We start from the raw sequence: 55,488 nt of genomic DNA on the forward strand, positions 1-55,488 counted from the left end.
CCTGGTCTTCACACCAGCCCAGTGGGCAACCTTCCTCGACACGATCAAGGCCAACTAACCACGCGCGTACTCCCAGACGACCCCACCATGCAACGGGCTTGGTGGGGTTTGCGCTGTTTTCGAAGTTGTAACCCTACGCACTATCTTGATGGCACACTGCTAACCATGATCTTCGAGCCGGACGACATCGCGAGGCTCCAGCGCATCACCAAGCGCGGCAAAGACCACCTCCAGGCACCGGAACGCCAAGACTGGGCCAGGCGGTGTTCGAGCGACCTGCAAGAGCACGTCCCGTGGGTCTGGTCAGAACGGCGGCAGGCATGGATACAGAAGACGTGCATGAGTGCCATGGTGCTGACTGACGCGGCTGGCGTGGAGCACCGGATGGTGATGGCCAGCGCTCGCGGCGTGATCCCCAAGGAGGTCATGCCGTACCTCAAGGCATGGGGTGCCACGGTCGTACCCAAGGATGGCGAGCGCAAGCACGCCGAGATCCGAGGTGTGGACTACGTCGAGGAGATCGGCGGCACGCTGCATGCCATTGGGGCCGGGCTGGATGTCTGCGATCCGTGCGACGACCGGGTTCGTTCCAAAGGCATCCGGCCCAGTACGTTGACGCAACGCGACCGAGCAGCCAACCGCGGCACGATAGCCGGACTGACACCGGGCTACCGGACACCTGACCAGGGACCAAAGAAGGGACCACGCAAGTGAGCAACAACCGCCTTGAGCTGGTGTCGGCCGATCTCTGGAAGCAGCTCGCCGCTGCGGGAGAGTTCAAGCAGCACCAGGTGGCCGAAGGGGTGTTTGCCATGGCTCTTGAAGGCTGCCACGTCGCACCCGAGATCGTTGAGAGTGTGCGTCGAGCTGTCTACGGACAGCAGACCGGCGATACACCCATGCGCCAGTGGTTGAAGCAGATGGCCGACCAGGCGACGGCTGCCGAGCTGGACGCCGAAGAGCTCGACGACGACAAGACTGCTGCGGATCTGCACTGGCGAGCTGCGCGCCTGTACGAGGTGGCGTACTGGGTACTCGATCCTGACCGGGCTGAGGGTGCGGGCGAGGCGACGTACGAAGCAGCGCAGTTGCTTGATGAGGGCACGGTGTTGAGACGGGTACGCCAGGTCTTGGCAAGCTAACGCCTGCCTGAGAACGCATAAATCCTATGGTCACGTCAACGGTTGTACTGACTGATCGCGCATGAAGGCGTATCGATGCTTTGCCGTCTGCTTGTTGCCAACGCCGCGGAACTCACCTCTGGGTGACGCTTGCACGATCAAGTGCTTGGTCACACGTTCGCCGTTTATTCGTTGTTGAATATCGAACTCAAGATGCCACTCGATATAGCCTGTGCCGTTGTGCGGGATAGCCACGATGGCGTACGACTGGTTTGGCTCCACTCTGACGTTCCGAATAGAAAAGTATGACCGTTGCGCCTGCTTCTGCTCAAAATCGCTCGTGAATTCGCATGGAGTGTTTTGGTCGCAGATAAAGTGAGCCGGGGAATAGTTTCTGCTCAGGTCGAAGAGGAGGCTGGCTGCCCCGCCATCTCCACCAAGAGAGTGGTCAACAAGTGAGGCCGCAAAGGTACGCGTCTCACGTCTTGTTATGCGCGCATACCCAGCCGTAATAATGATTGGCTGGCTTTGCGGATTGAAGAAGGTAACCTTAACAGCGCCCACTGTCGGCAGGCCGCCAAGACGTCCCATCGCGCGCGAGCGCACCGTTAAGCTTTCTTCGGGGGACTTCTCTGGCTGCCGAAAATCGGCCTGCATCGCAGCCTGCATCTGAGCACGACTCGGCTCAATCGGAAAGAAGTACGGGTCGCTCAATGACGCATCAGCCGAATACATAATGTCGTCCTCGGTGAGGTCATTAACCTTTTGGCCAACGATTGTGGCCACGACTCCCATTGCGAGTGCCGTCAAGTTCGTGACGATCCAAGCACCGACTAGTAACAGTACCTTTTTAGTGCGCTTCTTTGGGTCTGTTGCCTCTGACTCACCTGGAGGCACCTGTGATGCTGGCGATTCGTCGTCTCCCGTGCTTGGTTGTTCGTCGACCATGGTGATTCTTCTCCTCCGGGTCAAGGGTCTATACGTCGCTCGCCAGTTTGTCGAGGAGGAACCTGCTGAACAGGGCATGTCGCACCTCGGTCAAGTAGCCAGTATTGAGGAGCATCCGTCGGCGGTCGCGCGCGTCTGGGGATGGTCGCATCATCGGCGGCTAACGCTGTCCAGCCGGATGAGCTCCGCGAAACTTATTTACGAGGCGTCTTACCTGTCTGGTCTCTACCCGTCACGAGTCCGGGACCTTGGACTCCGGTGGGCTGACTAGTCGGGTCGAATTGAGTCGATCTTCAAGTCAACCCTCCGCGACAGAAGCGTGACGGCGAGAAAGCTAGGCCACGTAGACCAGAGGACTGAGCTGGATCAACAGCTCGCACAAGTCGTCAGGAGCCGATCGTGACTTGGGCAGATATCTCGCTCGTGCTCGGCATCGTTCTTGCCGTAGCAGGCATTGCGGCGACAGTGATCTACGGGCGCCGTGCGCTCAGACCACCTCAACGACAGCTCCGCTGGAGCTATGAATCGACACGTCTATTCGCGCTACAACATGTAGGTCTAGGCCGCCGGATACGAGTCTCGGTGGGAGATAAGGAGGTCCGCGATCCACATTTATTGTTGCTGACATTATCTAACGTCGGTCGTCGTGATGTAGACACAGACGCTTTCGATAAAGAAAGGCCGATCGTATTCAAAGTTGTCCGCGAGACCAATACGCCCGAATATAGTGGCTATGGAAAGGAGCCGTCAGAGCCGGTCGCTATGCTGGGTGCCGACTACCGCTATGGCTCCGCGCAGCCAAGCCTAGAAATCGAAGAATCAAAGATCAAGATTGCCCCTGAGTTACTCAAGGCCAATGAGAGGTGGGCGGCACGCTTGCTAACGAGTGGAGCATCAGAAATCTACTTAAGCGAAGAGCACCTAATCGACACGACCATCTTTCAGTTGCGACGGCCATCTCCACCGCGCATTTTTAGGAACCCGTGGTGGCCCACCATAGGACTAGCCCTAACGGGTCTATTGCTCGGCTTTTTGATAAACGAACTGCTACATGCTCTTCGGGTCGTCTAACACGCTTATGCGCGTTCGACCTGTTGCGGTCATTGCTGTATGCTTATTCGCCGATCAGGCGCAACACGCCAAACCGTAATCTCGCATGGTTTATCCCCGAAGTTCTGGAACTGGTAGAAGAGGATGTAGACCCTACCGTCTCCGAGTTTGGTCGCATGGTGGGTCACGACGTGCGGCGCATGCTCGCCGTAGTGGATGCTGAACTTCGGCTCAGGATCAGCCTCTTTATACTCGCCCAGTTCAGCCTTGTGCATGTCATGGGGCTGTATAACGAAGTGGGCGGCGATCATGTCAGCTTCGTCTTGTGTAGCGGTGTAATTCATAAGCAATGGTCTCGATTACGTTGCTGTTTCGAATATCTCGTGCAGTTCTTCTGGAGGTTCCGAACATCTATAGGATCGTCGGGCGGGTCACCTATCTGGCCTCACCGTGCCGTATCTTGTACGAGCCGGTGGACTTCAAATTGCGACCCAGCTGGCTTATAATGAATGCAGGCGTTTAGCCTACTTGCCTCTGAGGCGTTCCCTATGCGCTTAGAGGCGTATTACATTTGAGTGAGATGGTATTGAATTACCATCATAGAAATGTTACGGTTGGTAACAGGAACATTATTGTTCGAGCGAGTTTCGACGCTCAATTTAATGGTACGGTTGGCAGTCGGATCTTGTCAATGGCAAAATAAGTCCTGGGCAGATACATCCCTGTTACGCCTGGGGATAAAGTGAACTACGCATGCAATACTTCAGAAATATCGACATCGTCAAAGACTACCGCGTGGACGAGTCCACGGTTCGTAAGTGGATTGGCCGCGCTCGCGAGGGCAAGCTCGACCTGACGCTGCATAAGCAAGGGGATCGAGAGTACATAGCGAACACGGCCCAGAACATCGCAACCATGAAGGACTTGGTCGAGGGCAACCGGAAGTTCCGCAATACCAAAGCGGCTAAGGTCGTGACGCCGCGGCCGGAGTTCTACAAGCTCTACAACCAAGCACAGATCTACGACATCGTGGCCAACCTTGAGTTGCACCATGAAATACCACGTCAGTACAACTACTTTGACGGTGGCGCAGAGAGCTGGGATGTCTATTCGGCCAAGCTGGCAACAGAAGATACGCCGAACCTAGTGAACAGTACTATCGGCCTGCTGGAGAAGAACGAGAGCTATATCGATGATCTACTGAGCCAGTACAAGCGAGTCAACGTCGTAGATGTCGGTGTCGGCAACGCCGTACCCGTGAGGGACTTCCTCACGCGCCTCGCCGCACGTGGTGTACTCGGTCGCTACGTCGCGATCGATATCAGCGGTGAGATGCTGGCTATCGCCGAACGCAACATCAAGGAGTGGTTCGGCGGCACGGTGCCTTTCGAGGGCCACCAGCTCGACATCAACTACGACCGCTTCGTGAACATCCTCGCAGAGGAGTACCTCCAGAAGGATGCCGCCGATACCGTCAACCTCGTGCTGATGCTTGGCGGCACACCGTATAACTTCCGCGATCCTGACGGCGTCTACAAGGTGGTGCACGACAGCATGCACGTGAACGACTTCCTGATTCATACACAGAAACTCGACTCTGACGCCACTCGCCGGTACTTCGACTTCAACCTTGATCCGGGCAAGCCGGTGTTGCCACCGATCCATCGCCTGGTCGTTGACCTGTTGAACATCGACGAAGACCTGTACGACCTGGAGCTGGGGTACGAGCATGGCCAGCGTTTCGAGCGCATCCGGCTGAAGGTCGCTCTGACGATCAAGTTTGAGTTTGAGCACGGCGAACGGATCATTCACTTCAGTAAAGGTGAGGCGATCCTCGTTTGGCGCTTCTGGCAGCAAGTCGCATTGGATGTCGCCAAGCAATTCGACCGCAACGACTTCTACATCCTCCATTCGAGCCAGACCACAGACCAGGAGTACATCCTGACTGTCTCGCGAGCCAAGGCTGAGTAGGCCGAAAAGCTATAGGGCATGCTGAAGGCAGGTCGTATCATTTATAGATGGAACAGGACGACGTGCGTGCGGGCTTCGAATCGCTTGGTCAGCAGGCGTGGAGTACCGTCTATGACAGTTGGTATGAATCGGGCGTTGGGAATCGCAGTATCTATACGGTCTTTGCCGATCCATCTAGGCGCGAAGCCGCTATGGCCGAGCCGACCTGGGACGTAAGCATCGGAGACTACCGACCCGGGTTTGTGCAGCACTACACAGCTGGCGAACGGACTACCGAGTACGACGCCGGAGGTGAGGAAGACGGCTTCCGGCCGCTTGTGCTCCGACGCAACTTCGATGGCATTGTGCCGTCCACGCTCGAGATAATCGAAGAATTTCGACTGTTTCACAATCTCTACTGGGACGCAGCATCGCAGCAGTTCCTGAAGCTAGCCACTGGTGGAACGCTCGACGCAGCGATCAAGATGTCTGATGACCGTGTTGAGGTTCGCACTAGCCTATTGCGGCAGTTTCAGGCCGCCCGTCAGCTGGACTTCTACTTCTTGATCGCATCAGTTCACTTAGGTGCCGAAGGGATGCAACCGCCGGACCAGATTACGTGGCGAACCGAGGTACTACATGTGGAGCGGCAGTCGTCGCGTGACGGCTTTATGGTCGGAGGACAGCCGTATACACGGTACGTCGGCAAGAAGGTCTTGCCAGCGCCACCGGTGGAAAAGTCAGGCATATGGCCCTACGAAGAGCCGGACAACTACTTCCCGGATTTCATCATCGACGTTGACGAAGACGGCCAGAACGTTCGCCACACGTGCAACCCGGATGCCTTGGCCAACAACTTCGGCAGCAACCCGGATGCGCCGCACTACCTGACTCCAGTGCACTTCAGGAAGGACGTGCTCCAGAAGTACTACGAACAGCCTGAGTTGTACACCGTCGAAGATGGTTTGCTGCGGTGCGCAGGACTCTGGCACGTCGAGATCGACAACAGTGCGGAGGAGAGCGTAGTCGTCTTCCTTGGCGACCTCGGACGTGACCTGCCCAAAGTGGAACGTGACTACTGGCGAAGCTACAACATTGCACCGTCGTCACCAGTGAGCGAGACACTGATTCGTCGCGCCTTCCTGGCACAGTTTGTAGAGCCGATTGCCGATGACCTACGTGTCCGGTCGGCCTATATTGCCCTAGCAAAGGCATGGCGCGAGCGGTATGGGTGGGACCTATACAAGGAGCCAGAGGCTGCCGACGCGGGCTTGCTCCAACGTCTACGCATCCCTCTCAATGAGTCACAGACCGAGTTTGAGGGCAGTATCCTCATTATGACCCTGCTGATGGTCGACGCGCTGAACGAAACCCAAATCAAGAAGCTTCTGACGGAGCGCCGTGATAATGAACGAGGCATCTCAAAGCTGGAGCGGTGGCTGAAGCAAGAGGGCTATCCGCACGTCGACCGTGACATACCATTCCTCCGCAGTCTCCAGGAGGTGCGCTCGAAGATCGCGGCACACCGCAAGGGTAGCGACTACGAGCAGGTGCTTACGCGCAACTTCGGGCAGCTCCGCGGTAGCGCGGCTGTGAAGATCCTGTTCGGCGCGGCACTCACGATGCTGACGAGCTTGCGAGAGTGGGTCACGACAGCCGATGAAGGTCGTGAGGAACCGGCCGACGACTAACCCAACGGCGGCAAGCCGTTGTCTCGACAGTACCGAACCATCGCTCGCATGAGTGCGACAGTCAGCTGCTTCATGAACGCCTCGTCTGGCGGCCGGAGCCGGTGGACGGTACTGCCACTGCCGAACTGCCAGGCGGCCAGATTGAGTTTGTCCTCCGGGATCACGACCTGAAGGCGATTGGCAGTGTACTCGGTTTGCGACTCGCATATGCGGTAGATAGACCAGGCGGTGTTTTGCTCGACCAGCATGGCGTGTGGGCCGTTTAGCGGGAAGCGCAGCTCTAGTGTGTCGTAGTCATAGCGCTTCTTGAACGGTCCTCGTTTGCCATGCGTGACCTTGCCCGTAATGATATTGATGACGGTATAGGGCCATGCCTTCTGGCGGTTGACGTGGTTGACAAACTTGTGGATCTTCCGATTGATTGCATGCAGCGCCGGCGTCAGGTCTCTGACGGATTGTTCCCAGTCTTTGACCTTTTGCTGCTCCTTAATGGCTTCCTGTGCTGCTCTGTTCTCTTCTTCGTCCAGCTCGCGTTCGAGGTCGCGCCAACTTGGGTCCGGCATCTCATCACTCTCTTGGTCGGAAGCACGCGTTAAATATTCATTGCTCTAGTATGCGCATCTGAGTCGTCATCTGCGCCGTTCAAGCGTCTTCCGCAGTTCGGAGCGACGGCGAAGGTACCATCGTGCACGTGGATTCGTGACCAAAGCGCGGAGCGTCGTTGGATACAACCCTCGTCGACCCAGGCGCTTGATCATCCCAGTATCGATCTCTCGCGCCCATCTCCAACCGCGGGCATCGGCGAACTCGATATACATCGGCGCTCGTCGCTGCGGTTTCTTACCCAGGTGCATACTGCGAACAGCGCTGCCTCCGGGCTCGATCACGTCGGTAACGGGGTAGGGCTCAAGACCGTCGTCGTGGCCTTCGCCTACCCATTGGCCAGCGTAGCCAGTGACCTGAGTTATTGGCCGGTCCGACGCGTTATGTACCCGCAAGTCGACTGTCTTGCCATGCTCGTTGCTCCCGTAGTTTTGTAGCGTGCAGGTAACGAGCGCCGCCTGCTGAAGTTCCGACGTGCGGCGATCGCGTAAGAGGATGTAGAACCCAAGCAATAGCGATCCGCCAGTCAGTACAGCGCTGAGCCACTGCGGGATGTTTCCCCATCGGTCGACGGGTGGTTGCGCGGCCACGGCTAGGATCGTTGCTAGGATGCTCGACACGCTAGCTCCAGTTGTCGAGGAATGATGTATCGCAAGGCGTGATCGTAGGCTCTGTGCGACGCAAAGCGGTATCGGCTAGCTGGCCCTGCTTGCCAGTCCTATCGGATGCATGGTGGTGTCGTAATGCCCATGGCATGAAAAGACCGGCATCGGCGTTCGGTCGAAACCTTAGGCCTATCCGGTCATGGTGATAGCGCTATTGTAGCAGGCTATGTATTGGACGATCAAGTTTGACTTGTCTAATAGGCATCTTTGCGTAAAACTTAATATATAGCAATGCTTATACATCAAATATCCCCGACTCCACTCCAGCCGACCGTACTGTACCTATCGACAGCTTCGGGCCGTTCTCCTAATAACGTGCTGCGATTGATCGAGTCGGCGGACGGATGGGACGGTGAGATAGGGAGTATGATTGCGAAGTTTCTGCGCGAACTATCTGAGCATGACTTCGAGCTTATGACGCTCTACCTGCTATGGTCGGAGACTGGCCATACCCGTACCGAGCAGGTTGGCTCAATACTGTCTCGTCACAAACCTTTAGAAGTCGTTGTGGCTTGCGATTCGGCATTCACGGAGTCATCACCGAGCTTGGCCGAGCTGGAGAGGCGACTACCGAACCCGTACCTATATTCGTCTGAATACGATGCACGCAGTGCTTGGCTGCGGTCGCACGCCAGCATTGAGCAGCTGGTTCGTCTTGCCGTCACATCAGGTCATGCAGAGCTGCTTCCGGACCAACCAGAGAGTTCCGCACGGTGGTCAGATGTCAGAGACTACATCTTGCTGGAGACGGTCGGTAAACTCGTAGTGGAGCTGAAGCCTGAAGACCTGCGTAGCGCATGGCAACAGGTTTTGGACGAGGAGGCCGTCTCGTCACCCTCGCTGGCGGTTGCTGAGGTTCGGGCCTGGGCTGTCGCTCGTGGGATAAGGGTTAGCAAGCGTGGCCGCGTGTCACGGCAGGTGATGCGCCAATATCAGGCGGCCGTGGCTAGCTGAATCCAGCGCTGTCAGCCATCCGGCATATGTCCATTGAACTTGCTGCCAACCAGGCGCATAATGAGAACTACTATGACTCAGGAAGAACTATTCGCCGACCTCAAACAGTTCATCGCCACGACTGTGTCGCAGCAGGTGTCGGATGTGAGAGAAGACATTAGTCGTCTCGGCGAAAAAATAGAGCAGCTCAAAACGGATGTTGACGAGCGCCTGGATGTAATCCAGGAAGCCATTGGTGAAGCCCAGGAGCGCAACGAAGCTAAGTTCGATGACCACGACCAACGCTTGCGACGGCTGGAACAGCGGCCAGCGTAGAGCCCGTCGTGATAGGCCATATGCACGCCCTGCAAAGCATCGAAGATTTGAAGAAAGTCGCAGCCAACACGCGTGATGCGCCGGCATTTCTCGATCTCGCGGAACGTGCGACTAACTATGTCATGACGCACTGGGAGGAGCGCGAACACGTTGCACGAATCATGGCCGGTGTATGGATGTCGCTACCCGCCACCGACCGATCACCTGCCCTCGATGAGATAGGCGGCGCATTTGCCGACCTGGAGCTACCAGACGCGCACATCCACCTTACTGAGGGAATGACAGTACGAGGCCGCTGGGCGCGTCTGGCCGCAGAAATACATGCCGGTCGTAGCTTCATCTAACGTTCAGTGGTAGGCAGTTTTGACAGACATGCCCAGGTCTGTTGAGCCGACGAACTACGCCGCACCTGGTTTACCCGTAGGGATTCTCCAAGCTGTTGTCGACCACGACCTCGCCACCCGGCTCACGCAGATAATCGGCGTTGAGTCCGTCGTTGGAGGCAATGTGGCCGTGTCCGTCGCCAGGCGTGTTGCCGTTGCTGCCACCCCACAGGGCCTCCACGCGGTCGCCGGTCTCCTTGACTCGCGCGTCCTCGCCGTCGAGCTTGCCGTCGTACCATCCCATATGTTGTCACCTCCCTCCGTACCTCTAGCCCACAAACTTCGGAGGCTTGGCTGATGGGACTTGGAAGAGCGACGCCTCGTGCAATGCAGGCAACCGCTGCTTCACGTCCGAGGCTATGCCGGTTGGGGGGCGAATGAATCCACTGTCACGTCAGCCGTCGCCGACAACTATGCAAAGAGGAAAGGGACTTTGGTCACTGGTACGAGATGGATGCCGCAGAGCTTCGACGATTATACTGGCGATCTTGCGGTCTATCCCCGCGCATCAAATACCAGCACCCTGCCGCTATCCGCATCAATGACGTGCAGTCCTTGGTTCCATTCTTCGGCAACGCCCGTGGTATCGAGCTTGACGTACCGACGTAGATCTTCCGGTATGACTGCCAAGGCTTGCTCCAGCTCCGTGTAGAAGCCAGTTTCACTGAGGATGTACTCGACGTAGCCCTCCAGCGAGTCGTACTCGCCCTCAAAGTGATCTTGGAAGGCTTCATCGGTCAATAGCTCCTCGTCGGTCTCACCCACGTATCCAACCCAGTGGGCGAACGCCTCGCCATGGGTTGCGATACCGCGGGCGATGCGACTCACTGCGGCGAACGAGGCGTACTCGTCCAGCTCAAAACCGCAGAAGTCACTGTGATCCAGGATTGCCCATTCTTCGGCATCAGCGTGGTAGCCGTTGCGGAGGATGAACTGCACCGCGTCATGCAGCTCGTCAGGTTCGAGGGTGGCATCGAGCCAGGCTCCGTGCAGCTCACCGTCGTTGTAGTCGCTCAGTGAACCGACCCAGACTTGCGGTGTGTGGCCGCTGCTGCTGGCTACCTCGCTCCGGCTCGTGGTGGCCTGCTCAAAGGCGTCGTACTGGCGCTCAAGAGTTTCCCAGTAGGTGTGGAGTTCGTCGTCGGAGTCGGTCTCCCAGGAGTGGCGCTGTCCGTAGTTGTTCTGCCCGATCACGTAGCCGCCGGTACGGTCCTGGTGGCGGATGAGGCGGAACCACCCCATGGTCGGCATGCTCAGACCGTCGTCAGCCTCCAGGAGGAAGAGGTCGTCCAGATCGGATGTGGCTTCGTCCTCGACATCGTCGGGTCGCCACCGGCTGGCATCTGTCCACGGGAAGGAGTCAACCTCGTCCCTAGCTGGGTCAATGACCGTGGCCACCTGGCCGAGGGTCGTCACCGCGGCTGCCGAGATGCGCTCAATCAGCTCAGCGCGGTCTTGGGCTTCGGCCAGCTCGACCCAATCGGCTACGGCGGCCTTGCTCGGTCGGTTCAGGCAGTAGGCGCCAAGCCAGTTGACCCACCACTGCACACGGGGCTCCAGGTCGTCATAGCCGGCAGTGAGTTCGTTGTGGATAGCCTCGGAGATTGCGCCAGTCGAAGCCAGGCTGTACATAGCCGAGGCTTGCCCCTCGTGTAGTTGAGAGGCAATGTAGCGGGCCGTACGGTCGTCTATCTCGTTGCTGTCACGTAAGGCCCGACCGATGCCTTCACGGATGACCCGTTCGTCGTAGCCTTCGTCGGGTGGGATGGCGGTTAGGTAGTCGTGTTCACCTCCTGGTGTTGGTGTTCGTTCCATACGTAATCCTCCTATTTAGTTGTTTAGGCACTGAGTACCGTCTGCTGTCCGAATATCTGATCGACGGGCAGTACGGTTGGTGTCATAGTTGTTGACATGGATGACAAGTACGTGCAGCAGCTACGAGCCAAGCTCGCGCCGGACACGGTCATCGCAACGCTGATTCGCGCAAGCTGCTTCTTGTCTGCCTACGAGCTGATCAAGTCCGAAGTACTCGAAAAAGTGCATGACTTTTTCTTGTGCGGCTTCGAGGGCGATACGTTCCTCTACGATGAGGCGTCATACCAGCGGGCGGTGGCTAGCCGCGACAAAAACCCGTTCAAAGCGTCCTGTGCTTGGCTCGTCGAGATGCAGGGCCTCACGGTTGAGCAAGTCGCCACCTTGGAGGACGTACGGCAACACCGGAACGAAATTGCGCACGAACTGCCGAAGCTGCTAACTGATCCAGACTTTGAAGTCCGTTTCGACTTGCTCCTGGCGGCCGCCGAGTGTGTCCGCGTCCTTGGCGTTTTCTGGGGATCGATCGAGGTTCAGACGGACCCTGACATCGCCATGGAGGATGTCGACTTTGAGGGTATCAAGTCCGGGCCGTACCTCCTGATGGAGTACCTTATTTTGATCGCCAGCACGGCCGGTGAAAAGACACCGGAACCTGAGGGCAAAGAACCCGCAGGTTAGCCTTAGCGGTTCGGCAAATTGACGGCAAAATTGACGGCAACGCAGCCTAACAACCACTGCCATCGACGCTCATTTGACAACAAATTGACCTCTGTAAATCGTCCAGTTTCACCCTTCGGGAATGTCCTGAAGAGCCTTGTGTCCCCAGTTCGAGTCTGGGAGGAGCCACCACTGTTATTTGTGGTATTGCCAACAACGATTTGATGCCTCTGCCGGTAGAATTGCCGGCAACGTACGCTGCCAGTGCCACGCGCAAACAACCGGCCCTCGACCATTTCGAGGGCTTTTTGTTTGCTGTCTAAGTCAACGTGCTGGTAGATGCCAGTCGTCCGAATGTCACCATGTCCCAAGATGGCTTGGATGTCACGGGCATGCACATCCAGATTCTTCTGCGCGGTCGCATTGCTGTGTCGTAGTCCATGCAACGTGATACGTCGCAACCCATGCTGCTGCTTGCAGATCCGCAGGAACGACCGAGCCAGATTATGCGACTCAAGCGGCCGGCCCGTCCGCGTCGTAAAGACCAGTTCGTCGTCACGGCCAGTGCCTTGCCAATCGGGTCCAACCTCGGCCCGACACACGGCTTGAGCCGCACGTTGCTGTAGCAGGGCCGCACGTGCTGTTGCCAACAACGGTTCATCCCGTTCACTGGAGTCGGTTTTGAGTTCGACTTGGCGCAGCTGGCCACCTATGCGTTGTATCTGCTGGCGGATACGGAGGATGGCGCGGTCAAAGTCCACGTCGCACCACCTGAGACCAAGCACCTCACCGCGGCGTAGGCCGTACAGTGCCAGCAGCACGAAGGCAGGAAAGAGAGGATCAGGACGAGCAGCTTCGAGAAAGCGGCTTGTCTCGTCAGGTGTCCAATAGGCGGCTTCTCCTGGTCGATAGCGGGGCAGCTCAACCAGCCGGGCGACGTTGCGCAGCAGTAATTCCTGGCGCATAGCGTAGGTCAAAGCCGCGCTCAGCACCTTACGTATCTGATGAATTGTGGCAATGCTGGTTCCGGTCGCATGCAGCTTGTCGAAAAATTCCTGCACGATCCGTACTGTCAGGCCATCGAGTCGATAACGCCCAAGACCTGGGTTGAGGTAGAGACGGGAAATCGACTCATGTCGTTGTCGGGTGAGTGGTCGGCGCTTTTCCCGCTCCAGCCAGTAGTTCAGGTAAGAGCCCACTTTCCAGCCTCGCTCAGCCAGCAAGATCCCTTGTCGAGCTGCCTCTACCTTCTTGTCGAGCTTGTCACGAGCTTCTTGTCGTGTTCGGCCGTAGACGCGGATTCTTTCCCGGATACCGTTCGACAGAAGTAGGGTCATGGCGGCTTCGTAGCGGCCATCTGCCCGCTTGGAGATTGATCCCTCCCCGTTTGCTCGTCGTGCCATTAGGAGATGTCTCCGGTGCGCGACTGCGCGATGAACTCATGGAGCGCAGCTACCGGGATCAGTCTGCGCCGGCCAATTGTGACGGTTGAGAGTTGCTGTGTCCGGATGAGCTGGTAGAGACTCCACCGGCTGATTCGTAACGCACGGCATGCTTCGGCCACGGTCAGCACCAGCTCGGGGCCAGGCTCCGGCTCCCGCATGCTGCGAGCTGCCGCTCGCCAGAACCACTGCGGCTGGTGTGTCGCTGTTACAGCAGTGAACATAGATCACCTCCTCTCTGTTCGGTTGATGTTTAGGAGAGCTACTGCCCTCCCTTGGCGTGACCACCGTCGTGTGGTGACCACGGCCAAGGGAAGTCGGTATCAGCTAGCTAGTGACTCGCGGTGTTTGCGCAGCAGGCGCTTGACGCTACTGAGCGATATGCCGTACTGCTTGGCGAGTTGCACCTTGGGTGTGCCCGCCATGAAGGCTGCGATGAGCAGCCGTATCTCATCCTCGTTGAGGCGGTCAGCGACGCGCCATAGCTGGGGACTCCGGCCAGTCGAGCTGACGGTGGGTGCATCCATGCCCTGTCGAGCTTGGGCCTCATGGAGTTGCTGCGCCGTGCTGACCAGGGTGTTTGCGAGGTCCGGGTGGTTGGAGTAAGCCCCTACAAGCTCCACCCATTCCCGCAGGTCAGAGCCGGTTTGCCGGCCTGCCGCGCGGTGCATTCACCCCGTTGTCGGGGCCGAGCTGGTGGGTTATGTCGATGATCGTTTGGAACGCCAGTGCCTTGCCGGTCAGGTGATCGACCCGCCGTTGATCCCCTCTCGTGCGTGCGGCGTGGAGTTCCTGCGTGGCGTCCAGGCGTGCCTGCACGATTTGGCGGCGTAACGCCACCATTTCGCCGATGACGCTCACCGCGCCGCCGCCACGAAGGTCCGCAGGTCAGCCGGCGCGTATCGCTGACCCGGTGGAGTGGGTCGTCTCGGCTGGTCGTCCAACGACCGCGGATTGATCCCGGCCGCCGCCAGTACCGCTTCGGCGCTTGCGCGGACATCGCAGGGCCAGCAGTCTCCGCACGCGCGGCACCAGACTCAGCGAAGGGGCCGCTCGTGCGAGCGGCCCCTCCTGTATGTGGCTAGACTCGAAAGTGGCAGTTCAGTGGTGTTCTCGAGAGGGTGTTCGCAGCACCCTCTTGAGGATCACTCGCAGAAGATCCGCACCTTGGCATCGGGCTGGTCGACCTCCACGGTCACGTCGTCGAGATGTTCCACCAGGTCCTCAAGCTGCTCCGGCTTGAGCTGCGTCAGGTCCATCGGTACGCCCGACTTCACCAGCCCCGCGTTGGCCTGCTCCAGCGCCTGTGGCGGCACCAGCGCCGCCAGTCGTACGCCGGCGCGCAGCAGCTGCAGTGGTACGCGGATGTTGACCCGGCCGGGTTCGCCGTTGTCGATGTTGTCCACGACCACCCGTAGATACTTGGCTCTGGCCTTGGTCACCGTGTCGACGGCGGCCGGCGGCTGGTCGCGCTCGAGCGCGGCGATGAGCTGGTCGGCCTCGGTCGCGGTGAGCTTGCCTTCGGCGAGCATGTCGAGGATGTCTTTACGTTGTTCGGTCATCGAAATCTCTCCTATCTGATGGTTGTGACCACGGCGGTGCCGTCCTGCTCCATGGCAAACTGCGTGCCGGGCAACGCCGAGACGAAACGCCAGCCGGTGCCCAGAGCACGCAGCACGCTGACGCGGTAGATGACGCAGGCCACGGCCGCCACCAGCACGGCCAGGACCACGATCGGTGCGAACACCAGGACCACCGGCACGACCGGGACCCAGATCCGGATCGGTCGACCGGTGCGCCGTTTGACGCGTACGGTCACCAGTTGCGGCATCATGAGCGACCCTCCAACTCCGACAGTGCCTGCTGCGCGGTGAGCTCGCCGCGGCGCAGCCGGGCGACGACGTCGGCCTGTGAGGGCGCCGGATCGGTCTCGACGAAGTCGAGTTGCTGGCCGATCCGGTTGAGCCGCGACTTGATCGTCGGATAGCTCACCCCGAAGATCCGTTCCATCTCCTTGATCGAGCCGTGCGACCGTACGAACGCGGTGACGAAGACCTGGTCCTCGACGTTGAGCTGAGCCAGCTGCGGCAGCTCGAACTCGCCTTCTATCGCGACGCCGTTGCCGGCCAGCCGCACGCGCTCCACGACGAACGGCTGACCGCGGGTCAGGTTCGTGAGTTCCTTCCAGTCCATATCCAAAGTTGTACGCCATCAGATCTTAATTTTCAAGATGTCGATCTTGAAAATATTGAAGTCGCTTATTTTCGCACTCTGGATTATTCTATTGACTGGAAGTTCTCGGGAGGTGTCGATGGACTCGCGGCGAGCCCGCAAGAAGCTGTTGACCAGGCAGAAGATCGCCGACGCGGCGATCGCGCTGTTTCTCCGGCAGGGCTACGACGAGACGACGGTGGCGCAGATCGCAGCCGCGGCAGACGTCGACCCGAAGACGTTCTTCAACTACTTCGGCAGCAAGGATGAGGTCGTCTTCGCCGCCGACGCGTACGACGACCCGCTGGTCGTGCGCGAGCCCGACGAGACGCCGGGTGAGTGGCTGGTCCGCGTCATCGACGGCTACGACGAGCGGTTCGTGCCGGCTCGGCCGGCACCGGATCCGGCCGGGCAGGCGGCGCTGTCCCGGCTGATCCTGACCACACCGGCGTTGCAGGCAAAGCTGCAGTCACTGCTGCACGACCTCCAGCGCCGCCTCGCCGACGCGTTGGCCGCGGAGTTTCCGGAGCTCGACGAGGTGACCGCGGCCGCGATGACCGGGTCGCTGGTCGGCGCGCTCTACCAGGCCGCGTTGGTGGCCATCCAGCGCGGCCGGTCTCGCCAGGAGGTACGCGACGCGACCCGGCGCGCTCGCGACATCGCCCTGCACGGCCTCATGAACACGGGCAACGGAAAGGGAAAACCATGAGCGACCTCGCTCGCGACGCGCGGCGGGCTCTGCGCGAGGGCCCCGACGGGATCGCGCGGCGACAGCGCACCAGGTTGGCCGAGATCGTCGCGTACGCGCGCCAAAACTCGCCGTTCTATCGCGATCTCTACCGCGGCCTGCCGGAAAACGTCGAGGACGTGACGCTGCTTCCGGTGGTGGACAAGAAAATCCTGATGGCGCATTTCGACGACTGGTCGACCGATCGCGAGGTCACGCGAGAAAGGGTCGAGGCGTTCATCGCCGATCCCGAGCTGGTTGGCCAGCGTTTCCTTGGCAAATACCTGGTCGCCAGCACGTCCGGCACCACCGGCGTACGCGGCCTGTTCCTCAGCGACGGTGAGTACGCGCGCGTGCATCTCGCGCTTGGATCGCGGGCAACCAACGACCTGGGACTCGGCGGAGCGCTGCGCGTGCTGACGCATGCCGGACGTACGGCGGTCATCGCGGCGACCGGCGGCCATTACTACTCCGCCGCGTCGGTCGCACGGTTTCGCCTCGACCATCCGCGTCTCGGCCGGATCATGAAGGTCTTCTCGATCGACCAGCCGCTGCCGGAGCTGGTTGCCGGCCTCAACGACTACGACCCGGCCAGCGTCGCCGGTTTCCTGACCCTGCTCACGACGCTCGCCGGTGAGCAGGAGGCCGGCCGGCTGCGGATCCGTCCGGCGGTGCTGATGCCTGGCGGCGAGACCGTCACCACCGAGGCGCGTCAGCGGCTCGCCACCACCTTCGGCGCGACCGTCCGGCCGGCGTACATGGCGACCGAGTGTTCGTTGCTGGCGCTCAGTTGTCCGCACGGGTGGTATCACGTCAACGCCGACTGGGTCGTCGTCGAGCCGGTCGACGCCGACCACCGGCCGGTGCCGCCGGGGGAGCCGTCGCACACCGTGCTGATCAGCAACCTGGCCAACCGCGCGCAGCCGATCCTGCGCTATGACCTCGGCGACAGTATGGTCGTACGGCCCGACCGGTGCGAGTGCGGCAGTCCGCTGCCGGCCGTCCAGGTGCAGGGCAGGGCCGCCGATCTGGTCACGCTGCCGGCTGCCGGCGGCGGATCGATTGGCCTGTCACCGATGCTTTTCGGCGTACTGCTCGACGGCGTGGCCGGCGTCGAACGCTATCAGCTGGTGCAGACCGCGCCGGACCGGCTGCGCGTACGGTTGCGGCCGGTGGCCGGCGCCGACAGCGACCAGGTGTGGCGGGCGGTATGCCAGAAACTGGCTCGGCTGCTGGCCGAACAGCGCGTCGCCGGGGTGGCGCTGGAGCACGGCGACGAGGAGCCGGAGCAGGCGAGCAGCGGCAAGGTGCGCCGGATCATCCCGCTCGCCAAGGCCTGATCAGCCGCCGCTGGTGCCGAGCGACACCTCGACCTTCTTGCGCGTGCCCCAGCTGCCTTTTCGCAGTGTGCACAACGAATAAAGCCGCAGCGGCAGCAGCACGACGATGTGCATCAGGCCGTACAGCGGCGCCACCAGGAAGGTCCCCAGCCGCTCGGTGCGGCTGAATCGCTCGCCCGGCATGCTCGGAGTTTGCCAGTATCGCACCGATCGCGCATACGCGAGGACCGCGATGTAGACGATGTAGGTCCACACCAGCGCCGTACGGCCGGTCTGCAGTGGCACCACGGTGAGGGCGGACAGCAGCATGGCGGTGAACAGGACCCAGCTCGCCAGCTCGATGGCCGACAGCCACATCGCCGGCCGCGCCGGTGTCAGGTGGGTGATGGCCCAGATCGACTCGCGCCAGAAGGACTTGTTCCAGCGGATTTGTTGGCGCACATAGTGTCCGACGCGTTCCGGCACGGCGGTCCAGGCGACCGCCGACTCCTGCAGCTTGACCCGGCCCTCCAGCAACGCGTAGTTGGTCAGCCGCCGATCGTCGCCGAAAACCGCTGGCTGGCCGAGAAAACGCTGGTTGAGAAAGTCGTTGAGATATTTGCGTACGACCCAGCCTCGATAGGCCGACAGGCTGCCGCAGCAACACAACACCGACCCCAACCGGCTGTACGCGGCGCGTTCGGCCAGGAACGCGGCCGCGTAACGCAGGTCGATGAGCGCGGTCAACACGTTGCGGCGGCGGTTGCTGGCCAGCACCAGGCCGGTCATGCCGGTCACCCTCGGGTCGGCGAACGGCAGCCTCGCCTGTGCCAGCGCGTCCGGCGCGAGCAGCGTGTCGGAGTCGACGCAGACGAAGAAGTCGGCCTCCGGATGCCGGCCGAAGCCGTACGCCAGCGCCTCGCGTTTTCCTTTGTTGACAGGCTGTTGGTGCACCTCGTACTTGATGCCGGCGGCGGCCATCGCGGCCGTCCAGTCCAACGCGCGCTGAAAGCCGTCCTGGCTGCTGGAGCCGTCGTCGACCGCGACCACCGCGGACGGCGGCTCGGTTTGCTCGGCCAGCGAACGCAAACAGCGCTCCAGCATCGCCGGATCCTCGTTGTAGAACGGAACGACCGCGACCCAGGTCGCTTTTCGCAGCTCGGCACGCTGTTCCGCGGTCGCGGTGGCCGGCCGGTGGTCGGCCGACATCACCAGCTTCACGCCGAGGAAGGTCATCACGATCAGGCCGTACGCCGACAGGTTGTGCGCGCCGGTGACCAGCCAGTGCACGGCGGTCAGGCCGGCCAGCAGGCCAAAGACGAGTAACGGCAGGAGATTGCGGCGGTGAGCGCGGTGTAAGGCGCGTCGACTCACCGAACTCCTCGCTTCCGTCCGATCTGGATCAGCACCAGTCCGGTGCCGACCAGCGTCACGGCGGCGATGGCGAGCAACGGCATGGCGGAGGCGAGACCGTCGGCCAACTGGACGGCCTGCACGGTTGCGGTGGTGGTCGCGGCGAGCGGCACGAAAGACCCTCCCGTGGACGAAAAGTATCGTCTGTCGCCGACCGGCAACAGAACGTATTAATCGGTTAGAGCGTGCGCTTCACCGCCGAAAGGTACTTGTCGTTCGCAACCACGGCAATGATCCGTAAAGTGCGACAACCTGTTTACCTAGGTATAGGTAGTGACCGTTTTTGTCCGGTCACGTACGAAATGCGGCGGCCGTTACTAACAAGTCGATGAGAATTAATGCCAAACCTGAACGAAGCGGTCAGCGGAAATTCATCTGCCGATCGAGCCGTCGCTGGCAGGTTTTTGCCATTTGCCTTACACGTTTGCTGACGTTTGGTAAACGCCGAGTCGCGGCGTGACCTGTGTCATGAGTGGCATCAGCCGACTGAGTAGTGCGTACGACCGGCCACGCGTGACATCGCCGGGCCGCCTCCGCCTGGATCCTCGGCCGCCCTGAACGACTGGCCACCAGTCTAATCTCCGCGTATCATGGGAAAACAGGACTAATCTGCACGGAAGGGGTTAAGTCATGACCAGCCGGAACGGCAGGCATCGGCGGTCCGACCGAGACCTCGGGGTCGACCTCGAGATCGACCTGCGGTCGCCGCGGCTGAGCCAGTACGACGGCCGCTACGGCGACCCGACTCCGGCGGCCGACTCCGCCAGCGAGGCCTCCATCGAGCTCGCGGCCCTGCGCAGCACGTCCGCCAACGAGCTCGCCGTCGAGGCCAGCGCGCGCCGCTACGCCGGCAACGCCAGCAGCGGTCTCTGACCAAACGTCCAAGAGGGTGGCGCTTGATCGCTCAAGCGCCACTTTGGCATGCGCGTCAGATCTTGATTCATTCAAGAAAAGGGTCCACACTTACCGGTTGTGACCACCACGGCCGAGTACGAACGCCTGCTGCGCGAGGCCTCGCTGCGGGTGACCCGGCCGCGGGTGGCCGTGCTGGCGGCGGTCTACGCGCATCCGCACGCCGACACCGACTCGATCATCGGATACGTACGAGACGACCTCGGTGAGGTCTCTCACCAGGCCATCTACGACGTGCTCCGGGCGCTGACCAACGCCGGCCTGCTGCGGCGCATCCAGCCGGCGCACTCCGTCGCGCGTTACGAGTCCCGGGTCGGCGACAATCACCACCACATCGTGTGCCGATCGTGTGGTGCGGTCGCCGACGTGGACTGCGCGGTCGGCGGGGCTCCCTGCCTGACCGCCTCCGACGACCACGGCTTCCGGATCGACGAAGCCGAAGTCATCTACTGGGGCCTGTGTCCCAACTGTCTGCCAACCCGCAGTTCCTGAGCAACCGGAAGGAAAGTCGTGTCTGACAAACCCGACGCAGAAGTCGGCGAGATGAACGTGGAGAGCGCGGGTGGCTGTCCCGTATCGACCGGACGCTTCAGCCATCCCACCGAAGGCGGAAGCAACCGTGACTGGTGGCCCAACCGGCTCAACCTCGCCATCCTGCGTAAGCACTCGCCGGCGTCCAACCCCATGGGTGCCGACTTCGACTACGCGGCCGAGTTCAAGACGCTCGACCTCGACGCTCTCGCGCGTGACGTCGACGAGGTGCTGACCACCTCGCAGGACTGGTGGCCGGCCGACTTCGGCCACTACGGCGGCCTGATGATCCGGATGGCCTGGCACAGCGCCGGCACGTACCGGATCGACGACGGCCGCGGCGGGGCCGGCGCCGGCATGCAGCGGTTCGCGCCGCTGAACAGCTGGCCGGACAACGGAAACCTGGACAAGGCGCGCCGGCTGCTGTGGCCGGTCAAGCAGAAGTACGGCAGGAAGATCTCGTGGGCCGACCTGCTGATCTTCGCCGGCAACCGCGCGCTGGAGACGATGGGTTTCAAGACCTTCGGCTTCGCCGGCGGCCGCGTCGACGCGTGGGAGCCGGACGAGGACGTCTACTGGGGTCCGGAGCGTACGTGGCTCGGCGACGAGCGCTACACCGGCGACCGTGACCTGGAAAAGCCGCTCGGCGCCGTACAGATGGGCCTGATCTACGTCAACCCGGAAGGCCCCAACGGCAACCCGGACCCGCTGGCCGCGGCGCGCGACATCCGCGAGACTTTCCGCCGGATGGCGATGAACGACGAGGAGACGCTGGCGCTGATCGCCGGCGGCCACACCTTCGGCAAGACGCACGGTGCCGCCGACCCCGACCGCTATGTCGGCGCCGAGCCGGAGGGTGCGCCGATCGAGGAGCAGGGCCTGGGCTGGAAGAACAGTTTCAACAGCGGCAAGGGCCGGGACGCGATCACCAGCGGCCTGGAGGTCACCTGGACCTCCACGCCGACGCGGTGGGGCAACGGCTTCCTGGAGAACCTGTTCAAGTACGAGTGGGAGCTCGACCACAGCCCGGCCGGCGCGAGCCAGTGGGTGGCCAAGGGCGGCGCCGGCGCCAACACCATCCCCGACCCGGAGACCGGCGAGCTGACCCGGCCGCCGACAATGCTGACGACCGACCTGGCGCTGCGCTTCGACCCGATCTACGAGCCGATCGCGCGGCGGTTCCTGGAAAACCCGGACGAGTTCGCCGACGCCTTCGCGCGTGCCTGGTTCAAGCTGACGCACCGCGACATGGGCCCGATCCAGCGCTACCTCGGCCCGCTGGTGCCGCAGGAGGAGCTGATCTGGCAGGACCCGGTGCCGGCGGTCGACCACGAGCTGATCGGCGACGAGGACATCGCCGCGCTCAAGGCCACGATCCTCGACTCCGGCCTGTCGGTCTCGCAGCTGGTGTCGGTGGCGTGGGCTTCCGCGTCGACGTTCCGCGGCAGTGACAAGCGCGGCGGTGCCAACGGCGCGCGCATCCGGCTCGAGCCGCAGCGCGACTGGGAGGTCAACGAGCCGGACACCCTGGCGACCGTCCTGCGTACGCTCGAAGGCATCAAGGAGTCCTTCGGAAAGAAGGTCTCGCTCGCTGACCTGATCGTCCTCGGCGGCACCGCCGCGGTGGAGAAGGCGGCGAGGAACGCCGGCCTGGACATCCAGGTGCCGTTCACCCCTGGCCGTACGGACGCGTCGCAGGAGCAGACCGACGTCGAGTCCTTCGCGCCGCTGGAGCCCACCGCCGACGGTTTCCGCAACTATCGCGGCAAGGGTCACCGGCTGCCGTCGGAATACCTGCTGCTCGACCGGGCCAACCTGCTCACCCTGACCGCGCCGGAGATGACCGTGCTGGTCGGCGGCCTGCGCGTACTCGGCGCCAACTTCGGCCAGTCCAAGCAGGGTGTGTTCACCTCGACGCCGGAGTCGCTGACCAACGACTTCTTCGTCAACCTGCTCGACATGCGTACGGAATGGAAGCCGACGTCCGAGGACGCCGAGTCCTTCGAAGGCCGCGACCGCACCACCGGTGAGGTCAAGTGGACCGGCAGCCGGGTCGACCTGATCTTCGGGTCCAACTCCGAGCTGCGGGCCGTCGCCGAGGTCTACGCCAGCGACGACGCGAAGGAGAAGTTTGCCAACGACTTCGCCGCCGCGTGGGTCAAGGTCATGAACCTCGACCGCTTCGACCTGGTCTGATCTTCCGGCAAAGGGCCGGCCGGGCGTTGTCCCGGCCGGCCTTTCAGTCCGTACGAAGCGTGTCGGTCTTGGCGGCCGGGCCGAACTCCTCCTCGAACCGCGCCAACACCTTGCGCAGCAACGGATTCAGCGCGGCCAGCTCCGCATCAGCCAGCGCTGAAGAGAAAATCTCGTGCTCGGAGTCGGTCCGCCGCTTGGTCGCCGCGCTCCATTTCCGGTGACCTTTCCTGGTCAGCCGCACCGGCCGGCTGCGGCCGTCGGCGGCCGCGATCCGCTCGACCAACCCGGCACGCTCCAGCCGGTCCAGCCGCACGCTGATGGTGCCGGAGGTGACCCCGAGCCGGTCGGTCAGCTCTTTCGGTGTGAGCACATGCGGCCGGCCAGAACGGTGCAGCACCGAGAGGGCCTGCCAGTCGCCGGTGGTCAGCTCGTACGCGGCCGCCGCCTGCCGGAGCACGTGCTCGAACTGGCGGCCGATCCGGGCGATCCGCTGCCGCGCGGCCTCGACCTGCGGGTCGACCCCGGCCGGCATGGCCGCGATCCAGGCGTCCAGCTCCGCGTCGACCGAGTCAGCCACTCGCACTCCCTTGATACTCAAGCTATATTGATTTGAGTATCAAGATATCAGGGAGAGTCAGGGATGAGCGAACCGAAGGTCTGGTTGATCACCGGCACGAGCACCGGTCTCGGCCGGGCGCTCGCCGAGGCGGTCGTCGCGAGCGGCGACCGGGTGGTCGCGACCGCGCGGGATGTCGACAGTGTCAAGGATCTGGCCGACAAGGCGGCCGGCCAGGTCCATGCCGCGCGGCTCGATGTCACCGACAGCGCGTCGATCGCCGCGGCGGTCGAGTCGGCCATTTCCGCGTACGGACAGATAGACGTGCTCGTCAACAACGCCGGCCACGGCCTGATCGGCGCGGCCGAGGAGTTGTCCGACGAACAAACGCGTTCGGTGTTGGAGACCAACGTTTTCGGTGTGTTGGCGGTGACTCGTGCCGTGTTGCCGCACATGCGCGAGCGGCGGCGGGGACACATCGTGCAGATGTCGTCGGTCGGCGGTGTGGTCGCAAATCCTGGCCACGCGATCTACAACACCTCGAAGTTCGCGCTGGAAGGCATGTCGGAGGCGCTCGCGGGCGAGGTCGCGCCGCTCGGCATCCGGGTCAGCATCATCGAGCCGGGGCCGTTCCGCACCGACTTTCTCGGTCGTTCCATGGCTTTCGCCGAGCCGATCGCCGACTACCAGGACACCGCCGCCGGCATCGTGCGGCAGAATTTCGCGCGTAACGACGGAAACCAGCCAAACGATCCGGTGAAGGCGGCCGCGGCCATCGTACGGTTGGTGAACACGCCGGACGGGCCGCTGCGGCTGCCGCTCGGACCGGAGGCGGTCGGCCGGATCAGGGAAAAGCTGACCAAACAGCTGGCCGACCTGCAGGAGTGGGAGGCCGTGTCGCTGGACACTCGCTTCTGATCACTGGCCGACCCGGCCGTCGATGCGCTCGCGCAGGAAGTCGGCATGTCCGTTGTGCCGCGCGTATTCCTCGATCATGTGCACGACCACCTCGCGCAGCGCGGTTTTGCCGTCTTTCCCGAGAAAACCCAGATCGGTGTCGTCGACGAACTTCTCCGCGAAGGCGATCTCGGCACGCCAGCTCTGCCAGGCCTCGGCGACGACGGCCGGGTCGGCGACGGCACCGTCGAACTCACCGTTTGGCGCGTCGTCGCCGCGATAGCGCCGTGAGACGTCCTCGCCAGCCAGGAAAATCCGGAACCAGAACCGCTCGACGTCGGCGAGGTGGCGCAGCAGGCCGAGCAGCGACAGGTTGGACGGCTCGACCGAGCGGCGAGCCAGCTGCTCGGCGTCCAGACCGTCGCATTTCATCTCGAAGGTCAACCGCCGGTCGCGCAGATAGCGTACGAGCACCGACCGCTCGTCGTTGTGGATGTCGCCCCGCTCGCGTGGATCTTTCTCCGGCGAGGTCCACATGTCCCACCAGCCGAAGGACCGCGTCGGCGTATTGTCAGGCATGCGGCGGATTATCGCAGTCCGTCGACCAGAACAGCAGCGATTTTCCGGCGCGGTCAGGTCGTCGCCGCCGGTGACCGACGCGGTCGCCGAGGCGGTCACCAGGATCCGCGCGGCCGCGCACGTAGGGGCCTTGCGAATGTCCAGCAGCGGCCAGGGTGGTGCTGGTGTGGCTGACAATTTAGGTGAGGCGCGCGTGCCACTCTACGTTTGACACCGAGTGATTACGCCGTCAAGGCGGTGTGAGCGCTCCCAGGATGAGCGCTAAGGTGTGCTGGTGGGACGACCGACGATCGAGGAGGTCGCGCTGCGGGCCGGGGTGTCCCGCGGCACCGCCTCGCGAGTGATCAACGGCGCCGCGCACGTCAGCGCGGACGCCCGGGAAAAGGTGCTGCGCGCGGTCGACGAGCTGCGATATGTGCCGAGCCGGGCCGCCCGATCTCTTGTGACACAGCGAAACGACACGGTCGCGCTGGCGATTTCCAACGTGGATCCGCGGCTGTTCAGCGACCATCCGTTCTTTTCCGAGGTGATCCTGGGGATCGACGAGGTGCTGGCAGAGGCCGACCTGGAGTTGACGCTGGTGCTCGGCACGTCACAAGCGGCCCGCGACCGGCTCAGCCGGCGACTGAGCTCGCGCCGTGTCGACGGCGTGATGTTGTTGTCGTTGCATGGAAACGACCCGCTCTATTCGCTGGTCGAGCACGCCGACATCCCGATCGTCTTCGGTGGCAAGCCGCTGGGGATCGAGCCGGACCACTACGTCGACGCGGACAACCGAGGCGGCGCGCGGCAGGCCGTGGCGCACCTCGTACGCACCGGCCGGCGGCGGATCGCCACCATCACCGGTCCACAGGACATGGACGCCGCCGTGGCCCGCTTCAACGGATTCCGTGACGCGCTCGGCGAAGCACGGCTGGAGGACCACCGCGTCGCGTACGGGGATTTCAGCGAAGCCAGCGCAAGCGCGGCGATGGCCGAGCTGCTGGAGAGGTTTCCCGATCTCGACGCCGTTTTCGCCGCCGCCGACGCGATGGCGGCCGCGGCGATGCGCGTACTCGCCGCGAACGGCCGGCGCGTCCCGGAGGATGTCGCCGTGGTCGGATTCGACGACCGACCGGCGGCGCTGCACCTTTCGCCGCCGCTGACCACCGTCCACCAGCCGATTCGCGCGCTGGGGACGGAAATGGCGCGAATGCTGGTCGCATTGGTCAACGGACGACCGGCCACGTCGCTGATCCTGCCGACGCGGCTGGTCGTACGGGGCTCGGCATAACGGCTTTACAGGTCGCCAGCTGATCGGTAGCGTGGGCGCGTTCAGTTGATCTGTTCCCCAGAAGTGCGCCACAGAGTCGGGAACACGCTGTCCCAAGAGAGGGTCAGTCGCCAAGGGGTGGCAGGGAGTTTTGCCGTGCCCCGCGGTCGACACATGACGTCTTCTACTGCTCATCTCACCGGTTTTCGCTGGCGTTGGCCAGCCTTACTCGTCATCCTCTGTGCGTCGGTGATGGACCAGGTGGACACCACGGTGACCGGCACGGCCGGGCCGGTGATCCGCGCGGACCTCGGCGGCGACCTGTCGGTGTTGCCGTGGCTGTCGGCCGGATACACGTTGCCGTTCGCGGTCCTGCTGGTCGTCGGCGGCCGGCTCGGCGACATCCACGGCCGGCGCCGGATGTTTCTGGTCGGCATGGCCGGTTTCACGCTCGCGTCGCTGGCCTGCGCGCTCGCGCCGTCAGCCGGCCTGCTGATCGGCGCGCGTGCCGTGCAGGGGGCCTTCGGTGCTTTGTTGATACCACAGGGATTCGGCATCGTGCGTACGGTGTTCGCGGCGCGCCAACTGGGACTGGCGATGAGCATGTTCGCGCCGTCCCTGGCCGCGGCGTCGGTGTGTGGACCGGTGCTGGCCGGAGCGCTGATCGGCGCCGACCTCGCCGGCCTGGGCTGGCGGATGGTGTTTCTGGTCAACGTCCCGCCCGGCCTGCTGGCCATGGTCGGCGCGCTGGCGTTTCTGCCACGTACGCAGGTGCGCACGGTGGCGCGTCTCGACGTCGCCGGTGTGTCAGTGCTCGCGGTCGCGTCGACGCTGTTGGTCTGGCCGTTGGTGCAGGGCCGCGAGTGGGGCTGGCCGTGGTGGTGCCTGGTCATGATCGCCGCGGGACTGGCCGGCTTCGGAGTTTTCGCCGCACACCAACGTAAAACCCGCTGCCTGCCGGTGGTCGAGCCGACGCTGTTGACCAACCGCGTCTTCGTGGCCGGTCTGGTCGTCGCGGTGGCCTTCTTCGCCGTCGTTGGTGGATTTCTGTTCGCAGCGGGGATGTTCCTGCAGTTGGGGTTGGGGCTGTCGCCGCTGCGGGCCGCGCTGACGACTGCGCCGCTGCCATTGGGCATCGTGGCCGCGGTGACCGCGTCTCGGTGGATTCGCGCGACCAGACGAAAGTTGTTGCACGCCGGTATGACCGTCGTGGCGATTGGCGCAGCGGGCTTCGCTGGCACGGTCGTCCCGCTCGGACCACATCTGCCGCTCTGGGCTTTGGCGCCGTCGCTGGTGACGGTCGGCTTCGGCATGGGTCTGGTTTTCGGGCCTTTGTACGCGGTCATCCTGGCCGGTGTCGGCGAACACGAGCTCGGATCGGCATCCGGGACACTGTCGGCCATCCAGCAGTTTGGCGGTGCGTTGGGAATCTCCGTGCTAGCCACCGTCTATTTCACAATGGCCGACCCGATCGTCGCGGTGGCGATCGTCGCGGGGATCGCCACCCTGGCGATGGCCGGCACCCACGCGGCCGCATTCCTGCTGCCAAGAGAGGCTAGTCGACGGTGACCGAGAAGGAGTTGGTGGCTAGGCCGGTGCCGCCTTTCCACAGCTCGAACCCGGCCTCGACGTCGATCAGCCACCAGGAATCCTGGATATAGCCACGATTCACCGAGTCGCGCGTCACGCCGTAGAGGTCGAGGCCGGTCACCGAGGTCCGCGGCGTGGTCAGCGCGTACGAGACCAGGTTCCAGCCGGCCTGCCGGCCAAACCACACGTCGTACGTGAGTCCGCCGATCGTCACGGTCGCGACCTTGGATCCGGCCGGGCCGACGTTTCCGTTGTGTGCCAGCCAGATCATGATCTCGGTGCCGTCGGGTTGGCCGCCGGTCGAGGAAGTCTGGTTGAACCAGATGTCGTAGGCCACGTCGTACACGTTGCTGCCGCCAGGCTGCGTGGTGCTCCAGCTGGTCCGCACTTTTCCGCTGTTCAGGCCGGAAACCTGGATCGGAAGGCCGCTGTTGGCCGTGCAGGCACCCCAGTGGCATCCCTTGAAGATCGACGGATAGCCGGCCGGCGGCTGGCCGGTGGGGCTGTCCATCGACGAGCTTGTCACCGTGAAGTCCGCGCCGCCGGAGGTGCTGATGCACTGCGGTGCGCTCGAGTTCCACTCATTGTTTTGCACGACGTACGCGCCGCCGGCGACGGTCGCGGTCTCCGACTCGCACAACGTGGTCGCCGCGTTGGCAGGTGTCGCCACCAACGCGCTGGCCGCGACGGCGAGCGCGACCAGCGTGATCCGTACACCCATCGTCGGACTCCTCTCATGGGAGCGCTCCCAAGGTCGCCGTCACGCTAACACCGTCCGGAAAGCCCCACAAGGGCCGCTTTCGGCGTGACGGCGGTCGCATTTGCCAGCGGCGGATGCCGGGGGAGGATCATCAGAGGGACGAGAGGAGCGCGGGTGGCTGCGTATGTGACGGCGGTGAGCGTCGACGGCGGACACAACTTCAGCAAGCCGGCGGTCGAGCAGATCCGGCTGCTCGAAGGCCTCGGCGTCGAAGGCGACGCGCATCTGGGAGTGACCGTGCGGCACCGGTCACGGGTGGCGCGGGACCCTAGCCAACCGAATCTGCGGCAGGTGCACCTGATCCACTCGGAACTGCACGACGAGCTGCGGCCGCGCGGATTCGATGTGAAACCCGGAGAGCTGGGGGAAAACGTCACCACTCGCGGCCTCGACGTGCTCGCGCTGCCGACCGGGACCCGTTTGCACATCGGGAAAACCGCGATCATCGAGGTGACCGGCCTGCGTAACCCCTGCGTGCAGATCGACAATTTCCAGCGTGGTCTGATGAAGGCGGTGCTCGGCCGCGACGCGGCCGGCGAGCTGATCCGCAAGGCCGGCGTGATGAGCGTCGTACGCGCCGGTGGTGACGTGCGGCCGGGCGACGGCATCGACATCGAGCTGCCGCCGCGGCCGCACGAGCCGCTGCGTCCGGTTTAGCGGAAGTCGAGCTCGCCGGTGCGCGTACGCTTCAACTCGAAGAAGTTGGGGAAGCGCGCGAGCGCGACGGCGCCGTCGAAAACAGTGAGCGCGTCCTCGCCTTTCGGGATGGAGTTGAGCACCGGCCCGAAAAACGCGACGCCGTCGACATGGATGGTCGGCGTGCCCACGTCCAGGCCGACCGGATCCATGCCTTCGTAATGGCTTTTCCGCAGCGCTTCGTCATATTCGGTGGAGTCGGCAGCCTCGATGAGCTCCGGATGTCCGATCGCGTCCAACGCCGCGACAACGACGGCGCGGCGGTCGCGCATGCCGTTGTTGTGATAGCGCACGCCAAACTCGGTGTAGTAGTCGCGTACGGCTTGGTCACCTTCGCGCAGCGCCAACGCGGTCGCCACCCGCACCGGGCCCCAACCCTCCGGGATGCGCGCTTTCCGTTCCTCGGAAAGGTCGTCGCGGCGGCTGTTGAGCTCGGACAGGCTCATCACCCGGAACCGTAGGTCGACCGGACGCTGCTTCTCCACCTCCAGGATCCACCGCGAGGTGATCCAGGCGTACGGACAGACCGGGTCGAAATAGAAGTCCACCTTGACCGTCATGCGGACTCCATGATCTCGGCGAGCAGTTCCTAGGATGGTAACCGGGCCGGCTGGTCAGAGCCGGGGCGAGCACGGAAATCCGCGCCGTCACCCCACTCCGATGGCGAAGACGTGCATCGCGGTGGAATGTCCCTGCGAACCGGCGCTGATCGCCGGCAGCCGGACGGCGACGACCTGCTTCGAGGCGTCGATCGGTGCGGTGGCGGCGAAAACATGGACAGTGTGGTCATAGTGGCCGGTCGGGCTGTTGAGATATGGCAGGTTGGCGACCGCGATGTTGGAGCCACCGGCGTCGAACCAGAAGTCGTCCAGGCCGATCGTGACCGTTTGGCTGCTGCCATCGGCGTAAAACACCGTGGCGAGGCCGCGTGGACTGCCGGAGTTGCTCGCGCCGAGGAACCCCAGCGAGGCCCCTTTGCCATTCAGCGCGATGATCTGGCCGTTCGCCGCGGTGTTGTCCGGTTGGCCTGCCGCCGCCGACGGCCAGCCGTAGGCGATGTTGCCAGACCGTACGCTCGCACCGGGTGCGAGGCCGGCGGCGGCCAGGGCCTGTGCGGAGAAACTGTAGCCGGCGCCGTCGAAATCGGCTGCGGTCGGCCGCGCGTCATCTGAGATTCCCTTGTTGTCGAAGGTGTCCGCGATTTTCGCGTACGGCACGGCGAAAGTCGCCGTCCCGGCGGTCGCCGCGCCGCTCTGGCTGGTCACCGTCGCGGCCACCTGATAGCTGCCGGTTGCCAGGTTTTCCGGCGCTCGTACGGTCCATCGCACACTGGCCTGGCCGCCTGGCTTGATGTTGCCGGCGTCGACCACACCGTCCGGCGTCACCGACCAGCCGGTCGGCGCGGTGAGCCGCAGTTGTGTGCCGTTGGCCGCGGTGGCCGCGGTGTTGCTCACTTTTCCGGTCACCGTAAAGGATTCGCCGCCACGCAGGAGCTGCGTCGTGCCCGACAGTGCGAGATTCAGCTGGCCTGGCACGGCAGGAGAGCCGTAGGTGTGTGCGTTCCAGGCTGGCGCCGGCACTTGTGACACTGGCACGCCACCGGCGTACGCGCCGTATGGGACGAGTCTCACCGATCCCAGGCCGCCGCTGTTGTCGGCGCCGGTCACCGCGATGGCGATCGTGTTGTGGCCGTTGGCGTTGAGGATCCCCGGCGGCAGGCTGTAGGTGTGCTGCGGACCCAGATCGTTGGCATACAGGCCGAGCAGCCAGCCGTTGACGAAGATTTCCGCACGATAGCGGGAAACCGGATTGTCGTCGAGTCGGAGCCCGAGCGGGATGTCGGTGCCGGCCGGCAGATGGAGGTCGAAGCCGGCGCGATACCAACCGACGCCGGCCGGCAGCCCACGATCCTGCCAGTGATCCGGCAAAGCGGCCTTTTGCCAGCTGTCGTCCGGATATCCGGGCAGCGACCAGCCGTGCCGCTCGCCGTAGAGGCCGCCGGTGTTGAGCGGACCACGGGCGCGGTCGACCGGCTGCTCGCCGCCGAGGTTTCCCTGGATCTTCCAGCTGATCGTGGTCGCCGAGCCGGTGAGCTTGGCGGTCCGGATGCCGCGCGGGTTGAGAAAGGAGCCGCACGGTGCGCCGCATTCCTCGTGTCCGGCGTTATGGACGACGACCGACACGACGTTTTCCTTGCGCAGCAGGCCAGCTGGCAAGGTGAACGTACGGCTGCCGCTCGCCTGGGTGCCGAGCAGCGCGCCGTTCAGCCACGCGGACCAGGTGCCGGCCGGTGAGCCGCCTTGGCCGTCGATGGTGATGCCGGCCGCGTTTCCGTTGAAGTGGCCGCGATACCAGACGTCACCGGTGTGGAAGCCGTAGTCGTCCGCGTAAAGCACCGGCAGGCTGCCAGGTGCGTTGGGGTTGTCGGTCGTCGTGTGGTCGGCCGCGAGCCAGCCGGAGTCGTCGAAATCCGGTTGCCGCTCGGTCGACTCGTACGCGAACTTCCAGTTGTCCAGCCGAGGCAACGTGACGGCCGGCGGTCCACCGGTCCGGAACGTGAGGCTGCCGTCGGCCTGCCGGGTTGCGCCTGTCGGCCGGTCGTTCCAGCTGACAGCACTGACGTTTGCCGGCGCGAAAACCTGCACATCGGTGGGCGCGCTGGTGTCACCGCGCAACCTGAGCAACCGGCCGCGTACGTCGGCGGAGCGGACCAGATAGGGGCCTCGCGTGAGCACCGGACCGTCCGGCCAGAACGTCAGCGCGTTTGTGGTGTCACCGAACAGAAGCCGCACCGGAGCGCGGCCACCGCCGCTGACCAGCACCTCAGTTAGTCCACTGTGGACGTAGTTGAGCCGCAGGTCGCCACGCGCCGGATCCCAGCTGCTGGCGGCCTTTCCGGCCAGCACCCGCACGTGTGGCTTGCCGGGATAGCGGAGAACGGTCTCGCCGTCGGAGCCGTCCACGCCGTAGAACAACGCCATTCCCGGCGTGGCGGTGACGAGCTGAGAGGTGGAATACGCGAGCCGCTGATCGCCAAACCGGTAGTTGGCGACCAGCAGCTGCGAGTCGCGCCCGCCGACCGTGACCGCCGTGCCCGCCTGTTGCGGCACGGTGGGGTAGTCGTCGGTGGCGGTCGAGTCGTACGCGTCGATGCCGTCAACTGGCACGAATGTGCCGGAAGAGGCGGGATTCTTCGCGCCGGTCGCGACGATCGTGACGGTGTGCCGGCCGGTCAGTCCACGCGCCTGGTAGTAGATCTGTTGGTATTCCCTGTTTCCGGGCGCGTACGTGTCGACCGTCGCGACTTTCGCGCCGTCCAGGAAGATCTCCGCGATGCCGCCGTTGGATCCCTTGGCGCCGACGACGCGCACGGTGTTGGTGCCGAAGGTGAATGACGCGCTCGCGCCGGAAGCCGACGCGAACGACTCGGTGTTGCCGTAGTCGCCGGCGGTGTAGTTTTGCTTCGCGGCATGCGTCCAGTCACCGGCGTACGCGATCGCGTTGCCGGCGTCGTCGTTGCTGATCGCCGTCCGCGCGGCCAGGTCGACGGAAATGTGTGTCGTTTCCGGTGTGTTCGTGCGCGTGTCGGCATGGCGCAGCGTCAACAGCTGAAACCCGTCGTCCGGATTTGCTCGACCGAGCACGGTCAACCCCGTCGACGTCGGTGGCCGGACGGCGAGCTGGTCGGTTTTGGTCAACGACGGCGCCGATCGCAGGAACTGCGCGATCAGTTTCTGTTGGTTGTATTTGGTCTCCACCTGCCGCGACTCGCTGATCGCCGAGCCGTAGTCGTAGGAGGAATAGACGCAGGTGCACGGCAGGAAACCCCAGCTGGTGCCGCCGTAGGTCATGTAGAAATTCATCATCGTCGAGCCGGCGGCGATGCTGTTTCCGTAGTAAACCTTCTCGAACTGGTCGTTGGTCAGCTGCCGGCACTTGTCATAGCCGGCACCACCCCACGGATCGAACGCGCCGCCCTGGAACTCCGGAAAGAACAGCGGACTGTTCGGCGCGTAGTCGTGCAGGCCGAACTGGTCCTCGACCTGACCCGGCCAGACCGTCGGGTTGGAGCAGTCGAAACCGAGCGGATAGCGGTCGTGGCCGGGGAGCTGCACCGAGCCGGTGCCGTTGACGTAGTCGGTGTTGTTGTTTCCTGTCAACGGAACCGTGATGCCGTCCGCACGCATCTGCGCCTGCAGTGCGGCCATGTAGTCCCGGCCGTCGGCGGTGTCGGAGTTGTAGATCTCGTTTTCCACCTGGGTGGCGATCACCGTGCCGGTGCTGTCGGTCAGCTGGTGCGCGGCGATGATCGGGTCGATCGCGTGCAACCATTCCTTTGCGTACGCGAGATATCGTGGGTCGGACGAGCGCGGCGTACCTGCCATCCTGGCCAGCCAGCCAGGAAATCCGCCGCCGTCGGCCTCCGCGTTGATATACGGACCAGGTCGCGCGATCACGTACAGGCCGGCGTTGGCCGCGTCGCGGAGAAACCGTCCCACGTCACGGATGCCGGAGAAGTCGTAGACTCCCGGCGCCGGCGAGGCGTATCCCCAGTCGAAATACGCGGTGACCGTGGTGAACCCGGCCGCACGCATTTTCGCCAGCACGTCCGGCCACAGGCTCGGGCTCGGCAGCCGGAACGGATGCACCTCGCCGGAGTAGACGAAGGTCCGCCGGCCGTCGATCGAGAGCGAGTAATGATCCCAGGTGATCGTGTGTTTCGGTGGGGCGGCAGCGGCCGCGAACGTGCCTGGAAGGAGCGCGCCGAACAGAAGCAGGATGACCGAGACGACCAGCGACCGTGAGCGCACACCACACCTCCGCAACGTCGGCCGAGGTGAATGCTAGGACGTTTTGTCCGGCACAATGTGGCCAGATGCGGTTAATATTTGCCGTTGAGTGGTTCTCGCCTTCCGGTCACCGTGCGATGGCCGATCCGCCATCCGGCCTCGGTGCGCGTCGCGACGTCCTCGTAGGTCGCGCTGCCCGATGTGCCGTCGGCCTTGACCACGATCGCTTTGGACAGCACGCGAACCTCGCCGTCGGACGACTCCGTGATGACCACATTGGTCACAAGGTGCGCGAGCGGGTTGCCGCTGCCGAGATCCAACGCGGCTTTCTTCAGCGCGGCGCGTCCGCGCAGCACGCCAAAGCCGACATCGCTCACGTCGTAGACGACGTCCTCGGTGAACAACTCGGTCATTCGATCCAGCTCACCCGCGTCGGCGTAATGGCCGTGCAGGTTGACCAAATCCGCGATCGCCACTCGGTCCTCGTACGTCAACATCGCCTCTCCAGTTATCCGGGGACATCCCCGTTTATATCACGAGTCGGTTCGGTCGCGATCCATTTGCGACTCACCGTCCAGCGATGACCGATGACGGCGGCACCTCTGGTCACGTGCGCGAGATCGTCAAGGTGATGTCCGTGGTGTCGCTGGATTGGCTGGATCGTGACGGTTTCGACCGGTCGGTGCGCTCGACTATCCGGAGACGGCATTTTGGAGCCGTGGCGGCCAACAGCTGCCACGGCTTACAAACACGGCTTAGTTCGAGTGGTACGTATACGTGCCGTTGTGGTTGTTGTAGGCGTCGTACGTGTGGCCGGTCGATGTCGTCTCGTGCACGTCGTTGACCGTGCCGTTGGCGTCGATGTTCGCGCTGGCGCTGTTGCCGTGGGTGTCGTAGGCCGTCACGTGCTGCGATCCGTCGGCGTGGATGCTGTCGTGCGCGTAGGTGCCGTCCACGCCATATTCATAGACATCCGCGCTGCCGTCGGCGTGCTCGTACACGTGATATTCGTTGCCGTGGCTGTCGTACTCGGTGTGTTCGGTCATTTCCACTCCCCAGTAGTCTCCGCCGCCGTGGCGGTTCGGCTGAGGAACGGGTGTCCGACGCGCCGGGTTCCACACGGCGACATTTTCACCCACAGGTCGGGATGGGTGCCGACTTTGGTCGGAGCGGCACCTGGCGAACGGAAAACGCCAGCACGCCATCGGCCTGTCGCGGCGCATGCGAGAAAATTCGCGCGACGGCGGATCAGATCCGCCGCCGGCTCCGGCAACGACGATGGACGGTGGTCAGTCGGTGAGTTCGACCGTGGTGATGGTGGCGGTGCCGCCGAGGACTTCGACGTCGACGTCGTCCTCGGTCTGCCGGGCCAGGCCCCAGCCGTCGCCGGTCGCGAAGAAATCGACGGCACCGGGTCGACGGCGAAGGCGCAGCAGGCCTTCGGCCGCGACGTAGCCGAAACCGGTCAGCGCGTTCACGGCACCCCAGCTCGCCATCGCGCGTGCGTAATGATAGCCGCATTCGGCTTCGTTGAACGGATTCCGATGCTTGCCGTCGAAGCGTGCTCGTACGTCGGCGATCGCGGCGATGCCTTCGTCGACCAGGCCTTCATAGATCATGCCGACCGCGGCGGTGTATTCCATCCCGGTCATGACCTCGGCGAAATACGGGAACGGCCGCTGTGGCCGGTTGCCGTCCGGATAGCTGCACATCAGCAGGCCGGCCTCGGCGCCGAGCGCGTAGCTGCGCATCGGGTTGAAATGGCTGCCGAAGTCACTGTTCTTGTTGTACGTGCGGATGCTTTCCAGCGTCGTACGCACATTGTCCGGGTCGAGCACGTGGCCGAGTCCGCCGATGTGTGCCAGGACCTGGCCGACCAGTTGGTCGCACAGGCAGCCGCCGCCGAGCTGCAGATCCGGATGGGCGGTGTCCTTCGCGCCCATCTCGTCATGCCGCAGGCCCTTGGCGATCGCGCTGGCGTCGGACACCGGCCGGATCTCGTGCTCGTAATAGCGGCCGTTGAACAGGTGCTGGTCGGTCCAGGCGGATCCGGCCTCGAAGATTTTCCGGCAGGTCGCGGCGAAATCGTCGTCGCCGAGGTGGCGCGCCATCTCCTCGCTGGCGCGCAGGGCGGCCAGATACCAGCCCTGCATCTGAGGATTGGGGCCGTAATACTCGACGTCCATCGTGTTGTGCTGGCAGCCTTCCATGACGCCGTCGCGGTCGGCGTCCCAGCCGCCCGGTTGCCAAGCAAACTCCAGTGCCGCTTTCGCGTGCGGCCACAGCGATCGCAGCAGCTCGTCGTCGCCGCTCAGCTGCCATTCCCGGTGCAGCTTGACCAGGCAACCCATCTGCCCGTCGGCGGCGGCGAGCCGGAAGCTCTGTGCCTGCTCGGCGAGCGGCAGGCCGACCCGGAAGCTCATCAGGCCGTTTTCGTCGGTGGCATGGCCAAACTCGATGCGCCGCATCGACCTGGCCAGGTCGCCGAACAGGTGCGCGGTCGCCGGCTCGTAGTTCCACACGTGCGTACAGCTGCCGAAACAGCTGCCGGTGGTGTCGTGACTGCCTTCGAAGCCGAAGAAGTTTCCGTCAGCGGTGCGGAAACACGTCTGCGTACGCAGGGTCGAGAGGTTGAACAGCGCGGCTTCCTGCACCGTCTCGGGCAGGTCGCTGGACAGGAAGGCGTTGACAAAGGCGGCGGTTTCGCTTTCCAGCTGCGAAAGCTCGGCAGCCGTACGCGTCACCACGTCCCAGGCGTCGGCATACTGTGTCGCGTAGTAGTTGCCGACGATGTCCTCGCTGTATTCCTCGTACGACCCGTGACCCGGCCACCAGGCGTGCCGGTTGGGGAAATGCCAGCCGATCAGGAAGGTCACCGGTCGGCTTTGGCCTGGCGCAAGGGTAACGCCGCTGGCGAGCGAGCCGACCGGTGCCGGATCGCCGCTGTCGCGCGGATCCAGCGCGCCATCGGCGCTCAGGTCGTCCCAGAAGTCCAGCAGCGGCCGGCCCCAGTGACCGTCCAGCCAGGCCGTACGGTAGGACACGTCGTCGGTGTCGATCGTCGCGAGCGCCATCGTGCCGGCGCGCTCGGCGGTCGAGTCTTCGCGGTTGGTGGCGAAAAGTACACCGGCGACCTCGTCCGACTCGCGGAAGGTGTTGACGTTGCCGGCGATCTCGCCGCCGGAGCCGTCGGTGCCGATGAAGTTGCGGATCGATCCGCAGACGGTGGCGGTGATCGGCTGGTCGCTGTCGTTGGTGAGCACGTAGCGCAGGATCGCGACCGGAATGCCGCTACGGTCCGAGTCGGCTGGGATGAGCGGGTTGAAAGCCTGCAACCGCACCGAAACCGGCACGTCAGGATCGCTGAGCACCACCTGTCCGAACGGATACGCGGCCTCGAAGTGAGCGTTGGCGAACTTCGGCAGGCCGTGACCACGCGCCGGACTTCCGTTCGAGCCCTCGTAAAGCGCGGCCTCGATCGGTCCCTGCAACGCGCGCGTGATGCCGGCCTCGGCCAGGTGCAGGGCGAAGAATCCGATGTCTGGTGCGAATCCCTTGCCCGGCCGGTTGGTGACCTCCCAGTCGCGCAGGTCACCACGGCCACCCAGGCTGATGGTGCCGGTGCCGATGCCACCGAGCGGCAGGGCGATCCGGGCCAGCGAATCCGGTTCGTACGTGCGCAGGACGGGCCAGTCGGTCACGGGTTTCTCTCCTCGACGATGTACCAGGTGAGCGCGGATGCGTACATTGCCAGCGGTGCCGGCAAAACCGCGGCGATGCCAAGTGCGAGCGCGGGGCTCAGGCTGGACAGGCCGGTCGCGGTGGCGACCAGCAGTGCGATGCTGCCGACGGTGAAAAGTGGCCGCATGCCGGCCACGGACGCCGCCGTCCGCCACAGCATCCAGCCGTGCCGGCCGGCGGTGACCGCCATGCAGTACGCCGCCGGAGTCAGTACGCCGATCACGACGAGTGCGGCGGTCGCCAGCGCCAACGCCAACAGGCCCCAGGAGTTCAGCGTCGTGACAGCCAAAACATGCAGGATCGCGGACGCCAGCACCGCTGCCGGCGCCGCGACTCGTACGCCGGTCAACGCGTGCTCACGAAAAGCGGACGCGATGTCGCTGAGACGGCGTACCCGGTCGGCGGTCAGCTGGTCGGTCAGCGCGGTCGCCGTGGCCCAGGCCGGGCCAACTGTCAGCGCCGCCACCAAAGGTGCCGCCGGCAGCCACACACGCGCGGTGGCGAGCACCGGAATCGCGGCGATGACAAGCAAAGCGTCGAGCGCGAGGAGCAGTGGCAGGCTCTGCCAGAGCTGGCTGGCCAACCCGCGCAGCAGTCCGCTGTCGTCACGGCTCATCGCGAGATCCCGGTGAGCGCCACGCCCTGGGTGAGTTTGGACTGTACGGCCGCGAAAAGCGCGAGCAACGGCAGCACGACCAGCGTGACACCGGCGAAGATGACGACGGTCGGGTTCGAGCCGAACTGGTTTTGCAGTGACACCAGGCCGACCGGGATCGTCATCCTGCTGTCGGAGATCAGGTAGACGCTCGGCGCGAAGAAGTCGTTCCAGTAGGTCTGCGCGATGAAGATCGCCAGCGCCGACAGCACCGGCGCCGACATCGGCAGGAAGATCTGGAAAAGCGTACGCAGGTGGCCGGCGCCGTCGATCCGCGCGGCCTCCTCGACCTCGCGCGGGATCGACCGGAAGTGCTGGCGGAGCAGGAAAATCGAGAACACCTGGATGAGGCCGGGCAGCCACAGCGCCGCCTCGGTGTCGAGCAGCCGCGCATATCGCATCATGATGTACGTCGGGATGGTGAGCACCTGGATCGGGATCATCATCGCCGCCAGGAAGACCACGAAAAGCAGCTCGCGGCCGGGAAAACGCAGCCGCGCGAAGGCGTACGCGGCCATCGAGCTGACCAGCAGCGAGCCGACGACCACGATCGCGGTCACCTGCACGCTGTTCATCACCTGTCCGCCGAACGGGATCAGCTCGAACACCTGGCGGTAGTTGGTCCAGTCCAGCTTGGTCGGGATCCAGTCCGGCGGCAGCGCGAACGCTCGGTCCTCCGGCACCACCGAGGTGATGAACAGCCACAGAAACGGCGCCAGGATCAGGATGCCGAGCGCCACCAGCATGAGATTGCCGAGCCAGTTCAGAACGCGGCTAACGCTCATAGGTCACCCACATCCGGCTCAGCCGCAGCTGCAGCAGCGTGATCGCCATGATGATCAGCGAAAGCACGACCGCGAGCGCGCACGCGTAACCCATCTCGAAGTCCCGGAACGCGTTGTAATAGATCTCCTGCACCATCGACAACGTACGGTTGTCCGGCCCGCCTTTGGTCATGATGTACATCGGCTCGAAGATCTGCAACGCGCCGATGAACGTGATGATCGTGGCGAAAAGCAGCGTCGGCGACAGCATCGGTACGGTCACGTTCCAGAACCGGCGCAGCGGTCCGGCGCCGTCCACTTTGGCCGCCTCCAACAGATGTTGCGGCACCGTCTGCAGTCCGGCCAGCAGGATGACGAAGGTGTAGCCGAGCGTCTTCCACAGGTCGATCGCGACCAGCGACGGCAGCGCCCAGGTGGTGTCGACCAGCCAGTTCGGCGGGTCGATGCCCAGGCCGCGCAGGTAGTAGTTGACGAAGCCAAACTCCGGGTCCAGCGCGTAACGCCAGAGCAACGCGACCGCGGCCCAGGACACCAGCGCGGGGAAGAAATAGGCCGTACGAAGGAAATACTTCAGCCACCGGCCGACGACGCGGTTGACCGCGAGTGCCAGCAACAGGCCGAGGACGATGTGCAGCACGACCGTGGAGACGGTGAAGACGAAGGTGTTGAACAGGGCGCTGTGGACCCGGTTGTCGGCGAAAAGCGTCTGGTAGTTGCCAAAACCGGCGAAGGTGGCCGGGGTCAGGATGTCCCAGTTGAAAAAGCTCAGCACCAGCGCCGCGCCGAACGGGATGGCGATGAAGATCAGGAACAGCAGTGCGGCCGGACTGATCAGCAGATAGCCAGCCCGCGCCTCGGCCCACGACATCCGGCTCATCGCTTCAGCGCGTCCTCGATGGTCTTGTTCAGGTCCGCCAGTTTTCGTTCCGGCGTCACCGCGCCGGTGAGGATCTGCGTGTACGCCTCCTCGACTCCCTGCTGCACCAGGTTTTGCCGGTCGGGCGAGGCGACCGGCGTCGCGTACGCCAGCGCGTCGTACATCTTGCTGGTGCCGATCGGCGAGTTTTCGCCGGTTACCGGGCCTTTCGCGGTGGACCGCCTGGCCGGCAGGATGCCGGCCACCGCCTCCCGGCCGATCAGCTCCTGGATCGGCCTGGTGAGCAGGAACTTGACGAAGGCCCAGGCGGCCTCCTTGTTCTTTGACTTGCGCAGGATCGGGATCGATCCCCAGCCGACCGGCGAGCCGAGCTGTTTTTGCCGCGGCCACGGCACAATGCCGATGTCGTCGACAATGCCGGCGTCGCGCATCTTGGGGATCGGCCACCGGCCGGCGCCGAACATCGCCAGTTTTCCCTTGGCGAACTGGTCGAACACGTCGTACGCGCCACCCGGCGTCGGCGACAGCCGGTCGCGCACCATGCCGCGCGCGAAGGTCGTCGCGGCGATCGCGGCCGGCGAGTCGACCGTCGACACGGTCCAGGCGCGGTTCAGTACGTCCGCGCCGTTTGTCAGCAACCACGGCGCGAAACCCACGAAATATCCCGGATCCATGTGGATGCCGTATCGCTGCCCGGGCCGGGTGAGCCGCTCGGCGGCGGCCCGGACATCCTTCCACCGCCAGTTGTCGGCCGGCTCCGGGATCCCGGCCGAGCGGAACAAGCTACGGCGATACCAGATCGCCATGGTGTTGAAGCCGTACGGCAGATAATACGTGTGCTGGTTGGGCGACGACGTGCGGCGAGCGGCCGTGACCAGCCGTGGATCGGCATCGGCCAGGAAGTCGTCGATTTCCGCGCGATCGCGCTCGATCCAGGCGTCGATGCTCTGCACCAGGTTTTTCTTCGCGAACAGCCGCTGGCCCTCGGTCGGCAGATAGAGGATGTCGAAGTCCTGGCCGCCGGCCAGCCGGATCTGCACGGCGGTGAAGAAGTCGGCCCAGCTGGTGCCGGGCGCGTTGATCGCGGTGGTCCGCACTTTGGGATATTTCTTGTGAAACTCGGCGAAGATCTTCTCCCAGCTGCCCCGGTCGGCGGCCTGTCCCTGGAACAGCAGCCGCAGCTCACCGGACGGCTCGACGCCGGCCGGTGCCGGTGCGTCGTCGGTGCCGGCGGCCGGGTCGGCGCAGCTGGCGAGCACGGAGGCGACCACCGTCGCAGCACCCGCACGCAGCAGGCTCCGCCGGCTCAACTGGCTCATACGTCCCCACACCGATCAGTGAGAAATCGTTTTCCAGGGACCGTACGTACCGGCTCCGCGCAGTGTCAAGACGTCGCCGCGGCAGATGGCCGCCCCTGGCCCCACCAGTCAGGGCTGGCGAAACCTCGCCCGCGCGCTGCGGTCGTAGACGCCGCTGCTGAGGTATTTCAGCCCGGAGTCGATCAGCAGTGTCGCCACCGTCGCGGTGGGGCCGAGTTGTTGGCCGACGCGGATCGCGCCGATCACGTTCAGCCCCGAGGACGTACCGGTGAACAGGCCCTCCTCCCGGGCCAGCCGGCGGGCCATGGCTTCGGCCTCGGCCGTCGTCGCGGTGACGATCTGGTCGGCCAGGCCCGGGTGCCACATCGGTGGCTGGTAGCCGATGCCGATGCCCTCGATCCGGTGGGAACCGGCGGGGGTGCCGGAGAGCACCGCCGACTCGGCCGGTTCGGCCGCGATGATCCGCACTCCCGGATCGTGCTGGCGCAGCACCGCGGAGACTCCCCGCAAGGAGGCCGTGGTGCCGACGGCTTGGACGAAGGCGTCCACGGCTCCGTCGGCCTGTTGCCAGATCTCCTCACCGAGCCGGTGATAGCCGGCGATGCTGTCTGTGTTGTTCAGCTGGTCGGTCCAGTAGACGCCCGGATCTGCGGCGATGTCCCGGGCGGTGTGGATCATTTTCTCGATGAGATCCTTGGTGATCAGCCGCCCCGGGCTGGGGATGACGGTCAGCTGCGCACCGAAGGCCGCCATCTGGATCAGCTTGTCCTCGCTGAACGCGTCGGAGGTCACGATCCGCAGCGGATAGCCCTTCGCCGCGGCCACCAGCGCCAGCGAGGCTCCCGTGCTGCCACCGGTGTACTCCACGATGGTGGCCCCCGGCCGCAGCCGGCCGTCGATCTCGGCCCGGCCGACCATCGCCTGGGCCATACGGTCCTTCATGCTGCCGGTCGGATTGGCCCCCTCCACCTTCACCACGATCCGGGCACAGTCCGGCGGTACGACCCGACGCAACCGCACCAACGGAGTGTTCCCGATCGCCGCCAACACGCTGGTCTCACTGTCCATGCTGACCACCTCAGTCGAGCACGGCGAGCCCGTCCAGTTCACCTTCTGAACCAGCGCCGCCCGTATAGTCGGCGGCATGGTCGGGTACGGACAGTTCTGCGCGGTGGCCCGGGCATTGGACGTGCTCGGGGAACGATGGGCGCTCCTGGTCGCCCGGGAACTGTTGCTCGGCGCGACCACGTTCAGCGACATCCGCCGCGGCCTGCCGCGCATCCCGCGTGCGACGCTGTCCTCGCGCCTGCGCAGCCTGTGCCGCTCCGGGATCGTCGAGGCCACCGAGGGTGGGTATCGCCTCACCGAGGCTGGTACGGCCCTGGCCCCCGTCCTGCGGGAACTCGCCCGGTGGGCGACCGTCGACGACCGCGCCGCGCTGTCTGACGACGACCTGGACACCGCGGCCCTGACCTGGGACATCCGCAGACGCGTCGACACCGCGGCCCTGCCCGCGCGTACGGTTGTCCTCGCTGTCGAGTTCACCGACCGCGCTCCCGCCGATCGGCACTTCTGGCTGCACCTGTCCCGCACCGAGGTGAACCTGTGCCGCGAGGACACCGGAGCGTCGGTCGACATCTGGTTCGCCGCGCCGACCCGGGCCGCGACCCAGTGGTGGCTCGGCCAGCTGTCCTGGGCCCAGCTGATCCGCCGGCCCGGCGTTCGGATCCAGGGCGACACGGCGCTCACCAGCCAGATGCGCCATTGGTTTCTGCGCTACGTCTTCGCTCCCGACAACGCGACCGCGGGACCGGCTAAACAACAGGCTTAGGGCGAAATCCGCGGCTGCACGAGACCGCTCTCGTACGCCAACACCACCGCCTGCGTACGGTCGCGCAGCTGCAGCTTGCCGAGGATGCGGCCGACATGGGTCTTCACGGTCTGCTCGGCGACCGACAGCGACGCGGCGATCTCCGCGTTGGACTGGCCGCTCGCGATCAGCCGGAACACCTCGACCTCGCGCTGCGTGAGGGTGTCCAGCGCGGCCGGCGTGCCGGGCAGCGGACCCTGCCGCGTACGCGCGAAGTCGGCGATCAGCCGCCGGGTCACCGACGGCGCGAGCAGGCCGTCGCCGGCGTGGATGACGCGTACGGCGTTGACCAGGTCGGCGGCCGGCGCGTCCTTCAGCAGGAACCCGCTGGCGCCGGCCCGCAGCGCCGAATACACGTATTCGTCCAGGTCGAAGGTGGTCAGGATGAGGACACGGGTGAGGTCGGCGTAGGTCTCCAGGATCCGGCGGGTCGCCTCGACGCCGTCCATCTCCGGCATCCGGATGTCCATCAGCACGACGTGCGGCGGCGCGCCGGCCGCGTGCAGCCGCTCGACCTCCTTGACCGCGGCGAAGCCGTCGGCGGCCGTACCGGCGATCTCCATGTCCGGCTGTGCGGCCAGCAGCGCACCGAAGCCCTCCCGGACCATCGCCTGGTCGTCGGCGATGAAGACGCGGATCACTCGGCGGATTCTCCGTCCTTCGGCTGCACCCGAGGCAGGGTGGCCTCGACCACGAACCCGCCACGGTCGGCCGGGTATGCCATGAAGTTACCGGCAACCAGCGCCACCCGCTCACGCATTCCGACCAGTCCGTGGCTGGCGCCCTGCTCGGTCGGCAGCTCGACCGTACGGTCCAGGTCGACCGGCGGACCGTTGCGGATGGTGATGGCGACCTCGGTCGCCGTGTATGCCACCCGTACGTTCACGGTCGCGCCAGGCGCGTGCCGGCCGGCGTTGGACAGGCCTTCCTGCACGATCCGGTAGGCGGCCAGGCCGACCGCCGCCGGCAGGTCGCCGATCTCGCCGGCGATCTCGCTGTGTACGTCGGCACCGGCCGCGACCGCCGCTCTGACCAGGTCGGGGATCTGTTCGGCACCTGGCTGCGGCGCCATCTCGGCCGGTTCCTGGCCGTCGCGCAGCACGCCGAGCAGGTTGCGCATGTCGGCCAGCGCGGCCCGCGCCGCCGAGCCGATCTCGGTGAACTCCACCCGGGCCGGCTCCGGCACGTCGCTCAGCCGGTATGGCGCCGTTTCGGCGCGTACGGCCACCATCGACATGTGGTGCGCGACGACGTCGTGCAGCTCGCGCGCGATCCTGGCGCGCTCGGTGAGCGCGGCCTGTTTGGCGCGTACCTCCGCGCTGGCCTGCCGCTCGACGCTCAGCTCCCGCTCGGCCGTACGCCGGTCGCGCAGCACGCTGCCGGTGATGGCGCCCGCGATGGCCAGCACGGTCGCGACGGCCAGCGCGTCCAGATGCGACAGGCCCTGGGTCAGCACCGGCATGGTGAACAGGACGGTCACCGCCGCCGCGGCCGCCGCCGGCAGCGCACCGAACCGCAGGCCGATCGCGGCCAGCACGACGCCGATGATCACCGCCTGCGGAAACGTCCAGCTGGTCGCCGACGGCAGCTGGTTCCCGGCCAGGTGGCTGTCCGGAATCAGCCCGGCGACCAGCGAGAGCACCAGCCCGGCCAGGCTGATCCGCCAGGCCAGCAGCGGCAGCCGGAAGGCCAGCGGCAGCGGTGCGAAGTACGCCGCCGCCAGCACCAGCATGAACGTGATGTCGAGCTTGTAGATCTCGGTGGCCACCGCCACGCAGGCGATGAGCGCGACCAGGTTGATCGCGGCCCAGCCGATCCACCACCAGGTGTTGTGTTTGACCGGCGGCCGCGACTCGTCACGGCCGCGCCAGATCACGAAGGCGATCTGGTCGCCGATCCGGCGGGTGACATCGTGGAACGGACGCGAGACGGCGAGCTCAGACATGGTCAGCCGAGCGTATGCCCGCTGGCCTGCGATGTCGTCCGCCGGCAGCACGTCATACCGCGGAGCTATCCGATCAGGTGTCCCGGCCCGGTGAGCAGGCCACCTTCGACCGGCAGCGTGACGCCGGTGATCCAGGAGGCCTCGTCGGAGGCCAGGAACGCGACCGCGGCCGCCACGTCGGCCGGCTGGCCGACCCGTCCGAGCGGATAGATCGCCTTGAGCTCGTCCAGCGCCTCCGGCTTCGTCGCGAAGGCACGCGTCGCGATCGTCCCCGGTGCGACGACGTTGAACCGTACGCCGCTCGGTCCGTGTTTGGCGGCGAGGTTTCTGGCCAGGTTGACCAGGCCGGCCTTGGCGGCGCCGTACGGCTCGGTGCCGAGCGCGGCCAGGCCGCTGATCGAGCCGATCAGCACGACCGCGCCGCCAGGCGAGGCCCGCAGGTGCGGCAGCGCGGCCTCGACGCATCGCACCGCGCCGACAAAGGTGAAGTCGTACTGTCGCAGCCACTGCTCCTCGGTCGGCTCGGCATCGGCCGTGCCACCGAGATTGTGGCCGGCCGCGTTGACGACGATGTCCAGCCGTCCGAAGCGCTCGACCGTGCTCGCGACGGTGGCGGTCACCGAGGCGCTGTCCGTGGTGTCGCAGTGGTACGCGGCGGCCTCCGGCAGCTCCGACGCGACCGAATCGACCGCCGCCGTGTCGATGTCGGTCAACGCCACCATCGCGCCTTCGGCCGCCAGCCGCCGCGCACACGCCTCGCCGATGCCGTGGCCGGCACCGGTGACGAACGCGACCCGTCCCTCAAGTCCCCGCATGTGGATCTCCTTCTCGGTCGACGGCAGACGTTAGATGCTCGACTCGGCTCTCGGTCAAGCGCTGTCACACCCGGCTGGTACGCATGAGGAGTGCCGCTCGACGCGCTTGAGAAGACGTTGTCCCGCAACGAGATCCTCATGGAGGTGCTGGCGCGCAGCGAGCAGCTGGCGCTGCCCGGCTGGTATCTGGCCGCCGGCTGCGTCGTGCAGACCATCTGGAACGTGGTCACCGGCCGTCCGCCGACCGACGGAATCCGCGACTACGACCTCGTCTACTTCGACGCGACCGACCTGTCGTGGGAGGCGGAGGACGCGGTGATCCAGCGCGTACGCGACTGGGTCCCGGCGGAGGTGGAGCCGCGCAACGAGGCCCGGGTGCACCTCTGGTACGAGAGCAAGTTCGGCGTGCCGTGTCCGCCGTACGGCTGCACCGAGGACGCCATCGACTCCTTTCCATCGACGACGTGCAGTGTCGGCGTACGCGTCGAGGCCGGCCGCTGGCGGGTCTACGCGCCGTACGGCCTCGCCGATGCGTTCAACCTGGTCGTACGCCCCAACCCGAGGCTCGCGCCGCAGCCGGTCTACCAGGCCAAGACGGCCCGCTGGAAACAGCGCTGGCCGGAGCTCACCATCCTGCCCTGGCCCGGCTGACGGCGCAGGTCAGAGCCGTTGTCCGGCCGGCTGGGCTGCACTTTAAGGACACGTTAACGGCGCTGAGGATCCTTTGTGGCACAACGTTGGCGTCACGAGGGTGACCCCCTATGGGTAGGTGGTGGAGATGATCGAACGGCTTCCGGTCCTGTTGCACGCGCGCGATCCGATCTCGTACGCGGGGATCAAGGGACAGCTCGCGCCCAGGCCCGAGGTCCGCATCGTCAGCAACGACGAGTGGAGCTCGGCGAAGGTGGCTCTGGTGGTCACCGACCGGATCGACGAGGCGGCGATCCGCGCGCTGCGCGGCCTGCGCTGCCGCGGCATCAACCGGCTGGTCATCGTCGCCACCCAGATCGACGAGTCCGAGCTGGTCGCGGTCGTCGAGATCGGGGTCGCCGGTCTGGTACGCCGCGCCGACGCGACCGCCGAGCACCTGGTGACGGTGCTCAGGTCGGCCGCCGCCGGCGACGGCGCGGTCCCGCCGGACCTGCTGGGTCGGTTGCTCAACCAGGTCGGACAGCTGCAGAGGCAGGTGCTCGGCCCGCGGGGGCTGACCTTCTCCGGCCTGGCCGAGCGGGAGGTGCAGGTGCTCCGGCTGGTCGCCGACGGTTTCGACACCGAGGAGATCGCGCAGAAGCTGTCGTACTCGCAGCGGACGGTGAAGAACGTCCTGCACGACGTGACCAGCCGGCTGCACCTGCGTAACCGCTCGCACGCGGTCGCGTACGCACTCAAGCACGGACTCATCTGACCGGCGGTCTGCCGTCGAGGAAACCTCGGCCGGCAACGTTGCGAGGTGAGGGAACACCGGCCCCGGCGCGGCACGCGCCGGGGCCGTGTCGTTTCAGACCATTGGTCTACGGTCAATAGCGGCATCGTCTTGACCCTCGCGGACGGCGCGTGGAACCGTACCGGCATTCCACGAATTTTCCCGCTGGGAGGCCGATATGGAGCTGAGCCGTCGCCGGGTGCTGCGACTGGGCGCACTCGCCGCGACCGCTCCGGTGCTGGCCGCGTGCGGCAGTGGCGCCGGAAACTCCGCGGGCAAGCTGAAATTCGCCGGCTGGGACTACGAGTCGGCGCTGGTCGAGCAGAACATCAAGCGTTTTCAGCAGCTCAACAAGGACATCCAGATCGCCTACACGCCGGTCACCAGCTCGTCGTACGTGCAGAAAACCGTCGCCGAGTTCACCGCGGGCGACGGACCGGATGTGCTTTATGTATATGACGACTCGCTCGCCGGCTGGGTCGACGCGGGTTATCTGCAGCCGCTGGACGACCTGCCGGGGATCGACCAGCTCTATGGCCAGATCTATCCTGGCAACGTCGAGGCCATGACGTACAACGGAAAACGCTACGCTCTGCCGTATTACACCGACTCCGTGTGCCTGGTCTACAACGCCGCCATCCTGGCCAAGGCCGGCATCAAGAACCCGCCCAGGAGCCTGCCGGAGCTGGAGGCGCAGGCGAAGAAAATTCAGAGCGCCGGCATCCTGGCCAATCCGATCGGGGTCAGCGCGCTGCTGCAGGACACCTCGTGGGGTTGGTTGTGGAGCCTGGTTTTCGCCAGTGGCGGTGATTTCTTCGACGCGCACGGCGAGCCGGTCATGGACAAGACGCCGGTCGCCAAAGACATCGTCAGCTGGATCCTGAAAGCCACCAACGAAACGAAAATCATCGACCCGTCGGCAATCCAGCTGACCGGCCAGGCGATCGGTACGGCGATGATGACCGAGCGCTATGCCTTCACCTTCGAGTCGCGCTATGGCGTCCAGCTCTACAACGACCCGAAACAGTCCAAGGCGGCCGGAAAGTTCAAGATCGGCTATCTGCCGAGCCTGGACGGCCGGGTCGTCGGCACCATGAGCACGACCAGGATGTACGCACTGGCAAAGGAAACGCAGGCCAAGGACAAGGCGATGAAGCTGCTGGGCTATCTCGGCGGCGTCGACTCCAGCGGCCTGCCGTACACGGCGAAGTTCTGGTTTCTGCGCAAGGGCCTGGGTTTCGCCTACCGGTCGCTGGAGAAGGACGCCGAGGTCCAGGACGCACTCAGGAAGTTCGTCGATCCGGCCGTCTACTCCGGCATCGCCGCGATCGCCAAGCCACGGTCGGTCAACGGGCAGCCATGGTATGGCGAATACGAACACCAGCAGCAGGCGACGATACAACGCGTGCTGAGCAAGCAAACCACGCCGGAGGCCGCGATGACCACGCTGGCACAGGCCGCGCGGACGCTGAAGAAGAAATACGCCTGACGTGGTCGCGGCGACCTCGCCGGCCAGGACGCGGCGGCCGTTCAGCGACACGCTACGCGCATACCTGTTCAACCTGCCGTGCCTGCTGATCATCCTCGCGCTGATCGCCTATCCGGTCGGCTATTCGTTCTGGCTGAGCCTGCACAAATACAACCTGAAGCGGCCGGCCGCGGAGAAGTTCATCTGGCTGCGGAACTATTTCTCGCTGGTCTCCGACCCGGAGTTTCTCAGTTCTCTCAAGGTGACCGTGTCCTTCGCGGTGGTCGTCCTGGTCGTGACGCTCGTCTTCGGCCTGACACTTGCCTTGGTCCTCAACGAATCCTTCCCTGGCCGTGGCGCGCTGCGCAGCCTGGTGTTGTTGCCGTGGGCCATGCCCGGCGTGGTCAACGGCCTGATGTGGCGTACGGTTTTCGACGCGAAAACCGGGCCGTTCAACGGCGTGCTCTACCAACTCGGCCTCATCGACAGCTACCAGGGCTGGCTCAGCACGCCGACCAGCGCGTTCGTCATCTGCGCGATGACCCAGGTGTGGAACAACCTGCCGTTCACCGTCATCGTGCTGCTGGCCGGCCTGTCGATGATCCCGTCCGAGCAATACGACTCGGCGCGCGTCGATCGAGCCGGGATTTTCCAGCGTTTTGGCCACATCACGCTGCCCTGGCTGCTGCATCCCCTGCTCATCGTGCTGATCCTGGAGACGATGAACGCTTTTCGTGCCTTCGACGCGATCTACGTGCTCACCGGTGGTGGTCCAGGCGATGCGACCAACGTGATCTCGATGCTCAACGTGAAGACCATCATCTCCTACACCGACTTCGGTCTCGGCAGCGCCTATTCCTGGGTGATCACGCTGGTGTCCGCGCTGATCGCCGTCGCGTACGTCGGGACGCTTTACCGGAAGGGAAGTTTCGAGGTCTGACGTTTTTCAGCGTACGGGCCAACATCAGCGTCGCCGCCGTCACGCCGGTGACGCCGAGAGCGATCAGCCGGGGATCGGACCGGTGCAGGCCGTAGAGCAGCCAGCAGGCCAGCTCGCCGAGGACCAGGCCCCAGGTGCCACGTGAGATGCCGGTGGGGTTCCTGGTGCGCAACGCCGTCCAGATCGACGGCACGACCTGGATGACGAAAGCGGCGGCGAGGACGGTGCCGAGGCCAGGAAGCCCGGCGACGGCGACGGACGCGACGAGCAGCGCGGTCCAGCAGCCGATGAGGACGACGGCGTGCCTGGTGACCAGTCCTGCCCTGGCGAGCATCACAGCGAGCACGCCGGCGAGCAGGGCGGCCGCCGAGGACGGCAACATCGCCGTCCAGTAGGCCGACAGGGTGAAGTACGCGAACCACGCCGTGTTGTTGACGCTCGTCAACGCCGTCCACGGCCAGGAAACCCCGGCCGTGTCCCCGGTGCGGCGTACTTTGCGGATCTGCGGGAGATACTGCGGGATTCCACAGGCCGCGGCGGCGAACGGAAGAAAGTCGAGCAGCTGCGTCATATTAGGCAATAATACTGCTGCTTGCGCCGCGTTTTCTTGCTTCTTTTCGCGCACTCACCGCTGTCTCGGCTAATATTTCTTCAATGGACAACATTGACCGCAAAATGATTGCTCTGCTGGAGGCGGAGGCCCGGCTCACCGTGACCGAGCTGGCGCAGCGCGTTGGACTCAGCGTTGCCCCCTGTCACCGCCGGCTGCGTGAGCTCGAGCGGGCCGGTGCGATCCGCGGATATCGAGCCGTCGTCGACCCCGCCGCCCTCGGACTGGGGTTCGAGGCGCTGGTGTCCGTGACAATGGACCGCGAGGACGCGAGGACGATCACCGACTTCGAGAACGCCTTGGAAAGTGTGCGGGAAATCCGGGACGCCGAGCGTCTTTTCGGTGATCCCGACTATCTGCTGCGGGTCGCGACGGCCGACATCGCGTCATACCAGCGGCTCCGGGACGAAAAGCTCGCCACCCTGCCAGGCGTACGCCGGATCACCTCCACGATCGTGATGAAACGAATCGTCGAGCACCGGCCGTATCCGACCAGCTCGTGAGGTCGGGTCTCAGGCGGCCTTGCGAGGGGTGGTGGCGGTCAGCCGGAGCAGGAACTCGGCGTTGGTCTGGGTTTTGCGCAGGCCCTCCATCAGCTGCTCGATGGCGTGCTGGCCGTCGCGGGCCTGCAGCGCGCGGCGCAGATCCTGGACGATCGCCAGCTCTTCCGGTGTGAACAGCAGCTCCTCGCGGCGCGTACTCGACGCGTTGATGTCCACCGCGGGGAAAATTCGCTTTTCGGCGATCCGGCGGTCCAGGCGCAGCTCGGAGTTGCCGGTGCTTTTCAGCTCTTCGAAGATCAGCGTGTCGGCGGCCGAGCTGTTTTCCACCAGCGCGGTGGCGACGATGGTCAGCGAGCCACCGTCTTCGACGTTTCGCGCGGCGCCGAGAATCCGCTTGAGCGGATGCAGCGCGGCGGCGTCGACTCCGCCGGAGAGCACCTTGCCGGACGGACGCGCGGCCAGGTTGTACGCGCGGCCGAGCCGGGTGATCGAGTCGAGCAGGACGACCACGTCCTGGCCGTTTTCGACCAGCCTTTTGGCGCGCTCGATGGCAAGCTCGGTGACCGCGGTGTGCTCGGCCGGTGGCCGGTCGAACGTACTCGCGATCACCTCGCCGTCGACCGAGCGGCGCATGTCGGTGACCTCCTCGGGCCGCTCGTCGGCCAGCACGACCATCAGCCGGCACTCCGGATGGTTGGTCGCGACGGCGTTGGCGATCGCCTGCAGGACCGAGGTTTTTCCGGCTTTCGGCGGCGAAACGACGAGTGCGCGCTGGCCTTTGCCGATCGGCGCGATCAGGTCGATGATGCGGGTGGTGAGCTGGTGCGGGGTGGTTTCCAGCACGAAACGCTCCTGCGGATGCAGCGGCGTGAGGCTGGCGAACTGCGTCCGCCGGCTGGCCGGTGGCCGGTCGTTGACGGCGCGTACGCCGGTCAGGGTGTCGAACTTGCCGTTGCCGGCGGTTTTCTCGCCGTCGACCAGATCGCCTTTGCGCAGGCCGAATTTCTGCAGGACAGCCGGCGACACGTGCACGTCGTCGGGGCCGGCGGTGTAGCCGGTGGTGCGGAGGAAGGCGGACTTTTCCCTGATGTCAAGGATTCCGCGTACGGGTTCGGACATGGGTTTCTCCTCAAGGGGGTGTGGCAGCTCGTGCGCGGAATGGACGTCGCGCTGGAGGTGGCTGCTGCGAACTGTGACTCTAACGGCTTCCCGGGGCGGCTCGGCCGTCATCCACAGGAGCTGTTGATCGAAATGTAGCCTGTCCACAGCCGCTTGGCAAGCAAGACGCCGCCGCGGGTGTCGGACCTAACGACCACAATCGATTCGGAGGGTCTTTTATTCCGTGCGTGCAAGAAGCCGCCGGAAGACAGCGAAAGGCCCGGCCGGTGAGCCGGGCCGTGCGCGTGGTGACCGCCGTCAGGAAGGCGGCCTTCGCCGAGCGCCACCTTCCTGACACAAGTCAACGCTTACTGCCACGTTTTCGGCGGCACGCGGCGAACGCCGCGGTTTGGTCGCCCCTGGCCGCGCCACCCCGGACCGCAGCGGACGCCGGATGGCGCCGAGAATCAACTGCCAGGCCGCCATCCAGGTGGACGTACGCATGATGGCCGTGCGGGCAAGAAGCCGCCGGAAGACAGCGAAAGGCCCGGCCGGTGAGCCGGCCGGGCCTTTCGTAGGAACGGAAACTACCGGCGTACGCGTCCGGTCAGGCCGCTGGAGGCCTTGGCGACCGTGCCGGTCGCGGCCTTGGCCGACTTGGCCGACGCGGCGGTCGGCACCGGCCGCGGCAGGTACGGACAAGTCGCGTCGGCACCGGTGCCGGCCTTGCGCTGCGGCAGCTTGCCGGTGGCGAGGTAGTCGGCGACCTGGTCGTCCACGCACGACACGCCGGACAGCGACGCGGCGTGCGTCGTGCCACCGGGGCTGGCGATCAGCGACGAGTGCGGGAACAGCTTGCGCACCTGCAGCGTGCCCTCGTACGGCGTCGCCGCGTCCAGCGTCTCGTCGAGCAGCAGGATCGGCGCGACACCCTTACCGTCGATCTTGACCGGCTTGCCGGCCTTCGCGGGCCAGAACAGGCACGGCGCGTTGTACCAGGCGTTGGCCCAGGTCTCGAACGGCGCACGCGCGTACGTCAGCCAGTTGTCGACCTTCCACCGCGTCCAGCTGGTTGGCCACTGTACGTCGGTGCACTGCACGGCGTTGTAGACCGCGTAACCGTTGTCGGCGTTCGGCGCGGTCGGGTCGCCGTAGAGGTCGAGCAGCGGCTGCGCGTCCTGCTTGTGCACCCAGCCGGCGAAGGCGTTGCCGAGGTCGACCCAGCCGTAGATGTAGTAGCCGGCCTGCAGGAAGATGTCGACCCACTCGTCCGGGCCGATCTTGCCGGCCGCCGGCTTCTTGGCCAGCAGTGCCTTCTGCTTGTAGAACTCGCGCTCCACCGCGCTCTCGGTCTTGCCGAGGTGGAAGACGTTGTCATACTGCGCGACCCAGCCGAACCAGATCTTGATGTTGCGCTCGAACGCCACGTCCTGGTCCAGGTTGGCCTGATACCAGACCTTCCGCGGGTCGACGTTGGAGTCCAGCACGGCACGACGCACGTTCTTCGGGAACATCGTCGCGTAGGCCTGACCGAGGTAGGTGCCGTAGGAGAAGCCGTAGTAGTTGATCTGCTTCTCACCGAGCGCGGCGCGGATCGCGTCCATGTCGCGCACCGAGTCGGTGGTCTTCATGTGGTTGAGCAGCTCGCCGCCGTTCTTGCCGCACGCCTGCGCGTACGCCTTGGAGCGGGCCAGCCAGGTCTTCTCGATGGCCGCCGAGGTCGGCTCGTACGGCGTCCGGTTGAAGCCGGCGTAGTCGGAGATGCAGGTGAGGGCCGGCTTGCTGGAGCCGACACCGCGCGGGTCGAAGCCGATCCAGTCGTACGCGTCGCCGGCGTGCTTGGGCACCGCGGCACCGAGCGTCGACAGCGTCAGCCCGGAGCCGCCGGGACCGCCGGGGTTGGTGATCATGATGCCCTGGTACTGCGAGTCCGGCACCTTGTGCTTGATCCGGGACACCGCGAGCGAGATCTTCTTGCCGGACGGCTTGCCGTAGTCCAGCGGCACGTCGATGAACGCGCACTGCGCGCCGGCCTGCTGCAGCCGGGACGACGCGCACTTCCCCCAGTTGACGGTCGGTGCGGCGGAGGCCGGCACGCCTTGCACGGCCGACGCGAGCAGCGCGCCGACCGAAGCCGCGGCGGCCGCGACTAGCAGTTTCCTCACCAAATCCCCTTTGCCGAAAGATTTCCCGCGCCGGTCGCGGTTGTGCCGCACATTAGCGCAGGTGGCCGGGGGTGATTGTTCGCGCCGTCGAAGGTCAGGACCAGCCGCCATCCACAGGCGTTACCAAACTGTGATCGCCGCTTCAGGTTACGTTATGGCCGTGCGCGACCAAGGAGGAAATGTGCTGTTTCGTCAGGATGCCTTGCGCGGCATAGAAAACGGTACGGTGACGCTCGCGTACCGGCGCTGGCGGCGGCCGCGGGTCAAGCCAGGCACGCGCTTGCACACGGCGATCGGGATGGTCGCGATCGACGACGTGACCACGGTGACCGACATTTCCGAGGCGGACGCGCGGCTGGCCGGCGCCGCTTCGCGCGACGAGCTGTTGCGTTGGCTCGACGGCGACGACGGTGAGATCTTCCGTATCAGAGTGCGCTATGCCGGTCCTGATCCGCGCATCGCGCTGCGTGCGGACGACAACGTCGACTGGCCTGACCTCAAGGCACGGCTGGACCGGCTGGACGGGCGCGGCGCGTGGACGGCGGCGACACTGCGGCTCATCGCCGACCATCCGGCCGTACGAGCCGCCGAGCTGGCCGCCATGCTCGGCCGCGAGACCCAACCGTTCAAAGTGGACGTTCGGAAGCTGAAAGCCATGGGCCTCACCGAAAGCCTGGACGTCGGCTATCGGCTGTCACCGCGCGGCGAACGCGTCCTCGCGTTGTTGTCAGCCGAGTAGGCCGGCGCGCAGGTCGTCCGGCACGCGTTTTTTGGTGAGTTCCTTTGCATCGACGGTCACGTACACCGTGCTCGCCGCGCACGCGACGGTGTCGCCGACCTTGGCCTGGAAGTCCAGCGTGAAGCTCGTGTTGCCGATCCGCGCGGTGGACACCTCGATGACCAGTGGATCGCCCCACCGCACACCGGCCTTGTAGTCGAGCTCGGTGTGCACAAGCTGCACGTCGGTGCCGCTGGCGATCAGCTTGGGATAGGGGTGGCCGCAGTGCGCGAGATAGCCGTTGAGGGCCTCGTCGAAATAGCCGAGATACCACATGTTGAAGACGACGCCCTGTGCGTCGACCTCCAGATAGCGCACCGTCACCGGAAAACGAAAACGTTCCACCAACGTATCCTATGCGACGCGCCGTCGACGATCCGCGTCACAACTGGTGAATTCGCCCAACGGCGGCGAGTTTTTCTGGCAAGCTCCTGATGTGGATCGGTCCTGGCCGGCGGACGAAGAGGTCCGCG

The 55,488-nt window shown here is 64.7% G+C and carries 60 protein-coding genes and 1 pseudogene (2 of these 61 only partly in view); 27 read left to right on the forward strand and 34 right to left on the reverse strand.

Features of this window, described 5'->3' with window-relative positions:
• The 3 genes from GNX95_RS41070 to GNX95_RS41080 all read left to right on the forward strand — a co-directional run.
• Positions 1–58, forward strand: the final stretch of a protein-coding gene (locus GNX95_RS41070) for a DUF397 domain-containing protein (protein WP_163513564.1). 137 nt of this gene lie to the left of the window's left edge; 58 of the gene's 195 nt are visible here — the last part of the coding sequence; its start codon lies off the left edge, out of view; its stop codon occupies positions 56–58.
• Between the two features lie 107 nt (positions 59–165).
• Positions 166–714: a hypothetical protein gene (locus tag GNX95_RS41075; RefSeq protein WP_163513565.1), complete on the forward strand. Its 549-nt coding sequence runs from the start codon at positions 166–168 to the stop codon at positions 712–714.
• Positions 711–1,142: a hypothetical protein gene (locus GNX95_RS41080; protein WP_163513566.1), complete on the forward strand. Its 432-nt coding sequence runs from the start codon at positions 711–713 to the stop codon at positions 1,140–1,142. The genes GNX95_RS41075 and GNX95_RS41080 overlap by 4 nt, the downstream gene beginning before the upstream one ends.
• A gap of 30 nt (positions 1,143–1,172) precedes the next feature.
• Here GNX95_RS41080 and GNX95_RS41085 read toward each other — a convergent pair whose 3' ends face one another.
• A complete protein-coding gene (locus GNX95_RS41085) occupies positions 1,173–2,069 on the reverse strand; it encodes a hypothetical protein (RefSeq protein ID WP_163513567.1) in 897 nt (298 codons plus the stop codon).
• A 399-nt stretch (positions 2,070–2,468) separates the two neighbouring features.
• On the opposite strand from GNX95_RS41085, the gene GNX95_RS41090 reads away from it, so the two are divergent.
• A complete protein-coding gene (locus GNX95_RS41090) occupies positions 2,469–3,140 on the forward strand; it encodes a hypothetical protein (RefSeq protein WP_163513568.1) in 672 nt (223 codons plus the stop codon).
• A gap of 29 nt (positions 3,141–3,169) precedes the next feature.
• Here GNX95_RS41090 and GNX95_RS41095 read toward each other — a convergent pair whose 3' ends face one another.
• The gene (locus GNX95_RS41095) at positions 3,170–3,430 is read right to left on the reverse strand and encodes a hypothetical protein (RefSeq protein ID WP_163513569.1); all 261 of its coding nucleotides are present in this window, start codon (positions 3,428–3,430) and stop codon (positions 3,170–3,172) included.
• Between the two features lie 442 nt (positions 3,431–3,872).
• Between GNX95_RS41095 and GNX95_RS41100 the strand changes: the two genes are divergently transcribed.
• Together GNX95_RS41100 and GNX95_RS41105 are read left to right on the forward strand one after the other, a co-directional pair.
• A complete protein-coding gene (locus GNX95_RS41100) occupies positions 3,873–5,090 on the forward strand; it encodes a class I SAM-dependent methyltransferase (protein ID WP_163513570.1) in 1,218 nt (405 codons plus the stop codon).
• A 47-nt stretch (positions 5,091–5,137) separates the two neighbouring features.
• Positions 5,138–6,760, forward strand: a complete 1,623-nt coding sequence (locus tag GNX95_RS41105) for a hypothetical protein (protein WP_163513571.1) — start codon at positions 5,138–5,140, stop codon at positions 6,758–6,760.
• Here GNX95_RS41105 and GNX95_RS41110 read toward each other — a convergent pair.
• Positions 6,757–7,323: a hypothetical protein gene (locus GNX95_RS41110; protein ID WP_163513572.1), complete on the reverse strand. Its 567-nt coding sequence runs from the start codon at positions 7,321–7,323 to the stop codon at positions 6,757–6,759. The two genes, GNX95_RS41105 and GNX95_RS41110, sit on opposite strands and share 4 nt — an antisense overlap.
• A 1,020-nt stretch (positions 7,324–8,343) precedes the next feature.
• Here GNX95_RS41110 and GNX95_RS41115 point away from each other — a divergent pair.
• The 3 genes from GNX95_RS41115 to GNX95_RS41125 all read left to right on the forward strand — a co-directional run bounded on the left by GNX95_RS41115 (position 8,344) and on the right by GNX95_RS41125 (position 9,641).
• Positions 8,344–8,982 (forward strand): Lsr2 family DNA-binding protein, encoded by a 639-nt coding sequence (locus GNX95_RS41115; protein ID WP_222854311.1) that lies wholly within the window; start codon positions 8,344–8,346, stop codon positions 8,980–8,982.
• 72 nt (positions 8,983–9,054) lie between these two features.
• Positions 9,055–9,297, forward strand: a complete 243-nt coding sequence (locus tag GNX95_RS41120; protein WP_163513573.1) for a hypothetical protein — start codon at positions 9,055–9,057, stop codon at positions 9,295–9,297.
• 20 nt (positions 9,298–9,317) lie between these two features.
• Positions 9,318–9,641: a hypothetical protein gene (locus tag GNX95_RS41125; RefSeq protein WP_163513574.1), complete on the forward strand. Its 324-nt coding sequence runs from the start codon at positions 9,318–9,320 to the stop codon at positions 9,639–9,641.
• Between the two features lie 70 nt (positions 9,642–9,711).
• On the opposite strand, the gene GNX95_RS41130 is transcribed toward GNX95_RS41125, so the two are convergent.
• Positions 9,712–9,924: a hypothetical protein gene (locus GNX95_RS41130; RefSeq protein WP_163513575.1), complete on the reverse strand. Its 213-nt coding sequence runs from the start codon at positions 9,922–9,924 to the stop codon at positions 9,712–9,714.
• 251 nt (positions 9,925–10,175) lie between these two features.
• A complete protein-coding gene (locus GNX95_RS41135; RefSeq protein ID WP_163513576.1) occupies positions 10,176–11,495 on the reverse strand; it encodes an antirestriction protein ArdA in 1,320 nt (439 codons plus the stop codon).
• Between the two features lie 96 nt (positions 11,496–11,591).
• Here GNX95_RS41135 and GNX95_RS41140 point away from each other — a divergent pair, with 96 nt between their 5' ends.
• Entirely contained in the window at positions 11,592–12,173 is a 582-nt protein-coding gene (locus tag GNX95_RS41140) for a hypothetical protein (protein ID WP_163513577.1), read from the forward strand.
• 2 nt (positions 12,174–12,175) lie between these two features.
• On the opposite strand, the gene GNX95_RS41145 is transcribed toward GNX95_RS41140, so the two are convergent.
• The 7 genes from GNX95_RS41145 to GNX95_RS41175 form a co-directional block, all read right to left on the reverse strand.
• The gene (locus GNX95_RS41145) at positions 12,176–13,489 is read right to left on the reverse strand and encodes a tyrosine-type recombinase/integrase (RefSeq protein ID WP_163513578.1); all 1,314 of its coding nucleotides are present in this window, start codon (positions 13,487–13,489) and stop codon (positions 12,176–12,178) included.
• Between the two features lie 65 nt (positions 13,490–13,554).
• Positions 13,555–13,818, reverse strand: coding sequence for a helix-turn-helix domain-containing protein (locus tag GNX95_RS44590; RefSeq protein WP_222854312.1), 264 nt, complete (start codon positions 13,816–13,818; stop codon positions 13,555–13,557).
• A gap of 99 nt (positions 13,819–13,917) precedes the next feature.
• Positions 13,918–14,265 (reverse strand): helix-turn-helix domain-containing protein, encoded by a 348-nt coding sequence (locus GNX95_RS41155; protein WP_163513579.1) that lies wholly within the window; start codon positions 14,263–14,265, stop codon positions 13,918–13,920.
• Positions 14,231–14,455: a hypothetical protein gene (locus tag GNX95_RS41160; protein WP_163513580.1), complete on the reverse strand. Its 225-nt coding sequence runs from the start codon at positions 14,453–14,455 to the stop codon at positions 14,231–14,233. Before GNX95_RS41160 ends, GNX95_RS41155 begins: the two co-directional genes overlap by 35 nt.
• 284 nt (positions 14,456–14,739) lie before the next feature.
• Entirely contained in the window at positions 14,740–15,156 is a 417-nt protein-coding gene (locus GNX95_RS41165) for an SHOCT-like domain-containing protein (RefSeq protein ID WP_163513581.1), read from the reverse strand.
• Between the two features lie 11 nt (positions 15,157–15,167).
• Complete coding sequence (locus tag GNX95_RS41170; RefSeq protein ID WP_163513582.1) at positions 15,168–15,428, reverse strand: hypothetical protein; 261 nt, start codon at positions 15,426–15,428, stop codon at positions 15,168–15,170.
• Positions 15,425–15,787: a DUF2089 domain-containing protein gene (locus GNX95_RS41175; protein WP_187369765.1), complete on the reverse strand. Its 363-nt coding sequence runs from the start codon at positions 15,785–15,787 to the stop codon at positions 15,425–15,427. The genes GNX95_RS41170 and GNX95_RS41175 overlap by 4 nt, the downstream gene beginning before the upstream one ends.
• A gap of 118 nt (positions 15,788–15,905) precedes the next feature.
• Between GNX95_RS41175 and GNX95_RS41180 the strand changes: the two genes are divergently transcribed.
• Together GNX95_RS41180 and GNX95_RS41185 are read left to right on the forward strand one after the other, a co-directional pair.
• Entirely contained in the window at positions 15,906–16,514 is a 609-nt protein-coding gene (locus GNX95_RS41180) for a TetR/AcrR family transcriptional regulator (RefSeq protein ID WP_163513584.1), read from the forward strand.
• Entirely contained in the window at positions 16,511–17,872 is a 1,362-nt protein-coding gene (locus GNX95_RS41185) for a phenylacetate--CoA ligase family protein (RefSeq protein ID WP_163513585.1), read from the forward strand. The genes GNX95_RS41180 and GNX95_RS41185 overlap by 4 nt, the downstream gene beginning before the upstream one ends.
• Here the strand turns inward: GNX95_RS41185 and GNX95_RS41190 are convergent, their stop codons facing one another.
• Both GNX95_RS41190 and GNX95_RS41195 read right to left on the reverse strand, forming a co-directional pair.
• On the reverse strand, positions 17,873–19,225 hold the full coding sequence (locus GNX95_RS41190; RefSeq protein ID WP_163513586.1) for a glycosyltransferase: 1,353 nt from the start codon (positions 19,223–19,225) through the stop codon (positions 17,873–17,875).
• On the reverse strand, positions 19,222–19,377 hold the full coding sequence (locus GNX95_RS41195) for a hypothetical protein (protein WP_163513587.1): 156 nt from the start codon (positions 19,375–19,377) through the stop codon (positions 19,222–19,224). Before GNX95_RS41195 ends, GNX95_RS41190 begins: the two co-directional genes overlap by 4 nt.
• Before the next feature lie 517 nt (positions 19,378–19,894).
• Here GNX95_RS41195 and GNX95_RS41200 point away from each other — a divergent pair.
• The 3 genes from GNX95_RS41200 to katG all read left to right on the forward strand — a co-directional run bounded on the left by GNX95_RS41200 (position 19,895) and on the right by katG (position 22,903).
• The gene (locus GNX95_RS41200; RefSeq protein ID WP_163513588.1) at positions 19,895–20,137 is read left to right on the forward strand and encodes a hypothetical protein; all 243 of its coding nucleotides are present in this window, start codon (positions 19,895–19,897) and stop codon (positions 20,135–20,137) included.
• A 99-nt stretch (positions 20,138–20,236) separates the two neighbouring features.
• Positions 20,237–20,668, forward strand: coding sequence for a Fur family transcriptional regulator (locus GNX95_RS41205; RefSeq protein WP_163513589.1), 432 nt, complete (start codon positions 20,237–20,239; stop codon positions 20,666–20,668).
• Positions 20,669–20,719: 51 nt separating this feature from the next.
• On the forward strand, positions 20,720–22,903 hold the full coding sequence (gene katG / locus GNX95_RS41210) for a catalase/peroxidase HPI (RefSeq protein WP_163513851.1): 2,184 nt from the start codon (positions 20,720–20,722) through the stop codon (positions 22,901–22,903).
• Between the two features lie 43 nt (positions 22,904–22,946).
• Here the strand turns inward: katG and GNX95_RS41215 are convergent, their stop codons facing one another.
• Positions 22,947–23,480 carry a MarR family winged helix-turn-helix transcriptional regulator gene (locus tag GNX95_RS41215; RefSeq protein ID WP_222854313.1) on the reverse strand — a complete coding sequence of 178 codons (534 nt, stop codon included), beginning with the start codon at positions 23,478–23,480 and terminating at the stop codon, positions 22,947–22,949.
• Positions 23,481–23,543: 63 nt separating this feature from the next.
• Here GNX95_RS41215 and GNX95_RS41220 point away from each other — a divergent pair, with 63 nt between their 5' ends.
• Entirely contained in the window at positions 23,544–24,377 is an 834-nt protein-coding gene (locus GNX95_RS41220) for an oxidoreductase (RefSeq protein ID WP_163513590.1), read from the forward strand.
• Here GNX95_RS41220 and GNX95_RS41225 read toward each other — a convergent pair whose 3' ends face one another.
• Positions 24,378–24,935, reverse strand: coding sequence for a DinB family protein (locus GNX95_RS41225; protein ID WP_222854314.1), 558 nt, complete (start codon positions 24,933–24,935; stop codon positions 24,378–24,380). It abuts the gene before it with no gap.
• A 274-nt stretch (positions 24,936–25,209) separates the two neighbouring features.
• On the opposite strand from GNX95_RS41225, the gene GNX95_RS41230 reads away from it, so the two are divergent.
• Together GNX95_RS41230 and GNX95_RS41235 are read left to right on the forward strand one after the other, a co-directional pair.
• Entirely contained in the window at positions 25,210–26,208 is a 999-nt protein-coding gene (locus tag GNX95_RS41230; protein ID WP_222854315.1) for a LacI family DNA-binding transcriptional regulator, read from the forward strand.
• A 228-nt stretch (positions 26,209–26,436) separates the two neighbouring features.
• On the forward strand, positions 26,437–27,756 hold the full coding sequence (locus GNX95_RS41235; RefSeq protein ID WP_163513591.1) for an MFS transporter: 1,320 nt from the start codon (positions 26,437–26,439) through the stop codon (positions 27,754–27,756).
• Here GNX95_RS41235 and GNX95_RS41240 read toward each other — a convergent pair.
• Positions 27,743–28,498, reverse strand: coding sequence for a GH12 family glycosyl hydrolase domain-containing protein (locus GNX95_RS41240; RefSeq protein ID WP_163513592.1), 756 nt, complete (start codon positions 28,496–28,498; stop codon positions 27,743–27,745). The two genes, GNX95_RS41235 and GNX95_RS41240, sit on opposite strands and share 14 nt — an antisense overlap.
• A gap of 153 nt (positions 28,499–28,651) precedes the next feature.
• On the opposite strand from GNX95_RS41240, the gene GNX95_RS41245 reads away from it, so the two are divergent.
• Positions 28,652–29,194: an MOSC domain-containing protein gene (locus tag GNX95_RS41245; protein ID WP_163513593.1), complete on the forward strand. Its 543-nt coding sequence runs from the start codon at positions 28,652–28,654 to the stop codon at positions 29,192–29,194.
• Here GNX95_RS41245 and GNX95_RS41250 read toward each other — a convergent pair.
• The 10 genes from GNX95_RS41250 to GNX95_RS41295 all read right to left on the reverse strand — a co-directional run bounded on the left by GNX95_RS41250 (position 29,191) and on the right by GNX95_RS41295 (position 42,468).
• On the reverse strand, positions 29,191–29,793 hold the full coding sequence (locus GNX95_RS41250) for a DsbA family protein (protein ID WP_163513594.1): 603 nt from the start codon (positions 29,791–29,793) through the stop codon (positions 29,191–29,193). The two genes, GNX95_RS41245 and GNX95_RS41250, sit on opposite strands and share 4 nt — an antisense overlap.
• 87 nt (positions 29,794–29,880) lie before the next feature.
• A complete protein-coding gene (locus GNX95_RS41255; protein WP_163513595.1) occupies positions 29,881–34,044 on the reverse strand; it encodes a beta-galactosidase in 4,164 nt (1,387 codons plus the stop codon).
• A gap of 71 nt (positions 34,045–34,115) precedes the next feature.
• Positions 34,116–34,520: a nuclear transport factor 2 family protein gene (locus tag GNX95_RS41260; RefSeq protein ID WP_163513596.1), complete on the reverse strand. Its 405-nt coding sequence runs from the start codon at positions 34,518–34,520 to the stop codon at positions 34,116–34,118.
• A gap of 258 nt (positions 34,521–34,778) precedes the next feature.
• On the reverse strand, positions 34,779–35,069 hold the full coding sequence (locus tag GNX95_RS41265; protein ID WP_163513597.1) for a hypothetical protein: 291 nt from the start codon (positions 35,067–35,069) through the stop codon (positions 34,779–34,781).
• A 243-nt stretch (positions 35,070–35,312) separates the two neighbouring features.
• Positions 35,313–37,724, reverse strand: a complete 2,412-nt coding sequence (locus GNX95_RS41270) for a GH116 family glycosyl-hydrolase (protein ID WP_163513598.1) — start codon at positions 37,722–37,724, stop codon at positions 35,313–35,315.
• Positions 37,721–38,380 carry a hypothetical protein gene (locus tag GNX95_RS41275; protein WP_163513599.1) on the reverse strand — a complete coding sequence of 220 codons (660 nt, stop codon included), beginning with the start codon at positions 38,378–38,380 and terminating at the stop codon, positions 37,721–37,723. Before GNX95_RS41275 ends, GNX95_RS41270 begins: the two co-directional genes overlap by 4 nt.
• Entirely contained in the window at positions 38,377–39,204 is an 828-nt protein-coding gene (locus GNX95_RS41280; RefSeq protein WP_163513600.1) for a carbohydrate ABC transporter permease, read from the reverse strand. Before GNX95_RS41280 ends, GNX95_RS41275 begins: the two co-directional genes overlap by 4 nt.
• Positions 39,194–40,081, reverse strand: a complete 888-nt coding sequence (locus tag GNX95_RS41285; protein WP_163513601.1) for a carbohydrate ABC transporter permease — start codon at positions 40,079–40,081, stop codon at positions 39,194–39,196. The genes GNX95_RS41280 and GNX95_RS41285 overlap by 11 nt, the downstream gene beginning before the upstream one ends.
• Positions 40,078–41,400 (reverse strand): ABC transporter substrate-binding protein, encoded by a 1,323-nt coding sequence (locus tag GNX95_RS41290; RefSeq protein ID WP_163513602.1) that lies wholly within the window; start codon positions 41,398–41,400, stop codon positions 40,078–40,080. Before GNX95_RS41290 ends, GNX95_RS41285 begins: the two co-directional genes overlap by 4 nt.
• Before the next feature lie 108 nt (positions 41,401–41,508).
• Positions 41,509–42,468, reverse strand: a complete 960-nt coding sequence (locus GNX95_RS41295) for a PLP-dependent cysteine synthase family protein (protein ID WP_163513603.1) — start codon at positions 42,466–42,468, stop codon at positions 41,509–41,511.
• 76 nt (positions 42,469–42,544) lie between these two features.
• Here GNX95_RS41295 and GNX95_RS41300 point away from each other — a divergent pair, with 76 nt between their 5' ends.
• Positions 42,545–43,231: a winged helix-turn-helix transcriptional regulator gene (locus GNX95_RS41300; RefSeq protein ID WP_163513604.1), complete on the forward strand. Its 687-nt coding sequence runs from the start codon at positions 42,545–42,547 to the stop codon at positions 43,229–43,231.
• On the opposite strand, the gene GNX95_RS41305 is transcribed toward GNX95_RS41300, so the two are convergent.
• The 3 genes from GNX95_RS41305 to GNX95_RS41315 all read right to left on the reverse strand — a co-directional run bounded on the left by GNX95_RS41305 (position 43,228) and on the right by GNX95_RS41315 (position 46,030).
• A complete protein-coding gene (locus GNX95_RS41305) occupies positions 43,228–43,911 on the reverse strand; it encodes a response regulator transcription factor (RefSeq protein ID WP_163513605.1) in 684 nt (227 codons plus the stop codon). The two genes, GNX95_RS41300 and GNX95_RS41305, sit on opposite strands and share 4 nt — an antisense overlap.
• Positions 43,908–45,215: a sensor histidine kinase gene (locus GNX95_RS41310; RefSeq protein ID WP_163513606.1), complete on the reverse strand. Its 1,308-nt coding sequence runs from the start codon at positions 45,213–45,215 to the stop codon at positions 43,908–43,910. The genes GNX95_RS41305 and GNX95_RS41310 overlap by 4 nt, the downstream gene beginning before the upstream one ends.
• Positions 45,216–45,280: 65 nt before the next feature.
• A complete protein-coding gene (locus GNX95_RS41315) occupies positions 45,281–46,030 on the reverse strand; it encodes an SDR family NAD(P)-dependent oxidoreductase (protein WP_163513607.1) in 750 nt (249 codons plus the stop codon).
• A gap of 90 nt (positions 46,031–46,120) precedes the next feature.
• On the opposite strand from GNX95_RS41315, the gene GNX95_RS41320 reads away from it, so the two are divergent.
• From GNX95_RS41320 to GNX95_RS41335, 4 genes are all read left to right on the forward strand, one after another.
• Positions 46,121–46,681 (forward strand): nucleotidyltransferase family protein, encoded by a 561-nt coding sequence (locus GNX95_RS41320; RefSeq protein WP_246281934.1) that lies wholly within the window; start codon positions 46,121–46,123, stop codon positions 46,679–46,681.
• Positions 46,682–46,808: 127 nt separating this feature from the next.
• Positions 46,809–47,435, forward strand: a complete 627-nt coding sequence (locus tag GNX95_RS41325) for a response regulator transcription factor (protein ID WP_187369766.1) — start codon at positions 46,809–46,811, stop codon at positions 47,433–47,435.
• A 196-nt stretch (positions 47,436–47,631) separates the two neighbouring features.
• Positions 47,632–48,942 (forward strand): ABC transporter substrate-binding protein, encoded by a 1,311-nt coding sequence (locus tag GNX95_RS41330; protein ID WP_163513608.1) that lies wholly within the window; start codon positions 47,632–47,634, stop codon positions 48,940–48,942.
• A gap of 1 nt (position 48,943) precedes the next feature.
• Positions 48,944–49,861 carry a carbohydrate ABC transporter permease gene (locus GNX95_RS41335; RefSeq protein WP_163513609.1) on the forward strand — a complete coding sequence of 306 codons (918 nt, stop codon included), beginning with the start codon at positions 48,944–48,946 and terminating at the stop codon, positions 49,859–49,861.
• Here GNX95_RS41335 and GNX95_RS41340 read toward each other — a convergent pair.
• On the reverse strand, positions 49,788–50,432 hold the full coding sequence (locus tag GNX95_RS41340) for a PQ-loop repeat-containing protein (protein ID WP_163513610.1): 645 nt from the start codon (positions 50,430–50,432) through the stop codon (positions 49,788–49,790). The genes GNX95_RS41335 and GNX95_RS41340 overlap by 74 nt on opposite strands.
• 83 nt (positions 50,433–50,515) lie before the next feature.
• On the opposite strand from GNX95_RS41340, the gene GNX95_RS41345 reads away from it, so the two are divergent.
• A complete protein-coding gene (locus tag GNX95_RS41345) occupies positions 50,516–50,974 on the forward strand; it encodes an Lrp/AsnC family transcriptional regulator (RefSeq protein WP_163513611.1) in 459 nt (152 codons plus the stop codon).
• Positions 50,975–50,983: 9 nt separating this feature from the next.
• Here GNX95_RS41345 and rho read toward each other — a convergent pair.
• Positions 50,984–52,108, reverse strand: a pseudogene (rho, locus tag GNX95_RS41350) (transcription termination factor Rho); the annotation flags it as partial.
• A 551-nt stretch (positions 52,109–52,659) separates the two neighbouring features.
• Positions 52,660–54,237, reverse strand: coding sequence for an alpha/beta hydrolase (locus GNX95_RS41355; protein WP_187369767.1), 1,578 nt, complete (start codon positions 54,235–54,237; stop codon positions 52,660–52,662).
• Between the two features lie 181 nt (positions 54,238–54,418).
• Here GNX95_RS41355 and GNX95_RS41360 point away from each other — a divergent pair, with 181 nt between their 5' ends.
• Positions 54,419–54,976, forward strand: coding sequence for an ASCH domain-containing protein (locus tag GNX95_RS41360; protein ID WP_163513614.1), 558 nt, complete (start codon positions 54,419–54,421; stop codon positions 54,974–54,976).
• Here the strand turns inward: GNX95_RS41360 and GNX95_RS41365 are convergent.
• A complete protein-coding gene (locus tag GNX95_RS41365) occupies positions 54,965–55,360 on the reverse strand; it encodes an acyl-CoA thioesterase (RefSeq protein WP_246281935.1) in 396 nt (131 codons plus the stop codon). The two genes, GNX95_RS41360 and GNX95_RS41365, sit on opposite strands and share 12 nt — an antisense overlap.
• Before the next feature lie 91 nt (positions 55,361–55,451).
• Here GNX95_RS41365 and GNX95_RS41370 point away from each other — a divergent pair, with 91 nt between their 5' ends.
• On the forward strand, positions 55,452–55,488 hold the 5' end (the start) of the coding sequence (locus tag GNX95_RS41370; protein ID WP_163513615.1) for a phosphotransferase family protein. The gene runs 866 nt beyond the window's last position; the window shows 37 of its 903 coding nt (coding positions 1–37); its start codon is at positions 55,452–55,454; its stop codon lies off the right edge, out of view.

Origin of the sequence: Fodinicola acaciae (genome assembly GCF_010993745.1) — a bacterium.
GTDB lineage: Bacteria > Actinomycetota > Actinomycetes > Mycobacteriales > HKI-0501 > Fodinicola > Fodinicola acaciae.

Excerpts from the sequence above, each read along its gene's own strand:
- GNX95_RS44590 (WP_222854312.1), bottom strand. The coding sequence starts at position 13,818 with ATGTTCACTGCTGTAACAGCGACACACCAGCCGCAGTGGTTCTGGCGA.
- GNX95_RS41075 (WP_163513565.1), top strand. The coding sequence starts at position 166 with ATGATCTTCGAGCCGGACGACATCGCGAGGCTCCAGCGCATCACCAAG.
- GNX95_RS41140 (WP_163513577.1), top strand. The coding sequence starts at position 11,592 with ATGGATGACAAGTACGTGCAGCAGCTACGAGCCAAGCTCGCGCCGGAC.
- GNX95_RS41180 (WP_163513584.1), top strand. The coding sequence starts at position 15,906 with ATGGACTCGCGGCGAGCCCGCAAGAAGCTGTTGACCAGGCAGAAGATC.
- GNX95_RS41225 (WP_222854314.1), bottom strand. The coding sequence starts at position 24,935 with ATGCCTGACAATACGCCGACGCGGTCCTTCGGCTGGTGGGACATGTGG.
- GNX95_RS41095 (WP_163513569.1), bottom strand. The coding sequence starts at position 3,430 with ATGATCGCCGCCCACTTCGTTATACAGCCCCATGACATGCACAAGGCT.
- GNX95_RS41250 (WP_163513594.1), bottom strand. The coding sequence starts at position 29,793 with ATGACGGTCAAGGTGGACTTCTATTTCGACCCGGTCTGTCCGTACGCC.
- GNX95_RS41100 (WP_163513570.1), top strand. The coding sequence starts at position 3,873 with ATGCAATACTTCAGAAATATCGACATCGTCAAAGACTACCGCGTGGAC.
- GNX95_RS41125 (WP_163513574.1), top strand. The coding sequence starts at position 9,318 with ATGCACGCCCTGCAAAGCATCGAAGATTTGAAGAAAGTCGCAGCCAAC.
- GNX95_RS41105 (WP_163513571.1), top strand. The coding sequence starts at position 5,138 with ATGGAACAGGACGACGTGCGTGCGGGCTTCGAATCGCTTGGTCAGCAG.
- GNX95_RS41295 (WP_163513603.1), bottom strand. The coding sequence starts at position 42,468 with ATGGACAGTGAGACCAGCGTGTTGGCGGCGATCGGGAACACTCCGTTG.
- GNX95_RS41165 (WP_163513581.1), bottom strand. The coding sequence starts at position 15,156 with ATGACCGAACAACGTAAAGACATCCTCGACATGCTCGCCGAAGGCAAG.
- GNX95_RS41110 (WP_163513572.1), bottom strand. The coding sequence starts at position 7,323 with ATGCCGGACCCAAGTTGGCGCGACCTCGAACGCGAGCTGGACGAAGAA.
- GNX95_RS41200 (WP_163513588.1), top strand. The coding sequence starts at position 19,895 with ATGACCAGCCGGAACGGCAGGCATCGGCGGTCCGACCGAGACCTCGGG.
- katG (WP_163513851.1), top strand. The coding sequence starts at position 20,720 with ATGAACGTGGAGAGCGCGGGTGGCTGTCCCGTATCGACCGGACGCTTC.
- GNX95_RS41285 (WP_163513601.1), bottom strand. The coding sequence starts at position 40,081 with ATGAGCCGGATGTCGTGGGCCGAGGCGCGGGCTGGCTATCTGCTGATC.
- GNX95_RS41310 (WP_163513606.1), bottom strand. The coding sequence starts at position 45,215 with ATGTCTGAGCTCGCCGTCTCGCGTCCGTTCCACGATGTCACCCGCCGG.
- GNX95_RS41145 (WP_163513578.1), bottom strand. The coding sequence starts at position 13,489 with ATGACCCTACTTCTGTCGAACGGTATCCGGGAAAGAATCCGCGTCTAC.
- GNX95_RS41290 (WP_163513602.1), bottom strand. The coding sequence starts at position 41,400 with ATGAGCCAGTTGAGCCGGCGGAGCCTGCTGCGTGCGGGTGCTGCGACG.
- GNX95_RS41325 (WP_187369766.1), top strand. The coding sequence starts at position 46,809 with ATGATCGAACGGCTTCCGGTCCTGTTGCACGCGCGCGATCCGATCTCG.
- GNX95_RS41280 (WP_163513600.1), bottom strand. The coding sequence starts at position 39,204 with ATGAGCGTTAGCCGCGTTCTGAACTGGCTCGGCAATCTCATGCTGGTG.
- GNX95_RS41275 (WP_163513599.1), bottom strand. The coding sequence starts at position 38,380 with ATGAGCCGTGACGACAGCGGACTGCTGCGCGGGTTGGCCAGCCAGCTC.
- GNX95_RS41185 (WP_163513585.1), top strand. The coding sequence starts at position 16,511 with ATGAGCGACCTCGCTCGCGACGCGCGGCGGGCTCTGCGCGAGGGCCCC.
- GNX95_RS41300 (WP_163513604.1), top strand. The coding sequence starts at position 42,545 with ATGGTCGGGTACGGACAGTTCTGCGCGGTGGCCCGGGCATTGGACGTG.
- GNX95_RS41130 (WP_163513575.1), bottom strand. The coding sequence starts at position 9,924 with ATGGGATGGTACGACGGCAAGCTCGACGGCGAGGACGCGCGAGTCAAG.
- GNX95_RS41330 (WP_163513608.1), top strand. The coding sequence starts at position 47,632 with ATGGAGCTGAGCCGTCGCCGGGTGCTGCGACTGGGCGCACTCGCCGCG.
- GNX95_RS41220 (WP_163513590.1), top strand. The coding sequence starts at position 23,544 with ATGAGCGAACCGAAGGTCTGGTTGATCACCGGCACGAGCACCGGTCTC.
- GNX95_RS41120 (WP_163513573.1), top strand. The coding sequence starts at position 9,055 with ATGACTCAGGAAGAACTATTCGCCGACCTCAAACAGTTCATCGCCACG.
- GNX95_RS41085 (WP_163513567.1), bottom strand. The coding sequence starts at position 2,069 with ATGGTCGACGAACAACCAAGCACGGGAGACGACGAATCGCCAGCATCA.
- GNX95_RS41175 (WP_187369765.1), bottom strand. The coding sequence starts at position 15,787 with ATGGACTGGAAGGAACTCACGAACCTGACCCGCGGTCAGCCGTTCGTC.
- GNX95_RS41315 (WP_163513607.1), bottom strand. The coding sequence starts at position 46,030 with ATGCGGGGACTTGAGGGACGGGTCGCGTTCGTCACCGGTGCCGGCCAC.
- GNX95_RS41340 (WP_163513610.1), bottom strand. The coding sequence starts at position 50,432 with ATGACGCAGCTGCTCGACTTTCTTCCGTTCGCCGCCGCGGCCTGTGGA.
- GNX95_RS41170 (WP_163513582.1), bottom strand. The coding sequence starts at position 15,428 with ATGATGCCGCAACTGGTGACCGTACGCGTCAAACGGCGCACCGGTCGA.
- GNX95_RS41345 (WP_163513611.1), top strand. The coding sequence starts at position 50,516 with ATGGACAACATTGACCGCAAAATGATTGCTCTGCTGGAGGCGGAGGCC.
- GNX95_RS41135 (WP_163513576.1), bottom strand. The coding sequence starts at position 11,495 with ATGGAACGAACACCAACACCAGGAGGTGAACACGACTACCTAACCGCC.
- GNX95_RS41260 (WP_163513596.1), bottom strand. The coding sequence starts at position 34,520 with ATGTTGACGTACGAGGACCGAGTGGCGATCGCGGATTTGGTCAACCTG.
- GNX95_RS41155 (WP_163513579.1), bottom strand. The coding sequence starts at position 14,265 with ATGCACCGCGCGGCAGGCCGGCAAACCGGCTCTGACCTGCGGGAATGG.
- GNX95_RS41265 (WP_163513597.1), bottom strand. The coding sequence starts at position 35,069 with ATGACCGAACACACCGAGTACGACAGCCACGGCAACGAATATCACGTG.
- GNX95_RS41240 (WP_163513592.1), bottom strand. The coding sequence starts at position 28,498 with ATGGGTGTACGGATCACGCTGGTCGCGCTCGCCGTCGCGGCCAGCGCG.